Source organism: Escherichia sp. S10b (assembly GCF_028421345.1).
Lineage (GTDB): Bacteria > Pseudomonadota > Gammaproteobacteria > Enterobacterales > Enterobacteriaceae > ECMA0423.
Genome location: NZ_JAHZSO010000168.1, coordinates 230,686 through 283,663 on the forward strand (window position 1 = coordinate 230,686; position 52,978 = coordinate 283,663).

Sequence of the window (52,978 nt, forward strand, 5' to 3'; positions counted from 1 at the left end):
GTGTAATGACAATATTAACAAAGCTGGGGAGAAAAAAGCCTCCCCAACGTATTAATCAATTCTTTGGTTCTAAACCTCGGCTTTGTAACTCTTTGCGTAGAATGCGCTTGATCCAAGCCGCTAGCGATTCATCGCCATCCTGCTGTTGTGCTTGTTCCATCAGTTCACGCAGTTCAGGGTCAAGTCGGAACTGGAATGGCGGATTCCCACGTCTTTCATTTTTGTGTGTTGACACGTCAATTACACCCATTGTAATGTATTTATGTGTAATGACACATTACACACAGAAAAACAAAATAGCAACGCCCCGGAGTGTTTGCAGCACCACCGAGGCGTCTGACCAGCACGTTATATGAGGTAACGAAGATGGCTAAACAGAAGTGTACCTGGTTATTTGCGGCGATCAACCGCAGTCAACGTAATGCCCGTCCGGTAATGTTAAGGATCACCGCAGATAACGAGCGATCAGCGCGGCGCAGACTTGCCCCGGACTATGTACTGAGCTTTGCCGGGCGCATTCCCTGCTGAGGTGAACATGCGTAATTATCCGCATCCCGGCGAACGCTGGCAGCATGAACGTGGCTGGACGGTCACGATTATCCGATTAATAGAAGCCTCGCCCTCTGTGGCGCTGGTTAATCCTGAATTCAGCTGTGAAGTGCTGATACGTCATGACAGCGACAACCAGCTTTCTTCCTGCCCTCTGGCATGGTTTGAACAGCGATATACGCGCCTGTTTGATGTACCGCTCTTTAAGCCTGCACCAGCTCCTGCAGGCGGTAGTGGTTCCGGCCCGCTGACACTGCATCCGTCTGTGCTATTTATCCGCTGGCGGGAGCGTAGCATATGGTGTTCTGCTGAGCCTGATGACGGTCACTATTCAAAGTTTCTCTGACAAAACACCGCTGAAAACGGAGTAATCCACAATGAATATTTCAAACGGGCACAACGGTGCTCAGGGCCAGACTTTGCCTGAAAAACACAATACCGGTGCTTTTGCCTATGGGTTGTCAGAGGACGGTTTCGGAAAGCTGACCCGCGCAAGAAATGCCTGCGACATGCTCCAGCTTCTCTTTTCTGAATACCCGTCTCAGGCCGGAGCACTGGACGCAGGCTTTGCGCCTGGTGTCGCCGCGCTGATGGAGTACCTGCGGGCAGATTTGACGGATATTGCACACAGCTGCGCACTGATTGAAGGAGGTGCCAGATGAACCAGCCGCAGGTTTCCATTTTCCCGGCAGAAATGACCACCGCGCTTTACCGGTGGGCTATTGCTTCAGCATGGCGGCAGAAAATGCTGAACGAAACTGGCAATGATCAGTATGGTCCGCACAGCCTGACGGTGGAGCGTATTGAAATGGCCATTGCGCTGCATATCGAGTGCGCACTGATTAACGAGTACGGCGAAGCACAGGGCGCCGCTGCCGCGCTGGCACTGCTGACTGACATGCTGGAGCCGTCACTGCTGACCGCGCCGCCGGTACTGACCGCGCGCGGTTGTGAAGTAATGGCGGAGATGTACCGCACGCTTCCGGCGGCCTTTGATGTCTGCTGCAGTACCGGTGTGACGTTGTATCAGGGGGAAGTATGACAATACAGACGGTTACGCAGATTTCAGCCGCCGCGCGGGGGAAATGGCCCGTTATTCTGCAGATGCTGCGTATTGATGTACCTGAAAACGGCAGGCACGGTCCCTGCCCGAAATGTGGGGGCAAGGATCGTTTTCGCCTTGATGACCTTGACGGGCGCGGGACGTGGATCTGCAGCCAGTGTGGCAATGGTGACGGTCTGGATCTGGTTAAGCTCGTAACCGGTTACAGCGTCAGAAAGGCTGCGCAGGAGGTGGCGCAGATGCTTAATGTGCCGGATGTGCAGGAACTGCCTGTTAAGCCTGCCAGACAAAAAGCCCCTAAACGCGACATGGGTCTTACCGTGGCGGCGCTGATGAAAGAGAGCCACACGGGAGAAAGCGCCTATCTGACAGGAAAAGGGTTCGCCGGATACCCGGCCTCTCTGACCGGAAGCGTGCAGCATATCAGCGGTAAGGATTTTCCTGCCGGTTCCCTGCTGTTACCACTCACGACCAATACCGGAGCCGTGACCGGTGCACAGCTTATCGCCCCGACGGGTGAAAAAAGCATACTGCCCGGCAGCACGATGAAAGGCGCGTTTGTGTCGCTCAGCCCGTTACCGTCTGAACCACCGGTACAGGTGGTGATTACCGAAGGTTACGCTACGGCGCTGACGGTAAGCCAGCTCACTGCCGGATGCGTAGTGGCTGCCATATCTGCGGGCAATCTGCCCAATGTGGCGCAGTCGCTGCGGGCACGCTGGCCTGAGGTAAAAATTATCATCGCCGGTGATAACGATTTTCAGGACGGGGGGGAGAATCCCGGCAGAGCCTTTGCTGAACGGGCGGCAAAATCTGTTGGCGGCTGGATGACGCTGCCACCAGGAGAGATTAAGGCTGACTGGAATGACTTTCATCGGGAGCATGGTATTACCCGTGCCCGTGAAGCCTTTCGCAACGGTCTGGTACTGTGCGGGGAAGGCCGCACGCAACTGCCGCACGGGTTCCGTCTTACCCAGGAATATCTCTGGTATGAAAAGCAGGTACAGCGCAACGGTGAGACGGAGATCCAGAACGTCAAAATATGCAGCCCGCTGCGTGTGACGGCAATCACCTGCGATGCCGATGGCGGTAACTTCGGACGACTGCTGGAATGGGAAGATACGTGGGGTGAGTGTCGCCGCTGGGCGATGCCGATGGAAATGCTGAGCGGCAGTGGTGAGGAACTGCGCCGGGTACTGCTGGTTAACGGGCTGTCTTATATCAGCACCACCGGTGAGGCACGCGCACGCCTGATGGAATATATCTCACTGTGTAAACCGGAACGCCGCGTGACCTGCGTCAGTCGTACTGGCTGGCATGGTCAGGTTTACGTCCTGCAGGATGAGGTCAGCGGTGAAGGTGCAGAGGGTGTCATTCTCCAGACCACTTCCGTGCAGGGGCGTGATTTCCGCGTGTCGGGCACAACAGAGGAATGGCGGGAGCATGTATCCCGCTACTGTACCGGCAACTCCCGCGTGGCATTTGCTGTCAGCCTGGCCTTTGCTGCACCACTGTTACGGCTGGTGGGTATGGACGGCGGCGGCTACCACCTCAAAGGGGAATCGACAGACGGTAAGACTACCACCATGAAAGCGGCAACCTCCGTCTGCGGCGGGCCTGACTACTGGCAGACATGGCGGGCCACCGGCAACGCGCTGGAGGGATGCGCCAGCCGCCGCAACGATGCCGCCATGATGCTTGATGAGATCCGGGAAGTTGACGGACGCGAGGCAGGCAATATCGCCTACATGCTGGCAAACGGTCAGGGCAAGGGCCGTGCCGGTACGGACGGTGAGCTGCGTACCCGTAAGCAGTGGCGCCTGTTGTTCTTTTCAACTGGCGAATTGTCTCTGACCGAACATGCGGCAAAGGCCGGTGAGCGTACTTTTGCCGGGATGGAAGTCAGGATGATCCAGATCCCCAGCGATTCCGGGAAGTTTGGCGTTTTTGAGGAGCTGCACGGCTTCGACAGCGGCAAGGCTCTGGCAGAGCATCTTGAATGGGCCACGTCCTGCTACTACGGTTCGCCGTTCCGGGAGTGGCTGAAAGCACTGACCGCTGATCTTAACGGACTAACGGCACAGGCAAAATCGCTGATGAAGGAATATGCTGCCGCCCTGACTCCGAAAGATGCAGGCAATCAGGTGGGACGGGCTGTGAACCGCTTTGCACTGGTGGCGATGGCAGGTGAACTGGCAACCCGTCTGGGTATCACCGGCTGGCCTGAGGGTGAAGCACTGCGGGCAACCCGCGTCTGCCTGAACGCATGGCTGAAAGATCGCGGGCACACCGCCAATCAGGAAGATATCGCCGCACTGGAGCAGGTTCGCAGTTTCTTTACCGCGAATCAGTACAGCCGCTTTGCAGACTGGTATGACGAGCGCAACCGCCCCGGCAATATGGTGGGCTGGCGCAGGGTGGAGAAAGGCAGTACCGCGCAGGGCACGGAAGCTGTCACTACGTTCTATGTCATGCCGTCCGGCTGGAAAGAAATCTGCAGGGGATTTGACCCGCGCAAGGTGGCGCGTCTGTGCGCAGATCGTGGATACCTGCTGCCCTCCACTGATGGCAAACTCCAGACAACCATTCGCCCGCCAGAGATGAATCCCCGCAGGCTCTATGTCTTCAACAGCGAGGTGCCGGGTTAAGACTTTGCGTGAGTCTTATTTATTAAGGGTAACAGGTGAAACAGGTGGAACAACCGTATTTTACAGGGCTGAACCTGTTCCACCTTCTGAAATAGTGAGGTGGAACAGATGTAACGCCAGCCAATCCGCTGTTCCACCTTGTTACCCGCGATGTTCCACCGGTGCAGTGTATATAAATGCTTTATAAAACAAAGGTGTAACACATGTTTCACCTGTTCCACCGCATCAGGGACATAAAGCAGACTGAAACAGTGGGCATTTTTATCTGGCTGGCTTTCATAGCCACGTCGGAATAACCGCAAGCGCCCGTTGTGCCAGCCACCACACACTGAGCACCGATAGTGTGCTTGTGTCAGCCACGACACAATTGACGTAACTAACCACCCCGACAGGAGAAGTCATGAACAACACCGCAGTGAATAACAACCTTTCCACTTTTCCGGCTGTAACGCAGCGGGCACTGGAAACCATGAACACAGCCAGAAACGCATGGCTTGAAGCACGTCGTCAGCAGAAAGCGGCAGCGGATAATATTGCGACAATCCGCCAGCGTCGCGCTGAAATGGAAGCCACGACGAACACACTGAATGAGGAGTGGCGCACGCTGTTTCGTGAAAGTCAGGGCGTGGTCTCAAAGGAAATGAAAAAACTGCGCACGGAAATTGCGCTGGGACGAGAAACGCTTGAGGATTTTGATGAGCTGCTGGCGGCTCAGGAAAGCGAAAATGCACTTTTGCCGCAGAAAGCTGCGGAATTAGCCGGAAAGTATATCCACGCGCATAACATCCTTGTAGATATTCGCGCAAAACAAATCTGGGAAGATTTTATGCAGTCGCATGGAAAAGCGCTTATTCAGACGCTGAGCCTGCTTAAATCCACAATGGGCCGGGAAGCCAGTGCCGTTGTGGGTGTGGTGAATTCAGTTAATGACCCGGACACAGTGCTGAAAGACTTTATTCATAAACATATCACCAGACCGGCTCTGGCTAACGATGCGATGCCTGAACAGGACCCGGTGTTTAAACTGGCGGGAGTTGCCCCGGATTATGCGGCGCGTCTGGATTTCAGTAATCAACTCTCTCCGGCAGCTATGCATAAAATAAAGGTTCGTCAGGAACTTGCTGAGAAGGAGAAAGCAGTATGACGGCCCGAGGCACACCTGACCAGGCACTTACCAGTTTTCGGAATGCCCGTATTCTGTGGGCCGGACATAGTGAGAGCCGAAAAGCCGTTGAACAACAGATAGCATCTCTCCTCACTGCCACAGAAAAACCAGCAGATTATGCCCGACAGCTCGAATTACTGCGGGAACGTCTGGATGTGCTGAAATGGCAAATTAACTGTGCTGCGCGCGAATGCATTTACTCGCAGCATTTATTGATGGAGGCCTGCACAGAAGCTGCTCTCAGCAATTTTATGCAGGCGAATGGGGCAGCCCTGACATCTGCACTGGCTCCGTTCCTGAAGGGACGCGGAGGGGTTGACGTTGCGTTTCGTATATTACGCAGTGCTCTGGTTCGCCAGCTGGCAATAACACCGCCTGAAATTGTCGGGGATTATCGTGAGATCCTAGATGAATCCGGTTTGATGCCTGACCCCGGGATGATTCGTGATTGCCAGGGCTCTTACACCCCGGCACAACACCTGCGTTTTCAGCAACGCCTGAATGACATTAACGATATACAGGAGTGATATTAATGGCACTTAAATGTCCGGAATGCGGTACAGTTGCACACGCCAGAACAGCAGCCTATGAAGCTCCGTCAGTTAAACGCTCGTGGTATCAGTGCCAGAATCTGGAATGTTCCTGCACATTTACGGCACTGGAGAGTGTGGATAAGATAATCATGAAACCCCGGCGCAATGAACAGGAACCAGACAAATCACAAACCCCGGTAAAACAACAGCAAACGCTCAATCGCTATGGCTCCGCGTCAAAACTGTCAAGCCGTCAGCAGATTCCTGTCTGATTAGAAAAAACGCCCACGTAATCCCGGTCGAGTGCCGGGATTTTTAACACCTTTTCCCTGGCTGGCCTGAGAGCGCATGAGTGCATGTCTATGGCGCATGAAAACGCATGAGTCTTATGCACCTTTTTTGAGGCGAAAACCTTTGTATGGTGGTAACTGAGACGATTTATGGCATGCATGAAAACCAGTCTGTTAAGCGAAGCGGGCAGGCGTGCGGGGCTGTGCGCTAAACTACCTTAACCGACTATCATTATCAGTTTCGTTGTATCAATCAAACTGGATAAGTCCACCACTATCGGTTAATGCGCTCTCAGCTGATTTTCTCTCATTCTTATATGCTACCTATCAACGGAAATCCTATGATTCGGGTATGGATATTAGCCTCCTAAGCTATCTGAAATGACGAGACTTAGATTATTTTTTTAGTTATGTCAGTAGATAACTCGGACATTATTTCTGCTATGTTTTTTGTTCCGTTTATGATTACATGCGTTCTGACCTATTAACTTGCAGACACTTCATTTTTTATGACAATGATCTATTTTTTACATGAGTTAACATTGCAAATCCATTTACAACAAGATAACATTTCACACAAGATATCAGCTATTTACACCTAAGACACTTTGAGAAGCATGAAGGCAGGAACTAGAGCATTTTCCCTCGACCGTTAACAATGTTCATATTTATTCTTCTATAAAGGTTATGGTTTAGATAGATTAAGTATTGCATTTCGGTGTATTGAAAAAGGATGAAAAAAATGAATTTTGAATTTGTAAAAGAGGTTTTCGAATCAAATGGCATTCAATGTAAGGTTCAAGAAGATAAATTATATTTACAAATCGATGGCAAGGATGTGGAAGTAAGATTCAACGAAGGATATGATGAGGCAATATCTAACTTTGCAAAATCCCGACAATATCGATATGATCTTGAAAAGAGGACATTGATTGGCTATCGAACAGTTGAGGTTTTTGTTCAGCGATTAAACCAAAATATTTTTGAAACACCTTCATTTGAATTCAAATCTAATTCATCAAAGACAGTACAACTATCAAGAGCAACCAAAGAATTTTCTCTTAGCCATTTTAAATCTGAAGACTACAAAAACTTCATTGATAAAATTGTAAAAAGAAGGCTGATTAATAGAGTTCGTTTAGGATATGTCTATTTCCACACTATTGTTTGGACTCCAATAACAATAAAATATAATCTTAAGAGAAAAATCGAACAGCAAAAAATGCTAGATGATGCATTAAAATGTTTCGATAGCTGTTTATTCAAGCTAGCAGTTGATTACGGCCAAGCTTGGGAACTATATAAACAACGCCGCTCTTTAAATATAGCATATACTTCTGAAGATGAAGTTGAACTCAATATTCCTTTTGCTAGCTATGATATAAATCTAGTTAATTATTATAAAGTTGCCGTTAGTAGCCAGTTCCCAAGCCAATCATTCCTATCATATTATCATGTTTTAGAATATAACTTCCTAAGTGTTTCGGAAGAAGAGTTACAAGCTAAACTAAGATCTAACATACAATCAACAAATTTTAGCGGATCATTAGCAGATATCGAGTCAATAATAAACACTGTCAAAAAACATAATGATAAATCCGATGAAAAAGACATGTTGATTAGAGTACTTAAAAAATATATTGAACCGGATGAATTGAAGCAGTTCATTGAAAATTTTGAAGAAAGTATTGGTGAGAAACATTACACAAAAGCAAGAAAAATATTTGGCGAGAATTTATCCATAAATATTAAGAATAATGAGCATATGATTCCTAATACAGCCCATGTACTGAAACATATAAGAAACGCACTTGTACACTCATCAGACAAATACAATCGTGAGGATTGTCACATCCCTCTAACTGAATCAGAAGAATTAGTTAGTTTCTATATTCCTTTAGTTAGCTTTCTAGCAGAAAAAATAATATGCGCTAAGTAAATTAATATAACATATTGCATAGCTGTTAAAATAATATGACTATTTAAGTCACACAGTTATGCAATATTTTCTAATCATCACAGAAAATCATTAAACACTGATAATAAACTCATCCAAAAAAAATTAATTCAACGTAGCTACCTCTCTCTTTATTGCAGACTACAACATTAATATACCGAGTAGCATCATCGCCTAATTTACCAGTTAGAATATTATTTAGTTATAATAAACAAAAAAACATTTCTAAAACAATTAATTTTAACCATCTTTACCAGATTTTAAAATAATATTTAAACTGCCTACATAAATACCCTTATTAGGTACTTAAGTTTGCTTAACTGGAACTTATAGAAGAATACATATACGTTTTTCTATGTCATTACTTCGGATTTGAGGTTCGCAATTTTTACCTAAAATCACTCACTCCAGTTCAGGAACAATGTGTTATATGATGGTATCCTTGATGGTATTAACTTAAAATAAAAACAATAAAAACCATAAAATCAAACACATAAAAAATGATTCGATTCCTGCAGGTGACACCAGATACCCTTCAAACGAAATCTACCTTCACCCCGTAAAAGATAGGTTTGGCAGCACACTTGCCTTATATCTACTCATTTTTACTGCAACAGGTTGAAATCTCAGCACTGTCAGAAAGCGCTGATGACTAAACAGCCCTGGGCCGGGCGATGTAACCATCACACAGAATCCTGATAGCGAAATATGGCGTGACTCGATACTTCACTCCGCAATGCATTCCTTGATGAATTCGCAGGACCGTGATACACGGGACAGGTCGCTGAATGACGACAATGTCCTGGAAATCAGCGAACCGCGCATCTGAAGTACATTTGAGCGACTGTACCAGAACATGAATGAGGCGTTTGGATTAGGTGATTATTAGCAGGGCTAAGCACTTTAGTATTATTATTTTCCGGTTGAGGGATAGGGAGATATCGACAACAACCGGAAAAGTTTACGTCTATATTGCTGAAGGTACAGGCGTTTCCATAACTATTTGCTCGCGTTTTTTACTCAAGAAGAAAATGCCAAATAGCAACATCAGGCAGACAATACCCGAAATTGCGAAGAAAACTGTCTGGTAGCCTGCGTGGTCAAAGAGTATCCCAGTCGGCGTTGAAAGCAGCACAATCCCAAGCGAACTGGCAATTTGAAAACCAATCAGAAAGATCGTCGACGACAGGCGCTTATCAAAATTTGCCACGCTGTATTTGAAGACGGATATGACACAAAGTGGAACCTCAATAGCATGTAACAGCTTCACTAATGAAATAATCCAGGGGTTAACGAACAGCGCGCAGGAAAGGATACGCAACGCCATAATCACAACACCGATAAGTAATGCATTTTTTGGCCCTACCCGATTCACAAAGAAAGGAATAATCGCCATGCATAGCGCTTCGAGTACCACCTGGAATGAGTTGAGATAACCATACAGGCGCGTTCCTACATCGTGTGATTCGAATAAACCTGCATAAAAGACAGGAAAAAGTTGTTGATCAAAAATGTTATAGAAAGACCACGTCCCCACAATAAATATGACGAAAACCCAGAAGTTTCGATCCTTGAAAACTGCGATAAAATCCTCTTTTTTTACCCCTCCCGCATCCGCCGCTACGCACTGGTGATCCTTATCTTTAAAACACATGTTGATCATCATAAATACAGCGCCAAATAGCGAGACCAACCAGAAGTTGATATGGGGACTGATACTAAAAAATATGCCGGCAAAGAACGCGCCAATAGCATAGCCAAAAGATCCCCAGGCGCGCGCTGTTCCATATTCGAAATGAAAATTTCGCGCCATTTTTTCGGTGAAGCTGTCAAGCAAACCGCATCCCGCCAGATACCCCAGTCCAAAAAAGAGCGCCCCCAGAATTAGACCTACAGAAAAATTGCTTTGCAGTAACGGTTCATAAACGTAAATCATAAACGGTCCGGTCAAGACCAGGATGAAACTCATACACCAGATGAGCGGTTTCTTCAGACCGAGTTTATCCTGAACGATGCCGTAGAACATCATAAATAGAATGCTGGTAAACTGGTTGACCGAATAAAGTGTACCTAATTCCGTCCCTGTCAACCCTAGATGTCCTTTCAGCCAAATAGCGTATAACGACCACCACAGCGACCAGGAAATAAAAAAGAGAAATGAGTAACTGGATGCAAAACGATAGTACGCATTTCTGAATGGAATATTCAGTGCCATAATTACCTGCCTGTCGTTAAAAAATTCACGTCCTATTTAGAGATAAGAGCGACTTCGCCGTTTACTTCTCACTATTCCAGTTCTTGTCGACATGGCAGCGCTGTCATTGCCCCTTTCGCCGTTACTGCAAGCGCTCCGCAACGTTGAGCGAGATCGATAATTCGTCGCATTTCTCTCTCATCTGTAGATAATCCCGTAGAGGACAGACCTGTGAGTAACCCGGCAACGAACGCATCTCCCGCCCCCGTGCTATCGACACAATTAACAGACATTCCAGCAAAATGGTGAACTTGTCCTCGATAACAGACCACCACACCTTCTGCACCTTTAGTCACCAACAGCATGGCGATCTCATACTCTTTTGCCAGGGCGCATATATCCCGATCGTTCTGTGTTTTTCCACTGATAAGTCGCCATTCTTCTTCCGAGAGCTTGACGACATCCGCCAGTTGTAGCGCCTGCCGCAAACACAAGCGGAGCAAATGCTCGTCTTGCCATAGATCTTCACGAATATTAGGATCGAAGCTGACAAAACCTCCGGCATGCCGGATCGCCGTCATCGCAGTAAATGCGCTGGTACGCGAAGGCTCGGCAGACAACGCAATTGAACAGAGATGTAACCATTCGCCATGTCGCCAGCAGGGCAAGTCTGTCGTCTCTAAAAAAAGATCGGCACTGGGGCGGACCATAAACGTAAATGAACGTTCCCCTTGATCGTTCAGATCGACAAGCACCGTGGATGTCCGGTGCCATTCATCTTGCTTCAGATACGTGATATCGACTCCCTCAGTTAGCAGCGTTCTTTGCATTAACGCACCAAAAGGATCATCCCCCACCCGACCTATAAACCCACTTGTTCCGCCTAATCTGGCGATTCCCACCGCAACGTTAGCTGGCGCGCCGCCAGGACAAGGCAGTAGCCGCCCGTCTGATTCTGGCAAGAGATCTACGACCGCATCCCCTAAAACCCATACTTTGGCTGACATTTTTTTCCCTTAAATTCATCTGAGTTACGCATAGTGATAAACCTCTTTTTCGCAAAATCGTCATGGATTTACTAAAACATGCATATTCGATCACAAAACGTCATAGTTAACGTTAACATTTGTGATATTCATCGCATTTATGAAAGTAAGGGACTTTATTTTTATAAAAGTTAACGTTAACAATTCACCAAATTTGCTTAACCAGGATGATTAAAATGACGCAATCTCGATTGCATGCGGCGCAAAACGCCCTAGCAAAACTTCATGAGCACCGGGGTAACACTTTCTATCCCCATTTTCACCTCGCGCCTCCTGCCGGGTGGATGAACGATCCAAACGGCCTGATCTGGTTTAACGATCGTTATCACGCGTTTTATCAACATCACCCGATGAGCGAACACTGGGGGCCAATGCACTGGGGACATGCCACCAGCGACGATATGATCCACTGGCAGCATGAGCCTATTGCGCTAGCGCCAGGAGACGATAATGACAAAGACGGGTGTTTTTCAGGTAGTGCTGTCGATGACAATGGTGTCCTCTCACTTATCTACACCGGACACGTCTGGCTCGATGGTGCAGGTAATGACGATGCAATTCGCGAAGTACAATGTCTGGCTACCAGTCGGGATGGTATTCATTTCGAGAAACAGGGTGTGATCCTCACTCCACCAGAAGGAATCATGCACTTCCGCGATCCTAAAGTGTGGCGTGAAGCCGACACATGGTGGATGGTAGTCGGGGCGAAAGATCCAGGCAACACGGGGCAGATCCTGCTTTATCGCGGCAGTTCATTGCGTGAATGGACCTTCGATCGCGTACTGGCCCACGCTGATGCGGGTGAAAGCTATATGTGGGAATGTCCGGACTTTTTCAGCCTTGGCGATCAGCATTATCTGATGTTTTCCCCGCAGGGAATGAATGCCGAGGGATACAGTTACCGAAATCGCTTTCAAAGTGGCGTAATACCCGGAATGTGGTCGCCAGGACGACTTTTTGCACAATCCGGGCATTTTACTGAACTTGATAACGGGCATGACTTTTATGCACCACAAAGCTTTTTAGCGAAGGATGGTCGGCGTATTGTTATCGGCTGGATGGATATGTGGGAATCGCCAATGCCCTCAAAACGTGAAGGATGGGCAGGCTGCATGACGCTGGCGCGCGAGCTATCAGAGAGCAATGGCAAACTTCTACAACGCCCGGTTCACGAAGCTGAGTCGTTACGCCAGCAGCATCAATCTGTCTCTCCCCGCACAATCAGCAATAAATATGTTTTGCAGGAAAACGCGCAAGCAGTTGAGATTCAGTTGCAGTGGGCGCTGAAGAACAGTGATGCCGAACATTACGGATTACAGCTCGGCACTGGAATGCGGCTGTATATTGATAACCAATCTGAGCGACTTGTTTTGTGGCGGTATTACCCACACGAGAATTTAGACGGCTACCGTAGTATTCCCCTCCCGCAGCGTGACACGCTCGCCCTAAGGATATTTATCGATACATCATCCGTGGAAGTATTTATTAACGACGGGGAAGCGGTGATGAGTAGTCGAATCTATCCGCAGCCAGAAGAACGGGAACTGTCGCTTTATGCCTCCCACGGAGTGGCTGTGCTGCAACATGGAGCACTCTGGCTACTGGGTTAACATAATATCAGGTGGAACAACGGATCAACAGCGGGCAAGGGATCCGCGTCACTCTTCCCCCTTCACGACCTTCAATAATATGCAATGCAGCTTCCCGCCCGATAATGTCATGTGGAAGCTGAATTGTGGTCAGCGGCGGTAAAAACAGATGCCCGACGCCAACCAGATTATCAAAGCCCATTACGGCGACATCCTGCGGGATACGTACCCCCTTCGCCAGGAGAACCTGATAAGCGACAAAGGCTGCGCGATCGTTACCACATATCAGAACATCAAAATCTGGTTTGCCCGGTTTGAAGTGGGCATTGAGTAAACTTGCGAGATCGGTGTAGTGATCATCACCTGTTGCCATGTGAAATTGTTTCACCTCAGCCAGATCTCGTCCAGCATCACGCCAGGCCTGCTCAAATCCCTGCCGACGATACCCTGTTGCCAACGCACTTTCCGGTAGCCAGAAGCATAACGGTTGACGATAGCCCGCCGCGAGCAAATGCTGTGTTGATTCATATTGTGCAGTGTAATCATCAGGGATATAACTGGGTAACGCTGGGTCATCCGCCACACAGTTCGCCAATACAATATTTTCACCATACAGAGACTCAGGCAGCGTGATATGTCGCAGCCCCATTGTAGTATAGATAATGCCATCCGGACGGTGGGCAAGCAGCTGACGTGCCGCGCGGGCAGCGTCATCTTCAGAAAAAATATTGATTAAAAAACTATTCCAGCCGAACTCGCTGGCGGTTTGCTCAATGGCAAGCAGAATATCAACAGAGAAAGGAGTGGTAGCCGTGTCCTGCGCCAGCACGGCGAGAGTCGACGGCTTACGTCCTTGAGCGCGCATCTTACGGGCGGAAAGATCAGGAACATAATTCAGGGTCTGGATTGCCTGCAATACGCGGTCACGCGTTGCAGGACGCACAGATTCTGCATTATGCATCACCCGGGAGACTGTCATCATCGACACTCCCGCCAGGCGTGCGACATCCTTTAATGAAGCCATACCCAAGCCGTTTGCCGTAAAACGGGCACTGTAGCAGAAACAGACGTCACTGGCGAGATCCAACGATATTCTCAACGCCCTATCACCCAACACGGCAATACAATAAAAAATAACAATAATTGCCGGATAATTGTACTCAATTCCGCCTCTGTTCTCGCCAACGAGTAACCATATAGGCAAGTAAGTAAAACATGCCAACTGGCATCGCCAACCTGGAGAAGAAAATATAAATATGGATCATTGTGCTGCCGCTGTATCCCGACATCAGCCCGGAAATTATTGCGATTGCTATCGGTTCAGGTGCAATTGGCTGCACGATCGTTACGGACTCGCTTTTCTGGCTGGTGAAGCAATATTGCGGCGCTACGCTCAATGAAACATTTAAATACTATACGACAGCGACATTTATCGCTTCAGTCGTCGCTCTGGCGGGCACATTCCTGCTGTCATTTATCATCTAAGCGCAAAGAGACGTACTATGGAAAACGCTAAAATGAACTCGCTCATCGCCCAGTATCCGTTGGTAAAGGATCTGGTTGCTCTTAAAGAAACCACCTGGTTTAATCCTGGCACGACCTCATTGGCTGAAGGTTTACCTTATGTTGGCCTGACCGAACAGGATGTTCAGGACGCCCATGCGCGCTTATCCCGTTTTGCACCCTATCTGGCAAAAGCATTTCCTGAAACTGCTGCCACTGGGGGGATTATTGAATCAGAACTGGTTGCCATTCCAGCTATGCAAAAACGGCTGGAAAAAGAATATCAGCAACCGATCAGCGGGCAACTGTTACTGAAAAAAGATAGCCATTTGCCCATTTCCGGCTCCATAAAAGCACGCGGCGGGATTTATGAAGTCCTGGCACACGCAGAAAAACTGGCTCTGGAAGCGGGGTTGCTGACGCTTGATGATGACTACAGCAAACTGCTTTCTCCGGAGTTTAAACAGTTCTTTAGCCAATACAGCATTGCTGTGGGCTCAACCGGAAATCTGGGGTTATCAATCGGCATTATGAGCGCCCGCATTGGCTTTAAGGTGACAGTTCATATGTCTGCTGATGCCCGGGCATGGAAAAAAGCGAAACTGCGCAGCCATGGCGTTACGGTCGTGGAATATGAGCAAGATTATGGTGTTGCCGTCGAGGAAGGACGTAAAGCAGCGCAGTCTGACCCGAACTGTTTCTTTATTGATGACGAAAATTCCCGCACGTTGTTCCTTGGGTATTCCGTCGCTGGCCAGCGTCTTAAAGCGCAATTTGCCCAGCAAGGTCGTATCGTCGATGCTGATAACCCTCTGTTTGTCTATCTGCCGTGTGGTGTTGGCGGTGGTCCTGGTGGCGTCGCATTCGGACTTAAACTGGCGTTTGGCGATCATGTTCACTGCTTTTTTGCCGAACCAACGCACTCCCCTTGTATGTTGTTAGGCGTCCATACAGGATTACACGATCAGATTTCTGTTCAGGATATTGGTATCGACAACCTTACCGCAGCGGATGGCCTTGCAGTTGGTCGCGCATCAGGCTTTGTCGGGCGGGCAATGGAGCGTCTGCTGGATGGCTTCTATACCCTTAGCGATCAAACCATGTATGACATGCTTGGCTGGCTGGCGCAGGAAGAAGGTATTCGTCTTGAACCTTCGGCACTGGCGGGTATGGCCGGACCTCAGCGCGTGTGTGCATCAGTAAGTTACCAACAGATGCACGGTTTCAGCGCAGAACAACTGCGTAATACCACTCATCTGGTGTGGGCGACGGGAGGTGGAATGGTGCCGGAAGAAGAGATGAATCAATATCTGGCAAAAGGCCGTTAATAACGTTTCAACGCAGCATCGCAATCTTTTCCCTGGGTGAGCGATGCTGCCGATGGCGCAGACTTAAGATCCCCGGTCTTACCCGCTATAACCCCCTCCTTTTATCATCACCCAATGCCTTTCGCTGTAAACGGCGGTTTCGCAAACCAAACCAAAACCGTAAGTAAGATAAAAGCAATAGCCGCCATACGGAAAATCTCATTTGCAGAAATAGAAAGTGACTGCTGGGTTATTTCATTATTAATTTCATTAAGAACTCCTGAAAGCGAACCATAATATTTATCCATAATTTGTGACGATGAATTAAACACGGGGTTAAATTGATCGATGGTTGCTGTCAACTGACTATGGTGTAACGATTCGCGTCGTCCCCACAGCGTCATTGTCAACGACGTACCAACTGATCCTGACAAGGTACGAAAAAAATTACTCATACTCGAGGCATTGGCAAATTTATTATCTGGCAAGCCTGAAAACGAAATCGTTGTTAAGGGTAAAAAGAAACAGGCAACGGCGAATCCCTGAAAAAACTGCGGCAAAATGATGCCTGTAAAATCAATCGTTGGCATAAATGTCACAGAACGCCAGTAATAGCAAACCGCATACATCAAAAAACTAAATGTCACTAACAACCGCATGTCTATTTTGTTGCCATAACGTCCTATCAAAGGTGAAATTAATAGTGGCATGATGCCGATGGGCGCATAAGCAAGTCCGGCCCATATCGCATTATACCCCATCGTTTCCTGGAGTAACTGCGGCATAAGAACGATCGCTCCAGAGTAAAATAAATACGCGCATGTGATACTCACAATACCAATGGTGAAGTTACGGGACTTAAACAAACTGAGATCAAGAATCGGGTTCTCTGAGGTCGACTCCCAAATGACTAAAGAGATCAGAGAAATAACTGATACTACTGTTAATATTATTATTGTACTCGAGTTGAACCAATCCAGATCGCGCCCTTTATCAAGCATAATTTGCAAGCCACCAACACCGAGCACTAACAGGGTCAGTCCTGGTAGATTCATTTTGACCGGTGAAGTCTCAGTTTCTCTTCCTTTAAGTAAGGTTAAGCATAATGTCAGGACGATAATCCCCATAGGGACATTGATTAAAAATATCCAACCCCAGCTAAAGTTATCGCAAATATAACCGCCCAATATCGGCCCACATATCGGAGCGATAATCACGGTCATTGACCATAATGCCAGAGCAAATGTTCTTTTTTCTGGTGGATAATTCCTTAATAATAAACTCTGTGACAGTGGAATTAACGGCCCCGCCATTAATCCCTGAACGACTCTAAAAAATATCAGCACATCAAGATTGGTCGATAAACTACACATTAAGGAAGACAGCGAAAAAAAAGTGACTGAAAGTAAAAATAACCTTAATTCGCCTATTCTTTGTGCCAGCCTGCCGGTAACAGGGATCGCAATGGCATTTGCTACGCCAAACGAGGTGATAACCCAGGTGCCTTCGTCTGTTGATGCTCCCAGAAAGCCAGATATTGTCGGTATTGCGACGTTAGAAATAGTGGAATCCAACATTTGCATAAACGTCGCTAATGACAATGCAATAGTAACGCACCATAACGTCCCACCGGTTAATGGTGCCGGAGTTGATTTAGTGATTGCCATTAAAGTTGTCCATTATGCGAAATAATGTTGCTAATTTCTTTTTCTATCGGACTGGTATCGATAACTAAAGCCTTACTGGTATAAGCAGGCATAGAGGTCACGGTTGAAGCCAGATCAGGCATCTCAGCAATGTCTTCGTTCCTGGTATCAATAGTTGCAGTCATCGATAAACCAATGCGCAAGGGGTGTTCCATGAGTTCTTTTGGATCCAGAGAAACTTCAACCGGTACACGCTGAACGATTTTGATCCAGTTCCCTGTCGCATTTTGTGCAGGTAATAAGGAGAACGCATTGCCGGTTCCCATATTGATCCCTGTCACCCGACCATGAAACACAACATTTTCACCATAAAGATCGCTGATAATATTGACCGATTGACCAATCCGTACATCCGTGAGTTGTGTTTCTTTAAAGTTGGCATTAACCCACATTTGACGTGCCGGTACGACAGCCATTAACGATTGTCCGGGGCTCACTGTTTCGCCGACCTGAACACTTCTCTGGGCAATATAGCCGGTAACCGGACTCTTAATATCCGTACGTTTAAGCGCCAACCAGGCTTCTTTAGTTGCATCCGCCGCTTCAACGACTTGTGGCTGACGGTTTAATGGTGTGTTCATTACTAAAGCTTTATTCGCTTTATAAGCCTGGATAGCGGCATTCAATGCCGCTTTGCTACTTATTAACGTATCTTTGGTATGCTCCAGCGTTTCTTTTGAAATAACCCCCTGCTTCGCTAACGGCACTCGACGGTTATAATCTTCTAAAGATTGTTGATACTGAATACGTGCTGAAGCGACTTCGGCACTGTATTGTTTATCCTGTAAGTATAGTTTATTCGTTTGCCGAACAATATTTGCCAGATTATTTTTAGCTTTATTGAGTGCGATAGTGGCATCAGTTTTATCCAGTGAAACTAAAATGTCACCTTGTCGAACGTAGTTCGTATCTTTATGATTAACGACAGTGACACTACCTGAGACTTGTGCAGAAATTGGATCTGCATTCCCCGTGACATAGGCGTCATCTGTACTAATCATGTCTTCTAATTCCATTGACCAATAGGCATAGGCACCTGAAAACGCAATAAATAAAACTACCGCCAATAAAGAAAAGTATTTTCTTCTGTTAGAATGTTTTTTATTTGAATTAATCTGTTCCACTATTATCTCTCATTTCTCATAGATGAAATTTATGAATTGAATGAAAAGAGCATTCATTCTTCATATCAAACACAGTGCATGTGTTGCACATTATCCCAGGAACGTTGGAGGCCTAATTTAAATGAGGTGCAAAAAAAACAACAGAGGACTAAACCGTGGCTTTTGCAATACAATTCTTACGCCTGTAGGATTAGTAAGAAGACTTATAGTGCCAACTTGAAACTATAAATCATCGGTACAATCCCTGATTTTATTGTTGACATTTCATTTATGCCGACTATTTATATGGTATACTTGTCGAATTATCTTAAAGGAAGCTCAGATTTTCTTATTTTTATTGAGAAAATGAGATGACGCCTTATGTCTGTATTACTACAGGGAGAAGGGAGATGCTTCATTGCAAAGGGAATAATCTATGAACGCAATAATTATTGATGACCATCCTCTTGCTATCGCAGCAATTCGTAATTTATTGATCAAAAACGATATTGAAATCTTAGCGGAGTTGACTGAAGGGGGAAGCGCCGTTCAGCGGGTGGAAACACTTAAGCCTGATATCGTCATCATTGATGTCGATATCCCCGGAGTTAACGGTATCCAGGTGTTAGAAACGCTGAGGAAGCGCCAATATAGCGGAATTATTATTATTGTCTCCGCTAAAAATGACCATTTTTACGGGAAACATTGTGCTGATGCTGGCGCTAATGGATTCGTGAGTAAAAAAGAAGGCATGAACAATATCATTGCGGCTATTGAAGCTGCAAAAAATGGCTACTGCTATTTCCCCTTCTCTCTCAACCGGTTTGTTGGAAGTTTAACGTCCGACCAGCAAAAACTCGACTCCTTATCGAAACAAGAAATTAGTGTCATGCGGTATATTCTTGATGGCAAGGATAATAATGACATTGCTGAAAAAATGTTCATCAGCAACAAAACTGTCAGCACTTATAAAAGTCGCCTGATGGAAAAATTAGAATGTAAATCACTGATGGATCTTTACACATTCGCGCAACGTAACAAAATCGGCTAATCACATGAAGTTTTTACCCTATTTTTTTCTTCTCTGTTGTGGTCTTTGGTCGACCATAAGTTTCGCAGACGAAGATTACATCGAATATCGTGGCATCAGTAGTAACAACCGTGTCACACTTGATCCAGTACGTCTGAGCAACAAGGAATTACGTTGGTTAGCGAGCAAAAAAAATCTTGTGATTGCAGTACACAAGTCCCAAACGGCTACCTTGTTGCATACCGATTCGCAGCAACAGGTTCGTGGTATTAATGCTGATTATTTAAATCTTTTAAAAAGAGCGTTAAATATCAAATTAACACTCCGGGAATACGCAGATCATCAAAAAGCAATGGACGCGCTTGCAGAAGGTGAAGTCGATATAGTGTTATCACATTTAGTTACTTCGCCGCCTCTTAATAATGACATTGCTGCAACCAAACCATTGATAATTACCTTTCCGGCGCTGGTAACCACCCTTCACGACTCAATGCGACCGCTTACCTCACCAAAACCAGTAAATATTGCTCGGGTAGCAAATTACCCCCCAGACGAGGTAATTCATCAATCATTTCCAAAAGCAACAATTATCTCTTTTACAAATTTATATCAGGCATTAGCATCCGTCTCAGCTGGGCACAATGATTACTTTATTGGTAGTAACATCATTACCAGCAGTATGATTTCCCGCTATTTCACTCACTCCTTAAATGTAGTGAAATATTATAACTCGCCGCGTCAATATAATTTTTTCTTGACCAGAAAAGAATCTGTCATTCTTAATGAAGTACTCAATAGATTTGTTGATGCTTTAACAAATGAAGTTCGCTATGAAGTATCACAAAATTGGCTTGATACAGGAAACCTGGCCTTTCTGAACAAACCATTAGAACTCACTGAACATGAAAAACAGTGGATTAAGCAGCATCCCAATTTAAAGGTGCTGGAAAATCCTTACTCGCCCCCCTATTCTATGACGGATGAAAATGGCTCGGTTCGGGGCGTTATGGGGGACATTCTTAATATTATTACCTTGCAAACAGGTTTAAATTTTTCTCCGATCACCGTTTCACACAATATCCATGCTGGAACACAGCTTAGCCCCGGAGGATGGGATATAATACCTGGCGCTATTTATAGTGAAGATCGAGAAAATAATGTTTTATTTGCTGAAGCCTTCATAACAACGCCTTACGTTTTTGTCATGCAAAAAGCGCCTGACAGTGAACAAACATTAAAAAAAGGAATGAAAGTTGCCATTCCATATTATTATGAGCTGCATTCGCAATTAAAAGAGATGTATCCGGAGGTTGAATGGATACAGGTCGATAATGCCAGCGCTGCATTTCACAAGGTTAAGGAAGGTGAACTTGATGCTCTGGTCGCGACACAGTTAAATTCGCGTTACATGATCGATCATTACTATCCTAATGAACTTTATCATTTTCTTATTCCTGGCGTTCCGAATGCATCGCTTTCGTTCGCTTTTCCTCGCGGAGAACCGGAACTTAAGGATATTATTAATAAAGCACTGAATGCAATTCCCCCAAGCGAAGTTCTGCGCCTGACGGAAAAATGGATTAAAATGCCCAATGTGACCATTGACACATGGGACCTATATAGCGAGCAATTTTATATTGTTACGACATTATCCGTTTTATTAGTTGGCAGTAGCCTTTTATGGGGATTCTACCTGTTACGCTCAGTTCGTCGTCGTAAAGTCATTCAGGGTGATTTAGAGAACCAAATATCATTCCGAAAAGCACTCTCGGATTCCTTACCGAATCCAACTTATGTTGTAAACTGGCAAGGTAATGTCATTAGTCATAATAGTGCTTTTGAACATTATTTCACTGCGGATTACTACAAAAATGCAATGTTACCATTAGAAAACAGTGACTCACCCTTTAAAGATGTTTTTTCTAATGCGCATGAAGTCACAGCAGAAACGAAAGAAAATCGAACAATATACACACAGGTATTTGAAATTGATAATGGCATCGAGAAAAGATGCATTAATCACTGGCATACATTATGCAATCTTCCTGCAAGTGACAATGCAGTATATATTTGTGGTTGGCAAGATATTACTGAAACGCGTGATCTAATTAATGCACTCGAGGTAGAAAAAAATAAAGCGATAAAGGCTACCGTAGCAAAAAGTCAGTTTCTGGCAACGATGAGTCACGAAATAAGAACACCAATAAGCTCTATTATGGGCTTCCTGGAACTTCTGTCGGGTTCTGGTCTTAGCAAGGAGCAACGGGTGGAGGCGATTTCACTTGCCTACGCCACCGGACAATCACTCCTCGGCTTAATTGGTGAAATCCTTGATGTCGACAAAATTGAATCGGGTAACTATCAACTTCAACCACAATGGGTCGATATCCCTACTTTAGTCCAGAACACTTGTCACTCTTTCGGTGCGATTGCTGCAAGCAAATCGATCGCATTAAGTTGCAGCAGTACATTTCCTGATCATTACCTGGTTAAGATCGACCCTCAGGCGTTTAAGCAGGTCTTATCAAATTTACTGAGCAATGCTCTCAAATTTACCACCGAGGGGGCAGTAAAAATTACGACCTCCCTGGTTCACATTGATGACAACCACGCTGTTATCAAAATGACGATTATGGATTCTGGAAGTGGATTATCGCAGGAAGAACAACAACAACTCTTTAAACGCTACAGCCAAACAAGTGCAGGTCGCCAGCAAACAGGATCTGGCTTAGGCTTAATGATCTGCAAAGAATTAATTAAAAATATGCAGGGCGATTTGTCATTAGAAAGTCATCCAGGCATAGGAACAACATTTACGATCACAATCCCGGTAGAAATTAGCCAGCAAGTGGCGACTGTCGAGGCAAAAGCAGAACACCCCATCACACTACCTGAAAAGTTGAGCATATTAATCGCGGATGATCATCCGACCAACAGGCTATTACTCAAACGCCAGCTAAATCTATTAGGATATGATGTTGATGAAGCCACTGATGGTGTGCAAGCGCTACACAAAGTCAGTATGCAACATTATGATCTGCTTATTACTGACGTTAATATGCCGAATATGGATGGTTTTGAGTTGACTCGCAAACTCCGTGAGCAAAATTCTTCCTTACCCATCTGGGGGCTTACAGCCAACGCACAGGCTAACGAACGTGAAAAAGGGTTAAGTTGCGGCATGAACTTATGTTTGTTCAAACCGTTGACCCTGGATGTACTGAAAACACATTTAAGTCAGTTACACCAGGTTGCGCATATTGCACCTCAGTATCGCCACCTTGATATCGAAGCCCTGAAAAATAATACGGCGAACGATCTACAACTGATGCAGGAGATTCTCATGACTTTCCAGCATGAAACGCATAAAGATCTACCCGCTGCGTTTCAAGCACTAGAAGCTGGCGATAACAGAACTTTCCATCAGTGTATTCATCGCATCCACGGTGCGGCTAACATCCTGAATTTGCAAAAGTTGATTAATATTAGCCATCAGTTAGAAATAACACCTGTTTCAGATGACAGTAAGCCTGAAATTCTTCAGTTGCTGAACTCTGTAAAAGAACACATTGCAGAGCTGGACCAGGAGATTGCTGTTTTCTGTCAGAAAAATGACTAAATAGCGGCTCCCACAATGTTCAAATGTGGGAGCTATTTACCAGCACATCTTACATTTATGATGAGAACTCCTGGCGAATTTGTTCCCCATGCTGGTCGAGCGTTGCCGCTCCCGGCATAACATGCGGGTCCGCGCAGCCGCTGATTTTTATCGGATTACCCGGCATCATTATTCCCCCGGCTTCAATCAACATATTTCTCGCCTGAGTTTGTGGCAATTTAATGGCCTCAGCCACACTTAATAACGGCGCGACGGGTACACCAACTTCATGTATTCTGGCTAACCAAACTTCAGCTGCCTGCGTTTTTAACGTCCGCTCAATATATTGTTTAAGAATAGCCTGGTTTTGTACGCGTAAAATATTGCTGCTAAATCGGGGATCATTAACCAGTTCCGTAAGCTCCAGTGCCTGGCATAACGCAGAAAAAAGCTTGTCATTACCACAACAAATCGTAATCGGCTTATCCTGAGTATTGAAAACATCAAAAGGTGCCATGTAGGGATGGCGATTTCCCAGACGTTGTGGTGACTTCCCTGTCGCGATATATGCCATCAGACCATGCTCCAGAAAACTCAGCGTGGCATCAAACATCGCTATATCGACATGCGCCCCTCTCTGGCTCTTTTCGCGGCCATAAAGTGCACTCACTATTCCGCTGAATAAATAGACACCGCCGCATAGATCCGCAAGAGATGTACCAACGCGCACTGGCGGAGCATCAGGATATCCTGTTTCCATCATTATCCCGCTCATTGCCTGAATGATGGTATCGTAGGCAGGAGCATCTTTTAGCGGACCGGTATGTCCGAAACCTGACGATGAAGCATATATGAGGCGCGGGTTGATTTCTTGAAGCGTTTCCCATGAAAACCCCAGTTTTTCCATTGTACCTGGGCGAAAATTCTCAGCTAATACATCAGCTTGTTTGAGCATATTTATAAATATACTTTTATCGTGATCATTCTTTAAATCAAGAACCACACTCTCTTTGCCATGATTAATAAAACTGTAATAGAGTGACTGTCCATCCACATAGGGACCAAATGTGCGGGTATCATCACCATGACCTGGTGGCTCAACTTTAATTACCCTTGCGCCCATATTACAAAGAAGTTGAGTTCCGAAAGGTCCATTAAGGACATGTGTCATATCGATAACTAATAAGCCTTCAAACGGCCCTTTGCTTTCATTATTTGTCATTTGCTTATGCCTTGAAAAAAGCCGAAGGTGAAAAGACACTTCGGCATTTATGTAAAATCAATAACATGATTAATTATGAAACCAGTCGACTGACATAAATCCACAAGGGAGCCGTGACGACAAAGCCCAGTACGCTCACAGCCAATGACGCTGTACCAGTACGGGTGTAGACATTAAACCGGCTGGCAATAATGATTCCGGAGAATGCCGGCGGTAATGCGCCTGCCAGTACCATCATCTGCAGATGTTCGCTGTTCAAATGACATGCCATACCAACGAGAAGCAGTGCCAGTGGCATCAGAATCAGCTTCAGGAAGGTGTTATAAGCAATTTCGGCACTGAACTCGAATTTATGTGCAGCCAGAGTCAACCCCGCAGCGAATACCGCTACCCCTGAGTTAGCCTTCGCAATCAGATTAAAGGTTGGGTCCCATGCTGCCGGAATTTTTACCCCAACCAACACCAGGATCGTTGCCAGAACAGGTGCCCATACTACTGGCTCCTTTGCCGCAGAAATTAATGCGCTCAGATTACTATTCTTCTTACCATCCGCTCCTGAGGAAGGATTCAGCAAATACAGACCAATAGGAATAGTAATTGCGTTAACAATAATAGAAATAATTGCTACCACTAAACCTGTTGATACGGAATCACCATAAATAGGATCGAGAACTGCAAACCCCAGGAATCCAATGGTAGGTGAACCTGCAATTAATGCACATACAGCTGCTTCTGCATGGGTACGTTTAAAAAATTTGTAGCAACCGAACCAGGAGAAAAAGAAACATCCGACAATAACCACAAGTGATACAAGGGTCAGACGAGTGTCCGCAAAAATCATTTCCCTGTTTGCCCGAGTAATAGATACAAATAGAGCCGCAGGAAGCGCGTAGTTTAATACCAGTTTATTAAATGCCCGAGCTTGATCTTCTGAAAATGTTTCTCGTCTGCCGCTAAAATAACCCAACAGCATGATTACGATAATAGGCAATAAATCGCCAATAAAAAATGTTAGCATAATAGTATTTCCGATAAGGGTCCCCTCACCATCGCATAATGAGTTGGCAAGAGGAGACGATGTCAGTATTTAATTACCAGCGACTTGTTTTGGGTTAAGTTTGGTAATATGGCCACTTTCAGTTCCTGCTGCAGGGTCGATGACCACATTAATAATGGTCGGTTTGCGCGACTGAATACCGGTGGTTAAAGCATGACGAAGTTCATCTGTCGTGGTGACGTTATAGCCAACGCCACGAAACGCATCCATTAATTTGTCATACCTTGCATGGTGCAACAGATCCGTTGGTGATGGTGCACCAGCGCCACTGAGATCAACACCGTCTCCTCTGTAGATGCCGCCATTATTAAAAATAACGATCGTCACCGGCAGGTTATATCGACAAATCGTTTCAATTTCCATCCCACTGAAACCAAAAGCACTATCACCTTCAATGGCGACAACCGGAGAACCAGAAGTCACGCTAGCACCGATGGCATAGCCCATACCGATGCCCATGACACCCCAGGTACCACAATCCAGACGACGACGTGGTTTATACATATCAATAATATTTCGTGCATTATCCAGGGTATTTGCACCTTCATTAACTAAATAAATATCCTGGTTCTCGCGCAATACGTCGCGCACAGCACTTAATGCATTAAAGTAATTTAATGGTTGAGTATCTGTACTTAATTTTTCATGCATTTTTTGTGCATTTTGCTGCTTGTGGATATTTAAAATATCGCGCCATACCAGTGGAGTCGTAAATGTGTTTTGTTTCAGTTCTGCCAGCATACCTTGCATACTGGATGCAATATCACCAACGACTGGCACAGCAATGGGGCGGTTGCTGTCAATTTCCTGCGGTTCAATATCCAGTTGAATAAACTGTGTATCTGCCGCCCATCCTTTTTTACCGTGTGCCAATAACCAATTCAGTCGTGCACCAACAAGCATGACAACGTCAGCATTTGCCAGGGCAAACGAACGCGCAGCTGCCGCAGAAAGTGGATGCGTATCTTCAAGGATCCCTTTCGCCATAGACATTGGCAGGAATGGAATCTGAGTACTTTCAATAAATTCACGAAGCTGTTCATCAGCTTGTGAATACGCCGCGCCTTTGCCAAGGATAATTAATGGCCGTTCAGCTTTTGCTAAAAGCGAAATTGCGCTAGTGACTGACTTCGGGCATGGCAATAATGCTGGCGATGGATTTTCAACTTTAACAATCGTGGTTAACGCTTCGTCTTTTTCCATCGTCGCGGCCAGGACATTTGCTGGCAAATCAAGATAAACTCCGCCAGGGCGACCCGATACAGAGACCCGGATAGCGCGTGCCAATGCAATGCCAAGATCCTGCGGCTGATTAACGCGAAATGCTGCTTTGGCATACGGTTTTGCCGCATTCATTTGGTCCAGCTCTTCATAATCACCTTGCTGTAGGTCGACGATCGCGCGGTCGCTGGAGCCGCTAATCATGATCATCGGAAAACCATTTACCGTTGCGTTGGCCAATGCGGTCAAACCATTGAGGAATCCTGGCGCAGAAACTGTCAGGCAGATCCCCGGTTTTTGGGTAAGAAAACCGCTTGCCGCAGCGGCATAGCCTGCCGACTGCTCATGACGAAAACCAATATAACGAATGCCTTCCGCCTGGGCATGGCGTGCCATATCCGTCACAGGAATACCTACAACACCATAAATAGTGTCAATATTATTCTGTTTTAATGCTTCAACGATGATATGCATACCATCTGTCATTTGAAGTTGATCTGACATGATTAATAACCTCGAAATTTTTATAAATTGGGAGCCAGAAGCCCCCGTTAATATCAGATGGCGTGGTTTTGCTTCATTGCAGCAATTTCATCGTCGCTATAACCTAGCTCCTGCAATACAGCAGCGGTATGTTCACCTAATAGCGGCGCAGCTTTAATATCCGGCGTAAAGGCAGAGAATTTCATTGGACAACCAACGGTCAGATATTTTCCACGCAACGGTTGTTCCACTTCAACAACACTGCCACTTTGGCGCAAAGAGGGATCAAGTGAAATTTCTTTCATACTTAAAACCGGTGCACAAGGAATATCAAACTGAGTCAAATAGGCCACCGCTTCATGTTTATCAATAGTGACAGTGTATTTTTCGATTTCAGCAAAAATATCGAAAATATGTGGCTGTCGTGCATGGGCTGTACTGTATGCCGGATCGGTAATCCATTCTGGTTTGCCGATGGCTTTACAGGTGTTTTCCCAGTTTTGCTCCTGAATAGTGAAATAAATATAGGCGTTAGGATCGGTTTCCCAGCCTTTACATTTCAGGATCCAGCCAGGCTGACCGCCACCACCTGCATTACCACCGCGGGGAACTGCATCACCAAATGTACCATTCGGATACTGCGGGTATTCTTCCAGATAACCCAATTTATCGAGACGCTGCTGGTCACGTAATTTCACGCGGCAAAGGTTCAATACGGCATCCTGCATTGACATGGTGACTCGTTGCCCACGCCCCGTTTTTTCGCGATGCAGCAAAGCAGCAAGTAAACCGATCAGCAAATGCATTCCGGTGTTGCTGTCACCCAACGCTGCAGCGCTTACCAGCGGCGGACCATCCCAAAAACCCGTAGTGGATGCCGCGCCACCCGCTGCCTGAGCAACGTTTTCATAGGCTTTTACATTCACATAAGGCGAACACTCATCAAACCCTTTGATCGAACCAAAAATCAGACGTGGATTGATTTCTTGAATATGCTCCCAGGTGAAGCCCATGTGATCAATGGCCCCTGGATGAAAGTTCTCGACTAAGATATCAGCTTCGCGGATCAGCTTTTCCATTACCTCTTTGCCTTCCGCTGTTTTGGTATTTAACTCAATAGAACGTTTGTTACTGTTAAGCATGGTGAAGTAAAGCGCATCGATATCAGGAATATCTCGCAGCTGGTGACGCGTTACGTCACCAACGCCGGGACGTTCAATTTTAATAACGTCAGCGCCAAACCAGGCCAGCATTTGAGTACAAGATGGGCCAGATTGCACACCGGTGAAATCGAGAACTTTAATTCCTTGAAGTGGAGTTGACATAGCAATACCTATTAGTTAATTAAATATGTGTTAATTTAGCGTTTATTTAAGGCGTAATATCTTCTATAAATAACCCGCAAAATATCGTCGTAGCTGCACTCGATATTTTTAAAATCCTGTATCAAGTGCTGAAAATCATTTCATCGCCACTTCCAATTCCTTTCTGCATGGTAAGTAGTGAGGACGAAAAGAAGAATATGATAAATATTGATTCGTGGTAATCAGAGAGAGTCGCGACATTTGTGATGTTATTCTTACAACTGTAAGAAGCGCCGGTGATTTACAAGTAAGGGTATGATTACGCTTTTTAAAGCGTACCATAAAACATAACATAATAAATGATTTGTGATGACACGGGATTATTGGGATTTACTTTGAGGAAGATAAAATGCGTGTTTATAGAACCGCGAGCGCCAAATAATTTTATGACCACAACCTGTCGTATTGTGGTCATAAAAAATTGTCGGCTGGAGGGAGTTAAATCCTTTACCTCAATATACTGCCTGTCAGCATTAGTTCACAAACAGTGCTTCGCTGTCGACGATGATTCCATCTTCCGCACCTTTAAGCGCCAGGTTTGCCTCGTAGTATTGCTTTTTATCAAGCAGTTTCTGCGCATCAGCAAGTGCATTACGAGTCTGTTTAAGCGGCATCAGATATTGGTTTTCCATTACGCCAACACCGGCCAGGCGAAGTTCTTCCATTGCGCCCTTTTTATCCCCTTTCGCCATTTTTTCATTGGCAATTTTTATCGCGGCTTCTTTTTCGGGAGTTGCTACATAACTCTCAGAAATTCCGACAGATGCATTAATGACAATATATTGGTCATCATTGAGATTGGTCTTTTTACCTGGCTTAGCGAACTTTGCCCATTCGGTACTGTCATCTGACAGCAAAGCGGAAGCTTCATTGGTCAGTTCTTTTGCCTTTTCTGGATCGCCATGAAACAGAGCCAGGCGCGCTACCTGCACGTCACGCATCGCATATAAACCTTGTTCAGAGATACGCTCTGCTGCTGCCGTTTTCTGGGTTTGCTGAACTTGCTGAGTTTGCTGTTGTGCCGCTACCGGTGCATTATCAGCAGCCCATACAGTTGAAGATGCCAGAATTGCTGTGACCATCGTAGCCATAATTAAACGTTTCATACTTACCTCATTCTTTAACAGTTTTAGAAAACGCCGCCATCATATTGGGTGAGCATGAAATGAGAAATCAGAGAGCAACGGTCATTTTGAAAGGGTTATCTTACAGTTGTAGTTATTATCGCAAGAAGTATTTTAGTCTTACAATTGTAGGAATCTGCTTCCTGTCGCAGAGAACTATTCTTATGTACCACAAAGAGATGTCATTTATTATATCGATGTAAATATTGATTAATTATATGTAAATACAGCCATAACATCGTAGGTTCTCAGTGAACCATTTTCAGGATAACTTTCTATGAAAGTAAACTTAATACTTTTCAGCTTATTTTTATTGGTCTCTATTATGGCATGCAATGTTTTTGCATTTTCCATTTCTGGTGGTGTAAGTGAGAGGAGCTATAAAGAGACTGAAAAAACATCAGCGATGACAACCACACACTCTACAAAACTTCAGCCATCACAGGCGATTTTGTTTAAGATGAGAGAAGATGCGCCACCATTAAACCTCACAGAAGAAATCACGCCTACTTATCCGACAAAGGCGAATTATCTTATTCATCCTGTGCGATAGCGTCTGTCACATGGCAGGTGAACAATCATGTCTGATGCTGATGTGAACACCTGCCCAAATGAGCCATCCTGACCCACTATCGCCTGCCATACCCCACCATAAAGCGAATCATCAAGCCACAAGCCGGGGCAAGAAACATAAATATCCCCGTCACTAGTTCATTACCGCCAGTTAACCACATGGTGAAGTAATAAATGAGTGCAGCGAGGATCACCATGCCGAAGAAAGAAGAGACCGCCGATACCACGTTCAGTACCTGACCGATGTAGCCGCTTACGCAGACAATACACAGGGCGAGAAACATCCATAAATAAATCATAGCTCAACCTCCTGCCGCGCTAAAAAACCTGTAACTTCAGTCACTTTAATAGTAAGACAATCCTTAACCTCTGGCAATTTTTGCTAAGCATCAATGAAAACAGCATGTTAAATGCAAGACTGTTGTGTACGGAAAAATATTTACTTTGCACGATTAATAATCAGTAGCTGAAAGCAGTCAGCGAGTGATAAAGTACAGATACCGCATTCATGCTCCTCGTGGTTATGTCCTGACTAGTCTTTACACTCTTTACAGGAACCATTGTCGTACATGATGGCCCAACCAATTGAGTGTACCGCTGTCGACATGGAATCTTCTGCGATACAACAATTCGTATCTACAGAAGGTAACTATGTTTCCACAATGCAAATTTTCCCGCGAGTTTCTACATCCTCGCTACTGGCTCACATGGTTTGGGCTTGGTGTACTCTGGCTTTGGGTACAGCTTCCTTATCCTGTTCTCTGCTTTCTCGGCACGCGTATTGGCGCAATGGCGCGACCATTCCTGAAACGTCGTGAATCTATCGCCCGTAAAAACCTGGAACTTTGTTTCCCGCAGCATTCTGCGGAAGAACGCGAGAAGATGATTGCCGAAAACTTTCGTTCACTCGGCATGGCGCTGGTAGAAACCGGCATGGCATGGTTCTGGCCCGACAGTCGCGTACGTAAATGGTTTGATGTTGAAGGGTTGGATAACCTTAAACGCGCACAAATGCAAAATCGCGGCGTAATGGTTGTCGGCGTCCATTTTATGTCGCTGGAACTGGGCGGCCGCGTGATGGGACTGTGCCAACCAATGATGGCTACCTATCGTCCACATAATAATCAGCTGATGGAATGGGTGCAGACCCGTGGGCGCATGCGCTCTAACAAAGCGATGATCGGCAGAAATAATCTGCGCGGCATTGTCGGTGCACTGAAGAAAGGTGAAGCGGTATGGTTTGCTCCCGATCAGGATTATGGTCGTAAAGGCAGCTCCTTCGCGCCGTTCTTTGCGGTGGAAAATGTCGCCACAACCAATGGCACCTATGTTCTCTCCCGTCTCTCTGGCGCAGCCATGTTGACCGTAACGATGGTAAGAAAAGCGGATTACAGCGGATATCGTTTGTTCATCACCCCAGAGATGGAAGGCTACCCGACAGATGAAAATCAAGCCGCTGCCTATATGAACAAGATTATCGAGAAAGAGATCATGCGCGCACCGGAGCAGTACCTCTGGATCCACCGTCGCTTTAAAACGCGCCCGGTGGGAGAATCGTCGTTGTACATTTAACAAACTGCTCTTACTCTTTCCCTCCTCAAATCGGCCATAATAACCTCATGGTTTTTATGGCTTTTTTCTTAAGGTTTTTTCCTTCGCTGAATATCTAATTATTACCGTCAGAAATTAAACTGTCGCCGATATGAGACACTTGTAAGTTACTAAAAGTAAATAAGAAAATGCCTCTTGTCTCGTTTCAGTTTTAGGCGTACATTAGCGCCGTCTCGAGCAGTTTAGCTCAGAATTCTGGGGTGATGCCCACGGTAAAATACAGGGCTTTTAAGGTCGCTTTGCCCGGTGTCAACTCACTGTATCAGGTGTAATGAAGTCATTCAGGCGTAACAGTAATTACGCGGAGAGATGTAAAGTGAAATATTTCTTTATGGGCATTTCTTTTATGGTCATCGTTTGGGCCAGTACTTTTGCCCTGATGATCTAAAAGCAAACTGTGCAATGAAAAACAGGAGCCATCAGGCTCCTGTTTGCATTTCTGACGACGGTGTTTATTCCGCGTTTTCGTGAATATGTTTGCTGCTGGCGGGTAGTAAACCGTCGGCACGGAACATCGCTTTAATCCCTCTGATGGCCTGACGAATACGGTCGCGGTTTTCAATCAGTGCAAAGCGAACATGCGTATCACCATAGTCGCCAAAGCCAATCCCCGGCGAGACACAAACCTTCGCTTCGTTAAGGAGCTTCTTGGCAAATTCCAGCGATCCCATGGCCGCATATGGTTCCGGGATTTTCGCCCAGACATACATCGAAGCCTTCGGCATTTCAACCATCCAGCCCGCTTCATGCAACCCTTTAACCAATACATCACGGCGGCGTTTGTACTGTTCGGCAATGTCGCGCACGCACTGTTGATCGCCCTCCAGCGCCGCAATCGCCGCCACCTGCAACGGCGTAAAGGTGCCGTAATCGTGATAGCTTTTAATACGAGCCAGGGCGCTGACCAGCGTTTTGTTGCCAACCATAAAGCCGATACGCCAGCCCGCCATGTTGTAGCTTTTCGACAGCGTAAAGAACTCGACTGCCACATCGCGTGCACCCGGTACCTGCATAATTGACAGCGCTTTCCAGCCATCGTAGACGATATCGGCATAGGCCAGGTCATGGACCACCAGCACATCGTAGCGTTTCGCCAGCGCCACTACTTTTTCGAAGAACTCCAGTTCCACGCATTGCGCGGTTGGGTTTGACGGGAAGCCGAGGATCATCATCTTCGGTTTCGGATAACTTTCACGAATGGCTCGCTCCAGTTCGTTGAAGAAATCGACACCTTCCACCAGCGGCACTGAGCGTACCTGCGCCCCGGCAATCACCGCGCCATAAATATGGATCGGGTAACTTGGATTCGGCACCAGCACCGTGTCACCATGATCCAGCGTCGCCAGCATCAGATGCGCCAGGCCCTCTTTCGAACCAATAGTGACGATGGCTTCTGATTCCGGGTCGATTTCAACGTCGTAGCGATCCTGATACCAGTGGGAAATGGCGCGACGTAACCGCGGAATGCCGCGTGAAGTGGAGTAACCATGCGTGTCCGGGCGCTGGGCCACAGTACATAATTTTTCGACGATATGCGGCGGAGTCGCACCGTCCGGGTTACCCATGCTGAAATCGATAATATCTTCGCCGCGCCGACGCGCAGCCATTTTCAGTTCAGCGGTGATGTTAAAAACGTAGGGCGGGAGACGATCAATGCGCGTAAAGCGACGTTCAGGGCGAGTGTCAGCCATAATTTCCTCAGATTAACGTTAGCGCCCGGACCGTCCGAGCGACGCTGCCACAATGGTGGCTGTTTTGAAAATAGCCTGATTAATTTCTGTCTGTCCAGCGTTTTAGAACATTTTTATCAATGGCTTTAAATGAGGAACTCCACTTCAAAAACAGGAAATTTTTCTACGCTAACAAGAAAATTACCACCAATTTTATTAACATTATAATTTCAATAAATTTACCAGCCAGAAGTGCATTATCAAGAGATACATTGCTAATACACCATTTATCTTTCAATCCCCTTTTAAATTTATGGTTTTTCCTCAAAAACGGCCTGCTGGTCATCAGCCTTCAGGTTACCTATCATAGAGGTTTAATCCTTATTCAGAGTCACCCGTGCACGAAATATTCAACATGCTGCTGGCGGTCTTCGATCGGGCAGCGTTAATGCTTATCTGCCTGTTCTTTCTCATCCGTATCCGCCTGTTTCGCGAACTGTTGCACAAGTCGGCGCACTCCCCAAAAGAATTGCTCGCCGTTACCGCCATTTTCTCGCTGTTCGCCCTGTTCAGCACCTGGTCCGGCGTTCCCGTAGAAGGCTCGCTGGTGAACGTACGTATTATCGCGGTGATGTCCGGCGGGATTCTGTTTGGCCCGTGGGTAGGCATCATTACCGGCGTGATTGCGGGTATTCACCGGTATTTAATTGATATCGGCGGCGTGACGGCGATCCCCTGCTTTATCACCAGCATTCTGGCGGGTTGTATATCAGGCTGGATAAACCTGAAAATCCCCAAAGCACAGCGCTGGCGCGTCGGTATTCTCGGCGGCATGTTGTGTGAGACGTTGACCATGATTCTGGTAATTGTCTGGGCACCAACTACCGCGTTGGGGATCGATATCGTCTCTAAAATCGGCATTCCAATGATCCTCGGTAGCGTCTGTATCGGCTTTATTGTGCTTCTGGTGCAAAGCGTTGAGGGCGAAAAAGAGGCCAGCGCCGCGCGGCAGGCCAAGCTGGCGCTGGATATCGCCAACAAAACGCTACCGCTGTTTCGCCATGTCAATAGCGAGTCATTACGCAAGGTCTGCGAAATTATCCGCGATGACATTCACGCCGATGCGGTGGCGATTACTAATACCGATCATGTGCTGGCCTATGTTGGCGTGGGTGAACATAACTATCAGAATGGCGATGACTTCATTAGCCCGACTACCCGTCAGGCGATGAATTACGGAAAAATCATCATTAAAAACAATGATGAAGCCCACCGCACACCAGAGATTCATTCCATGCTGGTGATCCCATTGTGGGAGAAAGGGGTCGTGACCGGAACGCTGAAAATTTACTACTGCCACGCGCATCAGATCACCTCGTCATTACAGGAAATGGCGGTCGGTCTGTCGCAAATCATCTCCACGCAACTGGAGGTTTCACGCGCCGAGCAGCTACGTGAAATGGCAAATAAGGCAGAGCTTCGCGCCCTGCAAAGCAAAATTAATCCCCATTTTCTGTTTAACGCTCTGAACGCTATTTCATCGTCAATCCGTCTGAATCCGGATACCGCTCGCCAGTTGATCTTTAATCTGTCGCGTTATCTGCGCTATAACATTGAATTAAAAGACGATGAGCAAATCGATATCAAAAAAGAGCTGTATCAAATTAAAGACTATATTGCCATTGAGCAGGCCCGCTTTGGTGACAAGCTGACGGTTATCTATGATATTGATGAAGAGGTGAATTGCTGCATTCCCAGCCTGCTGATCCAGCCGTTGGTGGAGAACGCCATTGTCCACGGTATTCAGCCTTGCAAAGGTAAAGGCGTTGTCACCATCAGCGTTGCAGAGTGCGGAAATCGGGTACGCATTGCGGTGCGAGATACCGGGCACGGCATCGATCCAAAGGTGATTGAGCGGGTCGAAGCGAATGAAATGCCGGGCAATAAAATTGGCCTGCTGAATGTCCATCATCGCGTGAAGTTATTGTATGGCGAGGGGCTGCATATCCGCCGCCTGGAGCCGGGGACGGAAATTGCGTTTTACATTCCTAACCAACGCACCCCAGTCGCCTCACAGGCTACGTTATTGCTTTGAGCCGGAGTGATATTGTGAAAGTCATCATTGTTGAAGACGAATTCCTGGCACAACAGGAACTGAGCTGGCTAATTAAAGAGCACAGCCAGATGGAGATTGTCGGCACCTTTGACGACGGTCTGGACGTGTTGAAGTTTTTGCAGCATAACCGCGTCGACGCCATTTTTCTGGATATCAATATTCCGTCGCTGGATGGCGTGTTGCTGGCGCAAAACATCAGCCAGTTCGCCCATAAACCGTTTATTGTGTTCATCACCGCGTGGAAAGAACATGCGGTAGAAGCGTTTGAACTGGAGGCGTTTGACTACATTCTCAAACCGTATCAGGAGTCACGTATTACCGGGATGCTGCAAAAACTGGAAGCGGCCTGGCAACAACAGCAGACCAGCAGTACGCCTGCCGCGACGGTAACGCGTGAGAATGACACCATTAATCTGGTGAAAGATGAGCGAATAATCGTCACGCCAATTAACGATATCTATTACGCCGAAGCGCACGAGAAAATGACCTTTGTCTATACGCGGCGTGAATCCTACGTAATGCCGATGAACATTACCGAATTTTGCAGCAAACTGCCGCCGTCGCATTTTTTCCGCTGCCATCGCTCATTTTGTGTCAATCTGAACAAAATACGCGAAATCGAACCGTGGTTTAATAACACCTACATTCTGCGACTGAAAGATCTGGATTTTGAAGTGCCGGTCAGCCGCAGCAAAGTGAAAGAATTTCGCCAGTTAATGCATCTTTAATCGGGAACTTTCATGAAAGCACCAGGCTTGCCCGCCGATCAACAATTTTTCGCCGATCTGTTCAGCGGCCTGGTGCTTAACCCGCAACTACTGGGGCGCGTCTGGTTTGCCAGCCAGCCTGCCTCGTTACCGGTGGGCAGTTTATGTATTGATTTTCCCCGTCTGGATATCGTGCTGCGCGGCGAATACGGCAACCTGCTGGAAGCAAAGCAGCAGCGAATGGTGGAAGGAGAAATGCTGTTTATTCCGGCACGCGCGGCTAATTTACCGATCAACAACAAACCGGTGATGCTGTTAAGCCTGGTGTTCGCACCGACCTGGCTTGGGTTATCGTTTTACGATAGCCGCACCACGTCGTTGTTGCATCCTGCTCGCCAGATCCAGCTTCCCAGCCTGCAACGCGGTGAAGGTGAAGCGATGCTTACCGCCCTCACCCATCTTAGCCGTTCGCCGCTGGAGCAGAATATCATTCAGCCACTGGTGTTAAGTTTGCTGCATCTTTGCCGTAACGTGGTGAATATGCCGCCGGGCAATTCGCAGCCGCGCGGCGATTTTCTCTATCACAGCATTTGTAACTGGGTTCAGGATAATTATGCCCAGCCGCTCACCCGCGAGAGCGTGGCGCAGTTTTTTAATATCACGCCCAATCATCTGTCAAAACTGTTTGCTCAGCATGGAACGATGCGTTTTATCGAGTATGTGCGTTGGGTGCGAATGGCGAAGGCGAGGATGATTTTGCAGAAATATCATCTGTCAATTCATGAAGTGGCACAGCGTTGCGGTTTTCCGGATAGCGACTATTTTTGTCGCGTTTTCCGGCGTCAGTTTGGTCTGACGCCGGGAGAGTACAGCGCCCGTTTTCAGGGCTAACGTCAGAAGGTTAATTCTGTTTCCAGCAGCGTCAGGATACTTTGTGCATCTTGCGCGGCAAACAACGACTGGCGGAAGTTTTTATTCACCAGTTTACGCGCCAGCTGCGAGAAGACTTTCACATGATTCATCCCTTCGTTAGCACCCAGCGTCAGCATGATCACCAGTTCGACTTCGCCCATTTCTGACTGCCAGTCAATCGGTTTCGCCAGCCGGGCAATGCTGATACTGGAATGACGGATCCACTGAGATTTGGTGTGCGGGATCGCTACGCCAAAACCAACGCCGGTGGTAACAATCTCTTCCCGCTGCCAGACGTCTTCTTCCAGCTCAAACGGATGTTCAGTGCGCCCGTTAACGCCGAGGTTGCCGCACAGGAACTGGATCGCCTGCTCTTTATTGCTAAAATCCTGATCAACAAAGATATTCTCCAGCGCCAGCAGTGGGCGAACGTCTTCTTCCGGCGTAAAGGCGGTGAGTAACGCTTCAATTTCCTGCGCACTGCGGCATTCACATGCCTGACGCGCCAGTTCCCGACACGCCTCGCTATCCAGTTGACGAAGCTGGCTTTTCACCGCCGGAATACGCGGGCTACTCATACTCAGCTCATCCAGGCCCAGCCCAAGCAGTAGCGGCAGATAACGGCTTTCACCGCCCAGTTCACCGCAAATGCCTACCCATTTGCCCCGCTGATGCGCAGTGGTAACAATCTGCTGCAACATGCGCAGGAACGATGGCGTAATCGGGTTATACAGCGGCGATACGCGCGGGTTATTACGATCGACCGCATACAGATACTGGGTCATATCGTTAGAACCGATACTGAAGAAATCGACCTCATCGCAGAAGTGGTCGATGATGTAACACACCGACGGCACTTCCACCATGATACCCAGAGTAATCGTCTCTGCATGACGCAGGCCATCGCGCTTAAGCTCAACGATCGCTTTTTGGATCTCGCCCTTCACCCATAAGATCTGATCGAGGCTGTGAACCATCGGGATCATCAACTGGGCGTTGCCAAAACTGGCAGCGCGCAAAATCGCCCGTAGTTGAGTGCGGAACAGGCCAGCAAATTCCGGGTAAATACGTACCGCGCGATAGCCGAGGAACGGGTTCTCTTCCTGGGGAATATTCAGATAAGGAATGCTTTTATCGCCTCCGATGTCCATTGTGCGGAAGATAATCGGCTTGTCGCCCGCTGCCAGTAGCACCTGCTGGTAGGCTTCAAATTGCTCCTGCTCGTCCGGCGCGCTGTCACGATCCATATACAGCATTTCGGTACGGAACAGCCCGACGCCTTCCGCGCCGTTGGCAAACGCGCCTGGTGCTTCCAGAGCGGTGCCAATATTCGCCGCGATATCAATACGCTTGTTATCACGGGAATAGGCCAGCTGCGCGGCAGCCTGCGCCTGTTGTTTTTGGCGTTTATCCGCCAGCGTCTGCGCAACCTGATAATAACCGCTCACCGCGTCATTCGGGTTAATCGCCAGCACGCCGCACTGGGCGTCAAGCACCGCCGGTTGCCCGGCATAACGGGCAATCGCATCCAGCGGCAGGCCGCTCAGTACCGGGATCGCCGAGGCGCGGGCCAGAATCAGGGTATGCGAGGTGCGCCCGGTTTTCTCCAGAATCATGCCCGCAAGATTTTTCAAATCAAGGCTCAAAAACTGGCTTGGGGTTAAATCTTCAGCCACCAGAATGGTCGGTTTTTCCAGCACCAGATTGTTGCGCGGCTTCAGTTCCGGCCAGGTGATATGCAGCAACTGTTCGCTAATATCGCGAATGTCGCTAACACGTTCGCGCAGATAATCGCTGGCAGAAGCAGAAAGCTTGGCGCAAACCTGCTCCATATTGCTGATGATCGCCGCCCCCAGTCCCTGATGCTGTTCTGTCATCAGGCGACGGATATTGCCTGCAAATTCATCATCCTGAATCAGCGACAAATGGGCGCTGAGGATAGTTTTGCTTTCGCCGTCACGCTCACGCAATTGCTGGTTCAGTTGCTCGGCAAGCGTTGCCAGGCTGTGCTCCAGCCGGGTGGAATCTTGCACACTGGCGGGGATTGCCCGATAACTGTCGAGGCTGTCGCTTTGTAACAGGGTCAGCGTACCCACGCCGACGCCGCTTGCCAGCACATTGCCGTACAGTAAATCCGGGTTAAGGCGGCTTAATGAACGCGGCAGCGGATGCGCCGTCAGTTCTGCCTGCGTAGGCTGGACGCTGTCGCTGTCGATAAAGCGCACCTGGATGTACTCTTCCAGCACGCGCCGCGCCTGCTCTTCATCGCTGCCGCTAATGTTCAGGCTGCAACTGTCATTAAATAGGGTGCCGGTGCCAATCAGCGCCAGCGAACTTTTCGCATCGGCCTTTGCGTTCTGGCGATGGTTAATAAAGGTGACTTCACTTTGCCACTGGCTGCACTGTTCTTTAAGTTCCCACGCCGGACGAGCATGCAGACCGTTAGGCAAAGGACAGAGAAATTGAATCGTTAACATAACCGCTCCGGGTTAATCAGGAGATCATCTGAAATCCGTCAGTTGAACAACCGTCTCACGGGTAAGACGTTGAATAAGGGCAGATAAAAGTTGCTGCATCTGCAAAATGTCGCGGCAATCGGCAATCGATGCCGCACAATGTCCGTGGCGCGTCGCTGGCCCCATCACCACCGTGGGCACGCCGGTGCCGGTTAAATGCACCGCTCCGCCGTCCGTGCCGCCGTTGCTGAACATATCCGCCTGCAACGGCACGCCAATTTCTGCCGCCACGGTTTCGATCCAGGCGGTAAGTTTTGGCGGCGCAATCAGCGACTTGTCGCTTAACACCAGCATCGGCCCGTTACCAATCTGGCGATGGTTAGCCGCGCTATAATCAAAGTTTTTCGCCCAGCAGGCGGTATCAAGCACAATGGCGACATCCGGCGACACCGCGCGGGTGGCAGTTTGCCCGCCGCGTAATCCCACCTCTTCGCTGGAACTTGCCACCAGCCACACCTCCGCAGGCAGTTCGGCGTCGTGCAGCTCACGTAGTAACGTCACCAGCAGATAGCAACCGAGGCGGTCATCAAAGGCTTTCCCCATCACCCGCTGGTGAGGGAGAACCTGAAAAGTTGTATCAAAGGTGACGCGATCGCCTGGACGAATTCCCGCCTGCATCACTTCGTCATAGGAGCGCGCACCAATGTCCACGCGCATGGCGCTGACGTCATTCCCCTGCCGGTCGCCGTCAAGCAGGCCTGGAATTTTGCACTCTTCACGGGTGGTGATGCGCACCGGCTGCAGCTGGCGGGCAGCCATGCGCACGTTGCCAACCGGCAGCACGTCAATAGCGCCTTCGCGGGAGATGCTGCGCACCATAAATCCCACTTCGTCCATATGGGCGCAGATCATCACCTTCGGACCTGTCGATTCATTGAGGCGGATCAGCACCGATCCCAGACCATCAAATCGCACTTCTTTTTGCAGGCGATCCGCTTCTTCCAGTAGGATCTGCCGCACTTCCTGTTCCGAGGAGGCGATCGCATCTGCCTCGCTCAACGCTTTTAATAGCGATAAATCCATTATGCCTCTCCCGTGAGCAACACTGTTTTCGGCATGGCGTAGAGCACTTCTGCGCCTTGCGGGGTAACCAGCACAACATCTTCGATGCGCACGCCCCCTTGCCCTGGCAAATAAATCCCCGGCTCCACGGTCAGCAACATGCCTGGCTGTAGCGTCGTGGTGTCCCGCGGTGAAAAACGCGGATCTTCATGGACTTCAATGCCGATAGCGTGACCAGTGTTATGACCGAAATAGTCGCCAAATCCAGCCTCGGTAATGACCCGGCGCGCGGCGTCGTCAATCTGCTGGCAGCGCACGCCGGGGCGAATTGCAGAGATTGCCGCGAGCTGTGCCTGCAGGACAATCTGATAGACGTCAAACAGCGGGTGAGATTCGGCGCTCACCCCTTCGCCATTCACCAGCAAGGTGCGCGTCATATCAGAGCAGTAGCCCTGATACAGCGCACCAAAATCGAGAGTGACAAACTCGCCCGCTGCAACAATCTTGTCGCTGGCTTTGCCGTGCGGCAGCGCCCCGCGCCAGCCGCTGGCGACAATGGTGTCAAAAGAGGCTTTTTCTGCGCCCTGCTGGCGCATAAACCACTCCAGTTCAGCGGCTATCTCGCGCTCGCTCATCCCCGCCTGAATAAAGCGGCGAATATGCTCCGCTCCGCGATCGGCAATCCCACAGGCGAGGCGGATTATCTCCACCTCCTCTGGCGTTTTGATTTGCCGCAGCACATCCGGCGTGGCGCTAACCAGTTTCGCATTGAGTTCAGACTGCCAGCGGTGCGCGGTTTCCCAACTCACCTGCTGGCCCTCAAAACCGAGCGTTTGCAACTGTTCATCGGCAATGATTTGATTGACGATAGTGGTAAGCGTGTTCGTTGCGTCAAGCAAATGCAGCTGGTAGCCTTGCGCACGGGCTTCCACCTCAACGTAATAGCGCGAATCCACCAGAATGTGCGCACTTTCACGGCTAATCACCACATAACCTGATCCGGTGGAGATCCCCAGATGCGGCTGTTTGTTCTGCCGTGAGGAGAGAAGCACTGCATCCAGTTGTTGCGCCTTAAGCCAGTCGCGCAGCGAAGCGAGTAATGTCATCTGGATTTTCCTTCTTACAGGCTATCGATTAACAATTTGCCTTTACGGAACATCATCAGACGCAGGAACACCACCATCAGCGCAGTTATGACTGCCCCCAGCGCGATCCCCGCCATATAGACGCCCAGGTTAGTGACCAGCGGCCATGCCCAGATAGCGGACTCCGGGAACCATTGCACTGCGCCCAGCCAGACAGCGGCGGTTGAGCCGACAATAGCGCCGACCATATACGACGGAATGGCGGTGATGGGGCTTTCCAGCGCAAACGGAATCGCACCCTCACTGATCCCCATAAACGCCAGGAACATGGCGGTCTTACCCTGCGGATAAAGTTGAGCGTTGAACAGGCGTTTGCCGGTTAAACGACGGTCGATAATGGTCGCCAGCCCCAGACCAATCGGCGGAATAACGATAGCGATAGAACGCGCGGTAACCGGTAATACGTGGTCGGTGGTAAAGCTGAAGGCAACGAAACCTGCCGCTTTGTTGATTGGGCCACCAAGGTCGATTGCGGTCGCCACGGCAATCCCCATTGCATACATCAGCGCGCCCTTCTCACCTGCGGCAGTCAGCACGGTACGGATACCGCCGTTGATCCAGCCACCAAATGGGGTGATGACATAGTACATCGCCAGCATGACAAAAATGGCGGAAAGAATCGGTAGCAAAAATGTGGTTTTGAACGCTAACAGGAAATCTGGTAACTGGATTTTCTGGTTCATCCATTTCACAAGGTAACCAGCAACGATAGATATAATCAGCGCACCAATGAAGGTGGACGGCACCGGCGAAGAGGTCGCCCATTGCATAGTGCTGGGATCGAAGTTCAGCAGTTGCGTCGGCTGGGTAGACATCAAGCCGCCGATAAAACCAGCCGGGAACGCCAGTTTGCCGCCGATAGAGTTCGCCACAAAAGCGGCAAACATCGGAATAGCAAAGCCAAACAACACGCCGCCGAAGGACTGCGACAGCCAGGCAAATTTCAGTAAGGAGAGGTCGAAACCGGAGAATTTCCCGCTATTAAGAGCATCCATGATGCCGATCTCAGCAGGAATTTTAAGCCAGCTATAAGCAATCAGCTGGCTGAAAGCGAGGATCACACCGCCCATAATTAAGGTCGGCACCATGCGTGAAATCCCTGACATCACATGCTGCGGGAGTTCACCCCAGAAGCTGCTTTTAGAGGCCTGCGGATTCTTAACTGCCGCTGCCGCACCGGATGCGCCAGGCACAACGGTTGCACTGCGTTTTTTAATGGCCATAACAATTATCCCTGTCGAATATTACTGTTGTTCAGAGGCAATCATCTCTTCGATTTCTTTGATGATGCCTACAGCGTTTTTAATTGCGTCCTGCAAAGTGATTTCATAAACGTCGCGTGATTCGAAACGTTCGTTATCTTCCGGGGTAACTGCCACGGAATGGATGATGATGGTCGCTTCGGCGATATCCTGCGCCGTCAGGCGATTCTGGATGCCGTCCGCGCCCTGGGTTTCAATTTTCACTTCATAACCGGCTTCTACCGCCGCTTCTTCCAGCGCCTGAGCGGCCATAAAAGTGTGAGCCAGGCCCATCGGGCAGGCACATAAGGCAATCAGTTTCTTACTCATCGTTAATTCCTCGTTCAGTGATAGTTGACGAGTGAAATTATGAACGTGCAAAACAAATCGCCGTTACCAGACAAATAATGCATTTACTGGAGAATTAATCCCGCTGTATGGAAGTGTGACGCAGGTCGGCCTTGTGAGGGGACACAAAGAAAAATTGAATTAACTGTATGATTTAAAAGATTATCGGGAGAGTTACCTCCCGATATAACAGGAAGGATTTACAGAATGTGACCTAAGGTCTGGCGTAAATGTGCACCGGAACCGAGAAGACCCGGATTGTCATGGACGATGAGATACACCGGAATATCATGGACATATTCTTTAAAGCGCCCTTTATCTTCAAATGCGGCACGGAAACCAGAGGCTTTGAAGAACTCAAGGAAGCGCGGCACGATACCGCCCGCAATAAACACGCCGCCAAATGTCCCGAGATTGAGCGCCAGATTGCCGCCAAAACGGCCCATAATGACGCAAAACAGCGACAACGCGCGGCGGCAATCGGTGCAGCTATCAGCCAGCGCACGTTCGGTAATATCTTTTGGCTTGAGATTTTCTGGCAGGCGGTTGTCAGCTTTCACAATTGCGCGATACAAATTCACCAGCCCAGGGCCAGAAAGCACGCGTTCCGCCGAAACATGGCCAATTTCCGCACGCAGTATTTCGAGGATAATGGCCTCTTCTTCACTATTCGGCGCAAAATCAACGTGACCGCCTTCGCCCGGCAAGCTTACCCAACGCTTATCGACATGGACCAGATGCGCAACCCCAAGCCCCGTTCCGGCACCGTAAACCGCAATAGGCTTACCTTCTACCGGTTCTGCGCCACCAAACTGAATCAGATGCTCTTTTTTCAGCATCGGGATCGCCATCGATACAGCGGTAAAATCGTTAATAATTTCCAGATGGCTAAAACCGAGATTCTTTTTCATTTCGGCAATTGAGAACGCCCAGGTATGGTTGGTCATTGCCACCCAGTCACCGGTAATTGGGCAAGCGATGGCAATACAGCCGTCTTTCACCTCGACCTTATGTTCTTCAAGATAAACGCGAATGACCGCTTCGAGGCTGGGGTAATCAAGCCCTGAATAGGTCTTAGCCTGCGAGATTTCACCACTGGCAATATCACACAGAGCAAGACGTGCGTTGGTGCCGCCCACATCACCGACTAATGCATACTTTGTCATTCTTCAACTGCTCCGCTAAAGTCAAAATAATTCTTTCTCACACTGTAAATACCTGGGGGCATAACAACAACGCCGGAAAGGCAGGCTCCCTGTAAATATCGATCTGGGTCACACATTTACTTTATCGTTTCAGCACCAATTGCAGCGATGCCTTTTTGCAAGCTGGGCAAACTAAGTATCTGACCCCACATAAGGAATAGAACATGCTCCATCCGCGAGCCAGAACCATGTTGTTATTATCGCTCCCCGCCGTGGCAATTGGGATTGCGTCCAGTCTTATTCTGATTGTGGTGATGAAAATCGCCTCGGCATTACAGAATTTGCTCTGGCAACGACTGCCGGGAACTCTGGGGATAGCCCAGGATTCACCTCTCTGGATCATCGGTGTATTAACGCTAACGGGTATTGCGGTGGGGTTGGTTATCCGTTTCAGCCAGGGTCATGCCGGACCAGACCCCGCCTGTGAACCGCTGATCGGCGCACCAGTTCCGCCCTCTGCGCTACCAGGACTTATCGTAGCATTAATTCTCGGTCTTGCTGGCGGCGTCAGCCTGGGGCCGGAACATCCGATCATGACCGTCAATATCGCCCTTGCGGTTGCCATTGGCGCTCGTCTGTTACCGCGCGTCAACCGAATGGAGTGGACTATTTTAGCCTCTGCCGGAACCATCGGCGCGCTGTTTGGTACACCTGTTGCGGCGGCGTTGATATTTTCGCAAACCTTAAATGGCAGTAGTGAAGTTCCGCTATGGGATCGTCTTTTTGCGCCATTAATGGCGGCAGCAGCTGGTGCACTTACTACCGGATTATTTTTCCATCCCCATTTTTCACTGCCCATTGCGCATTACGGACAGATGGAAATGACCGATATTCTCAGCGGTGCAATTGTCGCGGCGATTGCCATCGCAGCAGGGATGGTCGCCGTATGGTGCTTACCACGGTTGCACGCGATGATGAATCAAATGAAAAATCCGGTGCTCGTGCTGGGTATTGGCGGATTTATTCTCGGTATTCTGGGGGTTATTGGTGGACCAGTTTCGCTGTTTAAAGGGCTGGATGAGATGCAGCAGATGGTGGCAAATCAGGCTTTCAGCACCAGCGATTACTTTTTGCTGGCGGTAATTAAACTTGCCGCCCTGGTCGTTGCTGCCGCCAGTGGCTTTCGCGGTGGGCGAATCTTCCCGGCAGTGTTTGTCGGCGTGGCATTAGGGTTGATGCTGCATGAGCACGTACCCGCCGTACCAGCGGCAATAACCGTTTCTTGCGCTATTCTCGGCATCGTGCTGGTGGTAACACGCGATGGCTGGTTAAGTCTTTTTATGGCGGCGGTCGTTGTACCCAATACCACATTGCTACCGCTGCTCTGTATCGTCATGCTTCCGGCATGGCTGTTATTAGCAGGTAAGCCGATGATGATGGTCAATCGTCCGAAGCAACAGCCACCCCACGATAACGTTTAGCAAAAAATGCTCTCCTTTATGATTTAAGAGTTATGGCGATGATACGGGGCTTTACCTCCCCGTAATATTGCGTTAACAGGCCGCTGACGGCTTCGATCGTGAAGGAGAATAACAATGTTCAGGTCACTGTTTCTGGCGGCCGCCCTGATGGCATTTACCCCGCTTGCAGCAAACGCAGGTGAAATCACCCTACTGCCATCAATCAAATTACAAATTGGCGATCGCGATCATTACGGTAATTACTGGGACGGTGGTCACTGGCGCGACCGTGACTACTGGCATCGCAATTATGAGTGGCGTAAAAACCGCTGGTGGCGTCATGATAATGGCTATCATCGTGGCTGGGATAAGCGTAAAGCGTATGAGCGTGGCTATCGTGAAGGCTGGCGCGATCGTGACGATCATCGCGGAAAAGGCCGCGGACATGGACACCGCCATTAAACACATTCGCCAATGGAACACAATGCCTGATGCGACGCTAGCGAGTCTTATCAGGCCTACAAACCGGCTCTTTAACGCGTAGGGCGGATAAGGCGTTTACGCCGCATCCGCCAATAGTGCCAGATGCGACGCTCATTCAACTACAATCCCAGCGCCGTCCCCACCAACAACCAGATATTTAGCGCCACGACCAGCACTACAATCACCCAGCCTGTCTGTTTTACGCGTTTGCTGTTCACCAGATCGCCCATCAACTTGCTGTCACTGGTGAAAATCAGCAGTGGAACCAGCGCCAGGGCGATACCAAAACTTAACAGCACCTGACTCATAACCAGAATCCGTGTCGGATCTAATCCCATCAGAATGACAATAAATGACGGCAACATGGTGACTGTACGACGCACCCACAGCGGGATATGGAAGCGAATGAATCCCTGCATCACCACCTGCCCCGCCAGTGTCCCCACCACCGTTGAGGACAGTCCGGCAGCAACCAGACTTAACCCAAAGACCGTTGCCGCAGCATGGCTTAACAGCGGTTGCAGCGTCAGATAAGCCTCATCAAGATCGGCAACACCAGTATGACCAGAAAAGTGGAACGCCGCCGCAGCTGTAGCCATCATCGCCAGATTGACAAAACCGGCAATCGTCATGGCGATAGCCACATCCCATTTGGTGGCGGAATAACGTTGTTGACGCGAACCGCCATGTAAATGCTGAGTGAGCGAAGAGTGCAAATAAATCACATGCGGCATAATCGTCGCCCCTAACACGCCTGCTGCCAGGAAGACCGCTTCCGAAGTAGGTAAACTCGGGATCACCATTCCTTTACCCAGCTGCGCCAGGTTAGGCTGGGAAAAAATCAACTCGACAATGTAAGCCGCGGCAACAAACAACAGTAACCCACCAATCACTTTTTCCAGCGGTTTTTGCCCGCGACGTTGCAGCATTAAAATCAGGAAAGTCGCGATCCCCGTCAGCACCGCGCCCTGCAACAACGAGACACCAAGAATGAGTTTAAAACCGATCGCCGCACCAATAAATTCCGCCAGGTCGGTTGCCATCGCAATAATTTCTGCCTGAACCCAATAGAACCACACTACGGGACGCGGATAGTGATCGCGAATCTGCTCCGCCAGATTTTTACCGGTGGCAATCCCTAGTTTGGCAGAGAGGATCTGAATCAGCATCGCCATCAGGTTGGCCCAAACGACAACCCACAGTAGCTGATAGCCGAAGCTGGCACCCGCCTGAATATTGGTCGCAAAGTTACCGGGATCGATATAACCAATCGCCGCAATGAACGCAGGTCCCATTAATGCGAGCCTCATCTTGCGCGCCGCCCGTCCGCTGCTACTCTCAACGCGATAGTTCGTCATCTTGTGCCTCTAAAACATAGCCTTTGCTATGTTTCATGCTATGCCAAACGAGAATGATTATCAAATTCATTTAAATGGGTTGTGGTGATTTCTCTGATAGACCTGGATTATGACTACGAAAAGATTGATGACTTGAATGTTATGGTTATGTTTAATGTTAGCACATTTACATAACTTTCAGCTTCCATACACAACATAGCAGAAATGTATGACAGATCACTATTTTTGAAGCTTGTCACAGGACGTCATTATAGTGTGTGTCAGATCTCGTTTTCCTTAACCATGTTACATAGAATGTGCACGGAAATTTAACCTGCCTCATATTTGGAGCAAATATGGACCGCGTCCTTCATTTTGTACTGGCACTTGCCGTTGTTGCGATTCTCGCACTGCTGGTAAGCAGCGACCGCAAAAAAATTCGTATCCGTTATGTTATTCAACTGCTTGTTATCGAAGTGTTACTGGCGTGGTTCTTCCTGAACTCCGACGTTGGTTTAGGCTTCGTGAAAGGCTTCTCCGAAATGTTCGAAAAACTGCTCGGATTTGCCAACGAAGGGACTAACTTCGTCTTTGGTAGCATGAATGATCAAGGCCTGGCATTCTTCTTCCTGAAAGTGCTGTGCCCAATCGTCTTTATCTCTGCACTGATCGGTATTCTCCAGCACATTCGCGTGTTGCCGGTGATTATCCGCGCAATTGGTTTCCTGCTCTCCAAAGTCAACGGCATGGGCAAACTGGAATCCTTTAACGCCGTCAGCTCCCTGATTCTGGGTCAGTCTGAAAACTTTATTGCCTATAAAGATATCCTCGGCAAAATCTCCCGCAATCGTATGTACACCATGGCAGCAACGGCGATGTCCACCGTATCTATGTCCATCGTTGGTGCATACATGACCATGCTGGAGCCGAAATATGTCGTTGCGGCGCTGGTACTGAACATGTTCAGCACCTTTATCGTGCTGTCGCTGATCAACCCTTACCGTGTTGATGCCAGTGAAGAAAACATTCAGATGTCCAACCTGCACGAAGGTCAGAGCTTCTTCGAAATGCTGGGTGAATACATTCTGGCAGGTTTCAAGGTTGCCATTATCGTTGCCGCGATGCTGATCGGCTTTATCGCCCTGATCGCCGCACTGAACGCACTGTTTGCTACTGTGACTGGCTGGTTTGGCTACAGCATCTCCTTCCAGGGCATCCTGGGCTACATCTTCTATCCGATTGCATGGGTGATGGGTGTTCCTTCCAGTGAAGCACTGCAAGTGGGCAGTATCATGGCGACCAAACTGGTTTCCAACGAGTTCGTTGCGATGATGGATCTGCAGAAAATTGCTTCCACGCTCTCTCCGCGTGCTGAAGGCATCATCTCTGTGTTCCTGGTTTCCTTCGCTAACTTCTCTTCAATCGGGATTATCGCAGGTGCAGTTAAAGGCCTGAATGAAGAGCAAGGTAACGTGGTTTCTCGCTTCGGTCTGAAACTGGTTTACGGCTCTACCCTGGTGAGTGTGCTGTCTGCGTCAATCGCAGCACTGGTGCTGTAAAACCATACATAAAAAAGCCGGGGATCATTCCCCGGCTTTTTTACGCCTGTTAATCAGCTAATGGCTGCGGGCGACCAATCAAATACCCTTGCAGATATTGCACCCCGAGCTTATGCAATAGCGCCTGCTGCTGTTGCGTCTCGACAAACTCCGCGACCACACTCAATGACTTCGCTTTCGCCAGATCGGTAATTGATCTCACAATCATCGCATCCAGCGTGTTCGTGACAATATCTTTCACAAAGACGCCATCAATTTTGATGATATCAGCCTGCAAACGCTTTAACCGTTCGTAGTTGGCATATCCGGTGCCAAAGTCATCAATCGCAATCCGGAAACCAAACTTATGCAGCTGCTCGATGTTGTACATGCTGCTTTCTGCGTTAGAAAACGCCTGCTCCTCGGTGATCTCAAGAATGACCGCCTGCGGGGAGATGTGATAACGCTTAAACAGACGAATAATCCGCCCGGCAATATTCTTTTGCAGCAGCGTGAGCGGCATTAAATTGACTGAAAAGCGCGGTCCTTTTTTGTCGCAAGGGTGTGTTGCCAGCCACTTCAACAAGGATTCCAGCACTTGCAAATCAAAACGCGCGCTAAGGTTAAACTGAGCAATAAGGGGCAGAAACTTATCCGGGGTCATAATGCCGCCGTCATATTTCAGTCGCGCGAGGATCTCATCATAACCTTCACCCTCTTTGTTGCGAATTGGCTGGGCGTAGAGCAGCAAATCACCCTGATCTAACGCCGTGCGAATGGTATTCAGCAATAGCACCTGTTTAGTGGTCTGCCCGGAAACCATCTCCTCTCTGCTATCCAGCGCCAGCACATGATGATGTGCGCAGGATTGCTCCGCCAGCCAGCTTAACTGCCCCAACAAGGGTTGCAGGGTTTCCTGATTTCCATCAAAACGCCCCCAGGCAGCACCATAGCCCATATCCAGCCCGGTATTGTTCCAGTGAATTTGCCGACTATTCAGGATGTTAACCATATGCTGGAGTCGCCCTTCCGTTTCCGGCCCGCTCAGCACTAACAGCAGTTCACTACCCGGCAATTGATACAACTTTTCGTTTTCCTGCATCAACGGCAGCAGCGTACGGCAAATTGAGCGGATACAGTGAACGCGCATCATTAAGCCGTAATGACGACTCATAAACTCAAGATTATCAATGCGCAGGCAGCAAAAACTCTTGCCCGCCTCTTGCTCCGGCGCTTGTTCCAACGCACGAAAGTTGGGTAGGAGCGTTAACGGATCTGTCAGCGCCTGCAAATGCCAGCGGCGATTAAGCCATTCACTGCGATGATAAATGCGCACCATATAGAGCAGGCAAACGCTAAAGGAAATCAGCACCGCAAGAATAAATGCCAGCGAATATTCGGTTTCCACCCCTTGCAAAAAGTTCTGGTTGTAATTCAGCAGGCAAAGCGTTGAAACAGCCCAGGTGAGATTTAAAAACGGATAGCGAAGCTTACCGACCCCGAGGGTAAAGATGATGAAGAAAACGGGTACCAAGTAACCGGCAATAAAGTCGTTTTCATAAGGTGTGCACAACAGAAGTAGCAGCACGCTTAACGCTGCCAGCCAGCTTAAGGTAAATGCGCGTTTCTCTTTGCCCAACGACGGAGCGATATCCCTGCGCCACAATATCTGCGCAAAGTGGGGACTTACAATCATGCGAGTGAGATAGTAGAAAAGCATGTTGTAAATCAGCACAGCGGTGAAAAGGCTTAGCAAATCAACGACCGTGAAAATGGCATCCGCATCGCCGAAAAAGGTGGATATCTTTAGCGGGAAATCAAAGAAGCTCCCCACAAGATACATGCTGCATTTGATGCCGATCGGCGTCACCAAACCAAGCCAGAACAGACGTTGCCAGACATATCGGCTGGTCAATCCATAACGCCAACGCGTCCCCAGCTGCCAGCGTAATATTGCGCAGGCACACAACACGACAAACGTCTGGCTACCGAGCATGACCGCAGTCTGTAAAAAAGAGAGATGAAAGTTCCACAGATTGGTGCAAAACATCCCGCATAAAACGGGAACGACACCGCGCCAGCCAAAGATAAACAAGATTGACAGCATTACGCACAGTGGCATCCACGCCAGAAAGATATAACTGGAATGGATAATGGCAAGTGGCGAAATAAAACGGGATAGCTGAATAAGTACCACGGTGAGCGTAAACGCTAGTGTGAATATCTTGATATTTTTTATCAGGTTATGCTCCACAAACATGAGTACACTACTCTCACTGATCGGGGTTTTCAGGCACACAAATAATAAGTTTATTCGCATCGCGAAGCAAACAGGGGGCCAGCCTGTTGCCGATTTTTCATCCAATGATGCTTTCACCAGGCGGCACTAACCCGGACGTAGACTGTATTACAAAAGCGGCAAAAAGCAGAGACAAAAAACCCCCGCTTTGCAGCGAGGGTTGGAAATTTGGTGGAGCTAAGCGGGATCGAACCGCTGACCTCTTGCATGCCATGCAAGCGCTCTCCCAGCTGAGCTATAGCCCCACGATGCGTTTACGTACCAAGTTTGCTGGGTGCAAAATTTGGTGGAGCTAAGCGGGATCGAACCGCTGACCTCTTGCATGCCATGCAAGCGCTCTCCCAGCTGAGCTATAGCCCCGTCACGTAAAGCTTGTCGAGTTGACGGGCGGCATCATATGAATTCCGCCCGAATGTGTCAACGGCAAATTGCAACGTGTAGTTTCAATCGCTGAAAAATCAGGCAAATGAACAATTTTGGAAAACCGCTCGCATTCAGTAGTTATTCATGTCACGGTTTCCTGTAAAGTGGTGTTATAAAATGAACTACTAATAGACCCACATACATTCAGGGAATTGTTATGTTCAAGGAGAGGATGACACCAGATGAACTTGCCAGACTGACCGGCTATAGCCGCCAGACCATTAATAAATGGGTACGCAAGGAAGGCTGGACAACGTCACCAAAACCTGGCGTCCAGGGTGGCAAAGCCCGACTGGTTCACGTCAATGAACAGGTTCGTGAATATATTCGCAATGCTGAACGTCCAGAAGGTCAGGGAGAAGCGCCTGCCCTTTCTGGTGATGCGCCGCTTGAAGTATTGCTGGTGACACTGGCGAAAGAGATGACGCCAGTTGAACAAAAACAGTTTACATCCTTGCTTCTGCGGGAAGGGATTATCGGATTGTTACAACGCTTAGGGATTCGCGATAGCAAATAATATGAAAAGATTACGCAACAAAATGACCACCGAAGAACTGGCTGAATGCCTCGGTGTGGCTAAACAAACTGTTAACCGTTGGATCAGAGAAAAAGGCTGGAAAACGGAATCTATGGTCACTCCCGTTTTTGCAACACCGATTTTGACGACAAGTTGGCTTGCTTGAATCTATCCGGCGTCTGA

At 48.1% G+C, this 52,978-nt stretch carries 46 protein-coding genes, 2 tRNA genes and 2 pseudogenes (1 of these 50 cut by a window edge); 26 read left to right on the forward strand and 24 right to left on the reverse strand.

Annotation, left to right across the window (positions count from 1 at the left end; all coding sequences use genetic code 11):
- On the forward strand, positions 1 to 6 hold the end of the coding sequence (locus FTE26_RS17800) for a helix-turn-helix transcriptional regulator (RefSeq protein ID WP_000173141.1). The gene continues 210 nt to the left of window position 1, outside the view; only the last 6 of its 216 coding nucleotides appear in the window; its start codon lies off the left edge, out of view; the stop codon is at positions 4 to 6.
- 49 nt (positions 7 to 55) lie between these two features.
- On the opposite strand, the gene FTE26_RS17805 is transcribed toward FTE26_RS17800, so the two are convergent.
- Positions 56 to 250: a hypothetical protein gene (locus FTE26_RS17805; RefSeq protein ID WP_000538173.1), complete on the reverse strand. Its 195-nt coding sequence runs from the start codon at positions 248 to 250 to the stop codon at positions 56 to 58.
- 116 nt (positions 251 to 366) lie between these two features.
- On the opposite strand from FTE26_RS17805, the gene FTE26_RS17810 reads away from it, so the two are divergent.
- The 9 genes from FTE26_RS17810 to FTE26_RS17850 all read left to right on the forward strand — a co-directional run bounded on the left by FTE26_RS17810 (position 367) and on the right by FTE26_RS17850 (position 8,187).
- Positions 367 to 528, forward strand: coding sequence for a host cell division inhibitor Icd-like protein (locus tag FTE26_RS17810; protein ID WP_085674469.1), 162 nt, complete (start codon positions 367 to 369; stop codon positions 526 to 528).
- A 7-nt stretch (positions 529 to 535) separates the two neighbouring features.
- The gene (locus tag FTE26_RS17815) at positions 536 to 895 is read left to right on the forward strand and encodes a hypothetical protein (RefSeq protein WP_001246995.1); all 360 of its coding nucleotides are present in this window, start codon (positions 536 to 538) and stop codon (positions 893 to 895) included.
- Positions 896 to 926: 31 nt separating this feature from the next.
- Positions 927 to 1,211, forward strand: coding sequence for a hypothetical protein (locus FTE26_RS17820; RefSeq protein WP_001027159.1), 285 nt, complete (start codon positions 927 to 929; stop codon positions 1,209 to 1,211).
- Positions 1,208 to 1,591 carry a DUF5375 family protein gene (locus FTE26_RS17825; RefSeq protein WP_001075585.1) on the forward strand — a complete coding sequence of 128 codons (384 nt, stop codon included), beginning with the start codon at positions 1,208 to 1,210 and terminating at the stop codon, positions 1,589 to 1,591. Before FTE26_RS17820 ends, FTE26_RS17825 begins: the two co-directional genes overlap by 4 nt.
- Positions 1,588 to 4,260 carry a TOPRIM and DUF927 domain-containing protein gene (locus FTE26_RS17830; protein WP_000155330.1) on the forward strand — a complete coding sequence of 891 codons (2,673 nt, stop codon included), beginning with the start codon at positions 1,588 to 1,590 and terminating at the stop codon, positions 4,258 to 4,260. The genes FTE26_RS17825 and FTE26_RS17830 overlap by 4 nt, the downstream gene beginning before the upstream one ends.
- A 400-nt stretch (positions 4,261 to 4,660) precedes the next feature.
- Positions 4,661 to 5,404 carry a phage polarity suppression protein gene (locus FTE26_RS17835; protein WP_001066218.1) on the forward strand — a complete coding sequence of 248 codons (744 nt, stop codon included), beginning with the start codon at positions 4,661 to 4,663 and terminating at the stop codon, positions 5,402 to 5,404.
- On the forward strand, positions 5,401 to 5,952 hold the full coding sequence (locus tag FTE26_RS17840; protein WP_000126949.1) for a phage polarity suppression protein: 552 nt from the start codon (positions 5,401 to 5,403) through the stop codon (positions 5,950 to 5,952). Before FTE26_RS17835 ends, FTE26_RS17840 begins: the two co-directional genes overlap by 4 nt.
- A gap of 5 nt (positions 5,953 to 5,957) precedes the next feature.
- On the forward strand, positions 5,958 to 6,230 hold the full coding sequence (locus FTE26_RS17845) for an ogr/Delta-like zinc finger family protein (RefSeq protein WP_001185343.1): 273 nt from the start codon (positions 5,958 to 5,960) through the stop codon (positions 6,228 to 6,230).
- A gap of 760 nt (positions 6,231 to 6,990) precedes the next feature.
- Positions 6,991 to 8,187 carry a hypothetical protein gene (locus tag FTE26_RS17850; RefSeq protein ID WP_001008529.1) on the forward strand — a complete coding sequence of 399 codons (1,197 nt, stop codon included), beginning with the start codon at positions 6,991 to 6,993 and terminating at the stop codon, positions 8,185 to 8,187.
- Between the two features lie 985 nt (positions 8,188 to 9,172).
- Here FTE26_RS17850 and FTE26_RS17855 read toward each other — a convergent pair.
- Positions 9,173 to 10,420 (reverse strand): oligosaccharide MFS transporter, encoded by a 1,248-nt coding sequence (locus tag FTE26_RS17855; protein ID WP_001197016.1) that lies wholly within the window; start codon positions 10,418 to 10,420, stop codon positions 9,173 to 9,175.
- A gap of 71 nt (positions 10,421 to 10,491) precedes the next feature.
- On the reverse strand, positions 10,492 to 11,406 hold the full coding sequence (locus FTE26_RS17860; protein ID WP_001274887.1) for an aminoimidazole riboside kinase: 915 nt from the start codon (positions 11,404 to 11,406) through the stop codon (positions 10,492 to 10,494).
- 215 nt (positions 11,407 to 11,621) lie between these two features.
- On the opposite strand from FTE26_RS17860, the gene cscA reads away from it, so the two are divergent.
- On the forward strand, positions 11,622 to 13,055 hold the full coding sequence (gene cscA, locus FTE26_RS17865) for a sucrose-6-phosphate hydrolase (RefSeq protein ID WP_000194515.1): 1,434 nt from the start codon (positions 11,622 to 11,624) through the stop codon (positions 13,053 to 13,055).
- Positions 13,056 to 13,062: 7 nt separating this feature from the next.
- Here the strand turns inward: cscA and FTE26_RS17870 are convergent, their stop codons facing one another.
- A complete protein-coding gene (locus FTE26_RS17870) occupies positions 13,063 to 14,058 on the reverse strand; it encodes a LacI family DNA-binding transcriptional regulator (protein WP_001342524.1) in 996 nt (331 codons plus the stop codon).
- A 242-nt stretch (positions 14,059 to 14,300) separates the two neighbouring features.
- Here FTE26_RS17870 and FTE26_RS17875 point away from each other — a divergent pair.
- Together FTE26_RS17875 and dsdA are read left to right on the forward strand one after the other, a co-directional pair.
- A pseudogene (locus FTE26_RS17875) lies at positions 14,301 to 14,519 on the forward strand (GntT/GntP/DsdX family permease); the annotation flags it as partial.
- A gap of 17 nt (positions 14,520 to 14,536) precedes the next feature.
- Positions 14,537 to 15,865: a D-serine ammonia-lyase gene (gene dsdA / locus FTE26_RS17880; protein WP_000426427.1), complete on the forward strand. Its 1,329-nt coding sequence runs from the start codon at positions 14,537 to 14,539 to the stop codon at positions 15,863 to 15,865.
- Between the two features lie 107 nt (positions 15,866 to 15,972).
- On the opposite strand, the gene emrY is transcribed toward dsdA, so the two are convergent.
- On the reverse strand, positions 15,973 to 17,511 hold the full coding sequence (gene emrY, locus FTE26_RS17885; protein ID WP_001018713.1) for a multidrug efflux MFS transporter permease subunit EmrY: 1,539 nt from the start codon (positions 17,509 to 17,511) through the stop codon (positions 15,973 to 15,975).
- Positions 17,511 to 18,674 (reverse strand): multidrug efflux MFS transporter periplasmic adaptor subunit EmrK, encoded by a 1,164-nt coding sequence (emrK, locus tag FTE26_RS17890; protein WP_000435169.1) that lies wholly within the window; start codon positions 18,672 to 18,674, stop codon positions 17,511 to 17,513. Before emrK ends, emrY begins: the two co-directional genes overlap by 1 nt.
- Before the next feature lie 415 nt (positions 18,675 to 19,089).
- Here emrK and evgA point away from each other — a divergent pair, with 415 nt between their 5' ends.
- A complete protein-coding gene (evgA, locus tag FTE26_RS17895; RefSeq protein WP_000991370.1) occupies positions 19,090 to 19,704 on the forward strand; it encodes an acid-sensing system DNA-binding response regulator EvgA in 615 nt (204 codons plus the stop codon).
- A 4-nt stretch (positions 19,705 to 19,708) separates the two neighbouring features.
- Positions 19,709 to 23,302, forward strand: a complete 3,594-nt coding sequence (gene evgS, locus FTE26_RS17900; RefSeq protein ID WP_001348569.1) for an acid-sensing system histidine kinase EvgS — start codon at positions 19,709 to 19,711, stop codon at positions 23,300 to 23,302.
- A 55-nt stretch (positions 23,303 to 23,357) separates the two neighbouring features.
- Here the strand turns inward: evgS and yfdE are convergent, their stop codons facing one another.
- From yfdE to FTE26_RS17925, 5 genes are all read right to left on the reverse strand, one after another.
- Entirely contained in the window at positions 23,358 to 24,503 is a 1,146-nt protein-coding gene (gene yfdE, locus FTE26_RS17905; protein WP_001296867.1) for a CoA:oxalate CoA-transferase, read from the reverse strand.
- A 73-nt stretch (positions 24,504 to 24,576) separates the two neighbouring features.
- Positions 24,577 to 25,521 carry a transporter YfdV gene (yfdV, locus tag FTE26_RS17910; RefSeq protein ID WP_000955028.1) on the reverse strand — a complete coding sequence of 315 codons (945 nt, stop codon included), beginning with the start codon at positions 25,519 to 25,521 and terminating at the stop codon, positions 24,577 to 24,579.
- 69 nt (positions 25,522 to 25,590) lie between these two features.
- On the reverse strand, positions 25,591 to 27,285 hold the full coding sequence (oxc, locus tag FTE26_RS17915) for an oxalyl-CoA decarboxylase (protein WP_001283499.1): 1,695 nt from the start codon (positions 27,283 to 27,285) through the stop codon (positions 25,591 to 25,593).
- Between the two features lie 53 nt (positions 27,286 to 27,338).
- A complete protein-coding gene (frc, locus tag FTE26_RS17920; protein ID WP_000106759.1) occupies positions 27,339 to 28,589 on the reverse strand; it encodes a formyl-CoA transferase in 1,251 nt (416 codons plus the stop codon).
- Positions 28,590 to 29,101: 512 nt separating this feature from the next.
- On the reverse strand, positions 29,102 to 29,734 hold the full coding sequence (locus tag FTE26_RS17925; RefSeq protein ID WP_000825604.1) for a YfdX family protein: 633 nt from the start codon (positions 29,732 to 29,734) through the stop codon (positions 29,102 to 29,104).
- 295 nt (positions 29,735 to 30,029) lie between these two features.
- On the opposite strand from FTE26_RS17925, the gene ypdI reads away from it, so the two are divergent.
- Entirely contained in the window at positions 30,030 to 30,305 is a 276-nt protein-coding gene (gene ypdI, locus FTE26_RS17930) for a colanic acid biosynthesis lipoprotein YpdI (RefSeq protein WP_000867637.1), read from the forward strand.
- Between the two features lie 76 nt (positions 30,306 to 30,381).
- On the opposite strand, the gene FTE26_RS17935 is transcribed toward ypdI, so the two are convergent.
- Complete coding sequence (locus FTE26_RS17935) at positions 30,382 to 30,624, reverse strand: YfdY family protein (RefSeq protein ID WP_000639883.1); 243 nt, start codon at positions 30,622 to 30,624, stop codon at positions 30,382 to 30,384.
- A gap of 352 nt (positions 30,625 to 30,976) precedes the next feature.
- Between FTE26_RS17935 and lpxP the strand changes: the two genes are divergently transcribed.
- Entirely contained in the window at positions 30,977 to 31,897 is a 921-nt protein-coding gene (gene lpxP / locus FTE26_RS17940) for a kdo(2)-lipid IV(A) palmitoleoyltransferase (RefSeq protein ID WP_000484404.1), read from the forward strand.
- A 355-nt stretch (positions 31,898 to 32,252) separates the two neighbouring features.
- On the forward strand, positions 32,253 to 32,324 hold the full coding sequence (gene ypdK / locus FTE26_RS17945) for a membrane protein YpdK (protein ID WP_012767748.1): 72 nt from the start codon (positions 32,253 to 32,255) through the stop codon (positions 32,322 to 32,324).
- A 64-nt stretch (positions 32,325 to 32,388) separates the two neighbouring features.
- Here the strand turns inward: ypdK and alaC are convergent, their stop codons facing one another.
- Positions 32,389 to 33,627, reverse strand: coding sequence for an alanine transaminase (gene alaC, locus FTE26_RS17950; protein WP_272457588.1), 1,239 nt, complete (start codon positions 33,625 to 33,627; stop codon positions 32,389 to 32,391).
- A gap of 376 nt (positions 33,628 to 34,003) precedes the next feature.
- On the opposite strand from alaC, the gene ypdA reads away from it, so the two are divergent.
- The 3 genes from ypdA to FTE26_RS17965 are packed head-to-tail and all read left to right on the forward strand — an operon-like array spanning position 34,004 to position 37,320.
- Positions 34,004 to 35,701, forward strand: a complete 1,698-nt coding sequence (gene ypdA, locus FTE26_RS17955) for a two-component system sensor histidine kinase YpdA (protein WP_000544359.1) — start codon at positions 34,004 to 34,006, stop codon at positions 35,699 to 35,701.
- Positions 35,702 to 35,715: 14 nt separating this feature from the next.
- Positions 35,716 to 36,450 carry a two-component system response regulator YpdB gene (gene ypdB, locus FTE26_RS17960; RefSeq protein ID WP_001295458.1) on the forward strand — a complete coding sequence of 245 codons (735 nt, stop codon included), beginning with the start codon at positions 35,716 to 35,718 and terminating at the stop codon, positions 36,448 to 36,450.
- 12 nt (positions 36,451 to 36,462) lie between these two features.
- The gene (locus FTE26_RS17965) at positions 36,463 to 37,320 is read left to right on the forward strand and encodes an AraC family transcriptional regulator (protein ID WP_000646844.1); all 858 of its coding nucleotides are present in this window, start codon (positions 36,463 to 36,465) and stop codon (positions 37,318 to 37,320) included.
- 2 nt (positions 37,321 to 37,322) lie between these two features.
- On the opposite strand, the gene ptsP is transcribed toward FTE26_RS17965, so the two are convergent.
- From ptsP to glk, 6 genes are all read right to left on the reverse strand, one after another.
- The gene (ptsP, locus tag FTE26_RS17970) at positions 37,323 to 39,818 is read right to left on the reverse strand and encodes a phosphoenolpyruvate--protein phosphotransferase (RefSeq protein ID WP_000955938.1); all 2,496 of its coding nucleotides are present in this window, start codon (positions 39,816 to 39,818) and stop codon (positions 37,323 to 37,325) included.
- 24 nt (positions 39,819 to 39,842) lie between these two features.
- Positions 39,843 to 40,880: an aminopeptidase gene (gene ypdE, locus FTE26_RS17975; RefSeq protein WP_000366033.1), complete on the reverse strand. Its 1,038-nt coding sequence runs from the start codon at positions 40,878 to 40,880 to the stop codon at positions 39,843 to 39,845.
- Positions 40,880 to 41,965, reverse strand: coding sequence for an aminopeptidase (gene ypdF, locus FTE26_RS17980; protein ID WP_000173284.1), 1,086 nt, complete (start codon positions 41,963 to 41,965; stop codon positions 40,880 to 40,882). Before ypdF ends, ypdE begins: the two co-directional genes overlap by 1 nt.
- A gap of 14 nt (positions 41,966 to 41,979) precedes the next feature.
- Positions 41,980 to 43,227 carry a PTS fructose transporter subunit IIC gene (locus FTE26_RS17985; protein ID WP_000985342.1) on the reverse strand — a complete coding sequence of 416 codons (1,248 nt, stop codon included), beginning with the start codon at positions 43,225 to 43,227 and terminating at the stop codon, positions 41,980 to 41,982.
- A 21-nt stretch (positions 43,228 to 43,248) separates the two neighbouring features.
- Complete coding sequence (locus FTE26_RS17990; RefSeq protein WP_001296874.1) at positions 43,249 to 43,575, reverse strand: PTS fructose transporter subunit IIB; 327 nt, start codon at positions 43,573 to 43,575, stop codon at positions 43,249 to 43,251.
- 218 nt (positions 43,576 to 43,793) lie between these two features.
- Positions 43,794 to 44,759, reverse strand: coding sequence for a glucokinase (glk, locus tag FTE26_RS17995; protein ID WP_000170346.1), 966 nt, complete (start codon positions 44,757 to 44,759; stop codon positions 43,794 to 43,796).
- 203 nt (positions 44,760 to 44,962) lie between these two features.
- Between glk and FTE26_RS18000 the strand changes: the two genes are divergently transcribed.
- Together FTE26_RS18000 and ypeC are read left to right on the forward strand one after the other, a co-directional pair.
- The gene (locus FTE26_RS18000; RefSeq protein ID WP_000903106.1) at positions 44,963 to 46,219 is read left to right on the forward strand and encodes an ion channel protein; all 1,257 of its coding nucleotides are present in this window, start codon (positions 44,963 to 44,965) and stop codon (positions 46,217 to 46,219) included.
- Positions 46,220 to 46,333: 114 nt separating this feature from the next.
- The gene (gene ypeC / locus FTE26_RS18005) at positions 46,334 to 46,660 is read left to right on the forward strand and encodes a DUF2502 domain-containing protein YpeC (protein WP_000490072.1); all 327 of its coding nucleotides are present in this window, start codon (positions 46,334 to 46,336) and stop codon (positions 46,658 to 46,660) included.
- Between the two features lie 140 nt (positions 46,661 to 46,800).
- On the opposite strand, the gene FTE26_RS18010 is transcribed toward ypeC, so the two are convergent.
- Positions 46,801 to 48,039: an Nramp family divalent metal transporter gene (locus FTE26_RS18010; RefSeq protein ID WP_000186369.1), complete on the reverse strand. Its 1,239-nt coding sequence runs from the start codon at positions 48,037 to 48,039 to the stop codon at positions 46,801 to 46,803.
- Positions 48,020 to 48,109: a protein YpeD gene (locus FTE26_RS20340; protein ID WP_240811045.1), complete on the reverse strand. Its 90-nt coding sequence runs from the start codon at positions 48,107 to 48,109 to the stop codon at positions 48,020 to 48,022. The genes FTE26_RS18010 and FTE26_RS20340 overlap by 20 nt, the downstream gene beginning before the upstream one ends.
- Positions 48,110 to 48,374: 265 nt before the next feature.
- On the opposite strand from FTE26_RS20340, the gene nupC reads away from it, so the two are divergent.
- Positions 48,375 to 49,577 carry a nucleoside permease NupC gene (gene nupC, locus FTE26_RS18015; protein ID WP_000376337.1) on the forward strand — a complete coding sequence of 401 codons (1,203 nt, stop codon included), beginning with the start codon at positions 48,375 to 48,377 and terminating at the stop codon, positions 49,575 to 49,577.
- A 49-nt stretch (positions 49,578 to 49,626) separates the two neighbouring features.
- Here the strand turns inward: nupC and FTE26_RS18020 are convergent, their stop codons facing one another.
- From FTE26_RS18020 to FTE26_RS18030, 3 genes are all read right to left on the reverse strand, one after another.
- Positions 49,627 to 51,816 carry a bifunctional diguanylate cyclase/phosphodiesterase gene (locus tag FTE26_RS18020; protein WP_000497400.1) on the reverse strand — a complete coding sequence of 730 codons (2,190 nt, stop codon included), beginning with the start codon at positions 51,814 to 51,816 and terminating at the stop codon, positions 49,627 to 49,629.
- A gap of 208 nt (positions 51,817 to 52,024) precedes the next feature.
- Positions 52,025 to 52,100, reverse strand: a tRNA-Ala gene (locus FTE26_RS18025).
- Positions 52,101 to 52,139: 39 nt separating this feature from the next.
- Positions 52,140 to 52,215, reverse strand: a tRNA-Ala gene (locus FTE26_RS18030).
- 220 nt (positions 52,216 to 52,435) lie between these two features.
- Here FTE26_RS18030 and FTE26_RS18035 point away from each other — a divergent pair.
- A complete protein-coding gene (locus FTE26_RS18035; RefSeq protein WP_000472021.1) occupies positions 52,436 to 52,795 on the forward strand; it encodes a YfeC-like transcriptional regulator in 360 nt (119 codons plus the stop codon).
- A 1-nt stretch (position 52,796) separates the two neighbouring features.
- Positions 52,797 to 52,904 (forward strand): annotated as a pseudogene (locus FTE26_RS18040) (YfeC-like transcriptional regulator); the annotation flags it as partial.
- Between the last annotated feature and the right edge of the window lie 74 nt (positions 52,905 to 52,978).

Coding starts and splice junctions, on each gene's coding strand:
- FTE26_RS17805 (WP_000538173.1), bottom strand. CDS start 250: ATGGGTGTAATTGACGTGTCAACACACAAAAATGAAAGACGTGGGAAT.
- FTE26_RS17810 (WP_085674469.1), top strand. CDS start 367: ATGGCTAAACAGAAGTGTACCTGGTTATTTGCGGCGATCAACCGCAGT.
- FTE26_RS17815 (WP_001246995.1), top strand. CDS start 536: ATGCGTAATTATCCGCATCCCGGCGAACGCTGGCAGCATGAACGTGGC.
- FTE26_RS17820 (WP_001027159.1), top strand. CDS start 927: ATGAATATTTCAAACGGGCACAACGGTGCTCAGGGCCAGACTTTGCCT.
- FTE26_RS17825 (WP_001075585.1), top strand. CDS start 1,208: ATGAACCAGCCGCAGGTTTCCATTTTCCCGGCAGAAATGACCACCGCG.
- FTE26_RS17830 (WP_000155330.1), top strand. CDS start 1,588: ATGACAATACAGACGGTTACGCAGATTTCAGCCGCCGCGCGGGGGAAA.
- FTE26_RS17835 (WP_001066218.1), top strand. CDS start 4,661: ATGAACAACACCGCAGTGAATAACAACCTTTCCACTTTTCCGGCTGTA.
- FTE26_RS17840 (WP_000126949.1), top strand. CDS start 5,401: ATGACGGCCCGAGGCACACCTGACCAGGCACTTACCAGTTTTCGGAAT.
- FTE26_RS17845 (WP_001185343.1), top strand. CDS start 5,958: ATGGCACTTAAATGTCCGGAATGCGGTACAGTTGCACACGCCAGAACA.
- FTE26_RS17850 (WP_001008529.1), top strand. CDS start 6,991: ATGAATTTTGAATTTGTAAAAGAGGTTTTCGAATCAAATGGCATTCAA.
- FTE26_RS17855 (WP_001197016.1), bottom strand. CDS start 10,420: ATGGCACTGAATATTCCATTCAGAAATGCGTACTATCGTTTTGCATCC.
- FTE26_RS17860 (WP_001274887.1), bottom strand. CDS start 11,406: ATGTCAGCCAAAGTATGGGTTTTAGGGGATGCGGTCGTAGATCTCTTG.
- cscA (WP_000194515.1), top strand. CDS start 11,622: ATGACGCAATCTCGATTGCATGCGGCGCAAAACGCCCTAGCAAAACTT.
- FTE26_RS17870 (WP_001342524.1), bottom strand. CDS start 14,058: ATGGCTTCATTAAAGGATGTCGCACGCCTGGCGGGAGTGTCGATGATG.
- dsdA (WP_000426427.1), top strand. CDS start 14,537: ATGGAAAACGCTAAAATGAACTCGCTCATCGCCCAGTATCCGTTGGTA.
- emrY (WP_001018713.1), bottom strand. CDS start 17,511: ATGGCAATCACTAAATCAACTCCGGCACCATTAACCGGTGGGACGTTA.
- evgA (WP_000991370.1), top strand. CDS start 19,090: ATGAACGCAATAATTATTGATGACCATCCTCTTGCTATCGCAGCAATT.
- evgS (WP_001348569.1), top strand. CDS start 19,709: ATGAAGTTTTTACCCTATTTTTTTCTTCTCTGTTGTGGTCTTTGGTCG.
- yfdE (WP_001296867.1), bottom strand. CDS start 24,503: ATGACAAATAATGAAAGCAAAGGGCCGTTTGAAGGCTTATTAGTTATC.
- yfdV (WP_000955028.1), bottom strand. CDS start 25,521: ATGCTAACATTTTTTATTGGCGATTTATTGCCTATTATCGTAATCATG.
- oxc (WP_001283499.1), bottom strand. CDS start 27,285: ATGTCAGATCAACTTCAAATGACAGATGGTATGCATATCATCGTTGAA.
- frc (WP_000106759.1), bottom strand. CDS start 28,589: ATGTCAACTCCACTTCAAGGAATTAAAGTTCTCGATTTCACCGGTGTG.
- FTE26_RS17925 (WP_000825604.1), bottom strand. CDS start 29,734: ATGAAACGTTTAATTATGGCTACGATGGTCACAGCAATTCTGGCATCT.
- ypdI (WP_000867637.1), top strand. CDS start 30,030: ATGAAAGTAAACTTAATACTTTTCAGCTTATTTTTATTGGTCTCTATT.
- FTE26_RS17935 (WP_000639883.1), bottom strand. CDS start 30,624: ATGATTTATTTATGGATGTTTCTCGCCCTGTGTATTGTCTGCGTAAGC.
- lpxP (WP_000484404.1), top strand. CDS start 30,977: ATGTTTCCACAATGCAAATTTTCCCGCGAGTTTCTACATCCTCGCTAC.
- alaC (WP_272457588.1), bottom strand. CDS start 33,627: ATGGCTGACACTCGCCCTGAACGTCGCTTTACGCGCATTGATCGTCTC.
- FTE26_RS17965 (WP_000646844.1), top strand. CDS start 36,463: ATGAAAGCACCAGGCTTGCCCGCCGATCAACAATTTTTCGCCGATCTG.
- ptsP (WP_000955938.1), bottom strand. CDS start 39,818: ATGTTAACGATTCAATTTCTCTGTCCTTTGCCTAACGGTCTGCATGCT.
- ypdE (WP_000366033.1), bottom strand. CDS start 40,880: ATGGATTTATCGCTATTAAAAGCGTTGAGCGAGGCAGATGCGATCGCC.
- ypdF (WP_000173284.1), bottom strand. CDS start 41,965: ATGACATTACTCGCTTCGCTGCGCGACTGGCTTAAGGCGCAACAACTG.
- FTE26_RS17985 (WP_000985342.1), bottom strand. CDS start 43,227: ATGGCCATTAAAAAACGCAGTGCAACCGTTGTGCCTGGCGCATCCGGT.
- FTE26_RS17990 (WP_001296874.1), bottom strand. CDS start 43,575: ATGAGTAAGAAACTGATTGCCTTATGTGCCTGCCCGATGGGCCTGGCT.
- glk (WP_000170346.1), bottom strand. CDS start 44,759: ATGACAAAGTATGCATTAGTCGGTGATGTGGGCGGCACCAACGCACGT.
- FTE26_RS18000 (WP_000903106.1), top strand. CDS start 44,963: ATGCTCCATCCGCGAGCCAGAACCATGTTGTTATTATCGCTCCCCGCC.
- ypeC (WP_000490072.1), top strand. CDS start 46,334: ATGTTCAGGTCACTGTTTCTGGCGGCCGCCCTGATGGCATTTACCCCG.
- FTE26_RS18010 (WP_000186369.1), bottom strand. CDS start 48,039: ATGACGAACTATCGCGTTGAGAGTAGCAGCGGACGGGCGGCGCGCAAG.
- FTE26_RS20340 (WP_240811045.1), bottom strand. CDS start 48,109: ATGAATTTGATAATCATTCTCGTTTGGCATAGCATGAAACATAGCAAA.
- nupC (WP_000376337.1), top strand. CDS start 48,375: ATGGACCGCGTCCTTCATTTTGTACTGGCACTTGCCGTTGTTGCGATT.
- FTE26_RS18020 (WP_000497400.1), bottom strand. CDS start 51,816: ATGTTTGTGGAGCATAACCTGATAAAAAATATCAAGATATTCACACTA.
- FTE26_RS18035 (WP_000472021.1), top strand. CDS start 52,436: ATGTTCAAGGAGAGGATGACACCAGATGAACTTGCCAGACTGACCGGC.